Here is a 46,926-nt window from a genome sequence, read left to right as displayed (position 1 = left end):
TGAGCCAGTCGAGCAAACCTGGGTAGTCCTGATGGCGGTTGGGGAATACTTTCGTTTTGACTTTCCCCTTGCTTAGATCGCGCACCCACAGGCAATCAAGTTTCTGTTTGCTAACATCAATGCCGATATATGCCATCTCGTTGTCTCGCCTTGTTCGTACAGCCTCTTTCGTCGTGCGAAGGGCTTTGGATACCGTCCAAATTTACGAGATAAAAACCAGAAGGGGCCCATCTACAACACAGGGTCAATGCCCCTTAGGAGCCCAACGGGTTACCCTTCTGGCCAGAGAGAATGGTAGCTAATCATTCCCTCTTGAGAGACACAAAGGAGCTCACGATTTTGGTCGCCTCGCTACGTGATTCCAGCGAGAGCGTCTTGAACGGGGCCAATGAGATAGCCCAAGGCGGGCAGGAACTTGCCGCACGTACGGAGCAGCAAGCGGCAGCCTTGCAGGAAACGGCTTCAAGCATGGAAGAGATGACGGCAACGGTTCGTCAGAACAGCGATTCAACCAAAGAGGCCGATACATTGGCCTATAATGCATCACAGCAGATGCATGACGGTGGGGAAGAAGTGTCCCGTAGCGTGGAATTAATGCGTGAAGTGACGGCTGCTTCGCTTAGTATGAACAAGATCGTTGAGGTCATTGATGCGATTGCCTTTCAGACTAATATTCTAGCTTTGAACGCCTCTGTGGAAGCGGCGCGTGCGGGTGATAAAGGCCGCGGATTTGCGGTTGTCGCAACAGAAGTACGTGCGTTGGCAAGCCGCAGTGCCGCTTCCGCGGCTGAGATTCGAAGCATGCTGGATGATACGCGTAGCAAAATAAAGCTATGTTCTGAGCAAGCGGAGCGAGGAGCTGCAACCATTGGTGAGACGGAAGCGGTAATCAAGCGTCTTGCCACGCTAATGGCCGAAGTGTCTTCTGCTACCAGAGAGCAAAGCAGCGGTATCGAACAGATCAATACGGCGATTACTGAGATGGACTCAACCACTCAGCAGAACAGTACGCTGGTTCAGCAATCGACTAATGCAGCATTTTCCCTTGAGGGTCAGGCTGGGCGGCTTCGCGAGATGGTAGCTGCTTTCCAGATAGACGACGCCATTCCGAATAAGGCATCAAGCTACAAAACTGCAAAGACCTTACCCTCGGCTGCGAAGCATGTGGAATTCTAATCTTCTGAGATACACAACAACGGCGCCCTTGGGCGCCGTTGTTGTGTATCGCGTAGGTTGACTGGCTGGCTTAAGCAGCGGGCCTTGCCACCAGCGAGCGGGTCTCTTCGCGGGCTTCGGTGAGTACCACGCGAAGCGGATCGCCAAGCTTGTAACGCTCTTCGCCTTCGATCTGAATCCGGCCCTCTTTGTCGTCGATGACCACTTTGCTGCGGTCACTGTGCATTAAGGGGGCGGGCACAAAGGCGGTGGCACCATTTTCCAGCAGGCGTACGCGCATACCACCACGGTTGATGGCCATGATTTCGGCCTCAAAGGTGTCCTGGTTCTGCGCGGCGGGGGTTAGGTAACGCACATAGAGCCAATCCTTGACGTCGCGCTCGGCCATACGGTTCAAACGGCGACGCTCGGTCAACTGCTCGGTGAGCTGCTGGCTAGCCTCTGCGGGCGCCTGCTCGCCTTTCAGCACGCGCTTGATCAAGCGGTGGTTGACCATATCGCCATACTTACGAATCGGCGAGGTCCAGGTGGCGTAGGCAGCCAGGCCCAGGCCAAAGTGCGGGCCGGGCTGGGCGGACATGCTGGTAAAGCCCTGGAAGCGGCGCAGGCGAGCATCCAGCCAAGCGTCGTCACGGCTTTCAAGCGCACGCTTCAGGTCTTTGTAGTGGGCGAGGTCGGTCAACGCTTCCTGGTTCACCTCAATCTCTTGTCCCGCCAGGAACTCTTGCGCAGCTTCGGCTTTTTCGGGCTCGAAAGCGCGGTGCACGTTAAAGATGCCGTGACCGATGTGTTTAGCGAGGAAGTCGGCGCAGCAGGCATTCGCCGCAATCATCGACTCTTCGATCATGCGGTTGGCGATGCGGCGATCTTCCGTGCGAATCCCCAGCACGTTGCCCACATCGTCCAGGTCGAAGACGTAATCCGGGCGATCCTTAAACACCAGCGCATGTTCGTTGCGCCAGGCGGTGCGCGCTTCGGTCAGGTCGCGTAGAGCGGTAAGTTGCTCGGCAATGTCATCCGCCGGGGCCCAGTCGCCCTGGCCGTCAATCCAGTCCGACACGTGGTCGTAGGCCAGTTTAGCGTGGGATTTCACGTTAGCGGCGAAGAAGCGGTAGTCGCCCAGGCTGCCGTCGGCGTTAATATCCAGGGAGCAAGCAAGCGCCGGGCGCTCTTTACCTTCCCACAGCGAGCAGAGGTCATCGGCCAGTTGCTCGGGCAACATGGTCACGTTTTGCCCCGGTAGGTAGACCGTAAAGGCGCGAGTGCGCGCTTCCAGATCCGCGGCATGGCCTTCTTCTACATAGGCGGTGGGGTCGGCAATCGCAACGCTCAACTGCCAGCCGCCTTCGGCGCGAGTAGCGACGTGAAGTGCATCATCCATATCGCGGGTTTTTTCGCCGTCGATAGTGAAGAAGGGCTGGGCGGTTAAATCTTCCCGGACAAGACCCTCGTCGTGCAGCGGCCATTCGCTGCCCGCGTCAGGGCACTCTTGCTCCAGCGCATGGCGAGCCAGGGTCACACGCCACGGCACCGCCGGGTCGTCTGATTTAGCCACCAGCTCGTCAATTTGGCTAAAGAAACCGCGGTCATTCTCTTTCAGAGGGTGACGCACCAAGCGGGCTACCACCCAGTCACCGTCGGCAATGGTCGCTTCATCCAGGCTGTTTTTGATGCGCGCCTTGAGCACATTGCGAATCGAGGGATGATCCGGCACGACGGCAAGGCGGCCTTCGCGCTTTTGCACCCGACCGACAAAGCGGTCGAGCCCGGCTTCGATCAGCTTTTCAGGCTCGACGGACTTTTTATCGCCGTTTTCATGGATGACGGCTTCAACGCGGTCGCCGTGCAGCACCTGCTTCATGGCGGGGGGCGGCACGAAAAAGGATTCACCGTCGTCGGTTTCAAGAAATCCAAAGCCTTTTTCGGTAGCTTTAATCACCCCTTCGGCACGAGGAGTGGTATCACGAATCTGTTGCTTGAGTGAAGCAAGCACGGAATTGTTTTGCAGCATGAGGTCAATCAATTGGCGAAGGTAGATTGCTACTATACGGATTCCCCTTGGCTGCGCCAATTGTCGTTGTCGTCGGTCGCTTGCGAGCACCGTAAGTCAACCACTTACACGCTGGTTATTGAATCGGGTAAGCTACGAAGACACCTTTCGGGAGCGCGCTATGACACCACGGTTAATTGTTTCGGATCTTGATGGCACCCTACTGGGCAGCGACCACCGGCTGCACGATGAGACGATTAACGTACTTCGCCAGCTTTACGCCCTGGGCCATCACGTAGCACTTGCCTCTGGGCGTCACTATCACGATATGAAAGTGTATCGTGATCAACTGGATATACCCGTTCATTTGATCAGCACGAACGGTGCCTATGTACACGACCCGGTTGGAATGTTGTTAGCCTCCGCGCATCTGGCGCCCGAGCCGGCGCGAACCTTGATCCAACTGCCGCGCCCGCCCCAGGTCCGGCTGAGCCTATACCGCGATAGCGGTTGGCATATCGACGCAGAGGCGCCGCACCTTTTATCACAGCATGCCTCTACCGGCTTCTCCTACGAGGTGGTGCCACCTGAGAAAATGGATAGTCATGGGGTGGGTAAAGTGCTTTATCTTGGCGATCCTGATGCGCTCGCCGAGCTCGAAGTGCAGGCGCAAGCGGTTCATGGTGATGAACTGCACATTACCTACTCAACAATGGATTCACTGGAAATCATGGCCCGTGGCGTCAACAAGGGCGTGGCGTTGGCGTCGTTACTTGAGCGGCTGGGACTAACCGCTGACGCCTGCCTCGCCTTTGGCGATAACCTCAACGATACCGAGATGCTTGAGCTGGCAGGGGAGGCCCAGGTGATGGCCAATGCCCATCCGGCATTGTTTGATCGGGTCTCGGGCGCGGAGCGAATTGGCCACCATGGTGATGCCGCCGTCGCCCAATGGTTGTCGAAGCGCTTTGCACTATAACTAGGCTACAACCTTAGTCGAGGCCGCCTTGTCACCCGTGACTCGCTCGCCCATGATCGTCTCCCAATCATAACAACCGCGTGGGGCCAACCTGTCGCGAAGACACCGACCACCATGACAGCACCTACTCTCACAACGCGGTCAGCGACGCTGTTTGTCGTCGACGATGACCCGGAAATTTGTGAACTGCTGGCGGACTACTTAGGCCGTCATGGCTACCATGTGCTCACCGCTCAGGATGCCGACTCGCTGAGGGCGCTAATGCAGCATGAGCCAGCGGCGGACTTGCTGATCGTCGATCTGATGTTGCCGGGCGATGACGGCTTTTCGATTTGTCGCGAGGTACGTAAACACAGCGACGTGCCGATTATCATGCTTACTGCCAGTGCGGATGAAACCGACCGTATCCTGGGGTTGGAGTTGGGGGCCGATGACTATTTAGGCAAGCCGTTTAATCCTCGCGAATTGTTGGCACGCATCAAGGCCGTGCTACGCCGTACGCGACCAGTCCAGCCAGCACCCAGCGCCGAGCAGGCGCGCTGCGTGAGCTTTGGCGACTGGCAGTTGGATCGCATGACCCGCGAACTGATCGATCAGCAGGGCAAACGCACCGCGCTGTCCGGGGCCGACTTCCAGCTCCTCCAAGTCTTTTTAGAGCGCCCCGCCACGGTGCTAACCCGCGACGATCTGTATGCACTCACCCGCGGCCGTGATGCCCCACCGCTGGATCGCTCGATTGACGTCCACGTTTGTCGGTTGCGCCAGCGACTGGGCGAGGATGCTCAGCATTCGCAGCTGATTCGTACCGTCCGAGGGGCGGGTTACATTTTAACCGCCCGCGTTGATGCACTGGCGTGAAATACCTGCATTGGCAAACCCTCAAACGACGTTGCGCACGTTGGCTACCGACCACGCTACGCGGTCGCTTCGTGATTATTATGCTGGCGGGCGTGTTGGTCGCACAGGTTGCCAGCTATGCGATTTGGACGTCCCAGGTGCGCTCGAGCCAGCTGCGACAGCTTGATGAGCTATCCACCAACATGGCGGTCAGCATTGCCTCTACGATGCAGTATTTCCGCTCGCTACCTTACGACTATCGCCACATCGTGCTCGACCAACTGCGCAATATGGGCGGCACCCGCTTTTTCGTCAGCATCAACGAGCGCCGCTTGACCATCGAGGACATTGGCTCGGGGCCTGAAAAGCAGGTGGTGGTGGATAATGTCCGCACTATTCTCACCGAGCAGCTCAATATTGAGGACGTGGTGGTAGAGTTTTCCCGCCCGGAAACGCTGCGCGTATTAAATAACCAAGTGTTGCTCAAAGACCTGCCGCCCCGTTGGGGCCAGCACAGCTTATTGATGGAACCGCTTTCGCCGCCCATTTTGGTCGTCCAGCTCGAGTTAGCCCCCGACACCTGGCTCTACGTGGCCACGTTATTGGGCGTGCCGGATATTTTTACGGGCTATCGCTGGCTTTCCGGTGAACGGGTACTGGTGGGGCTGTTGGTATTGCTTAGTGTGATTGCGCTGTCGTTGCTGGGGATTCGCAGCGCGACCCGGCCGCTAGCACGGCTTTCCCGGGCAGCAAATCAGCTCGGCGATGATTTGGACATGCCACCGCTCAAAGAGAGCGGCCCCAAGGAAGTCGCCGCCACGGCGGTGGCGTTTAACCGAATGCAACGGCGGATTCGTGAGCAAATCGAAGAGCGAGAACGGCTGTTTTCGGCAATTTCGCATGATTTAAAAACGCCGCTCACCCGGTTGCGTTTACGCGCCGAAATGCTGGATGACGATGTTCAGCGGGAACGTTTCTGTGCGGCCCTTGATGAACTGGATAATCTGGTTAAAGGGGCGCTAGCCTCGGTAAAAGGTTTAGACCTTCATGAAGCGCCCGAACCCGTGGCGCTGACCCCGTTGATAGACGACATTGCTGACGCGCTTCGGCTTCAAGGTGGTCGCGTGACGCTGCAGGGCCATGTCGCGCCGCTGACTGTCAAACCCTTGGCCTTCAAGCGTTGCTTGGCGAACCTGCTGGAAAACGCCGTGTTCTATGGCCAGCACGCTGAGGTAGCCTTAGAAGAGCACGCTGGCGTGGTCACCATCCGCATTCGTGACCTTGGCCCGGGGATTCCCGACTCACAGCTTTCCCGGGTGTTCTCGCCGTTTGTACGCCTGGAGCCGTCGCGTAGCCGCCATACGGGGGGTAGCGGATTAGGGTTGGGCATTGCACGCCACATCGCCAAAGCCCATGGAGGCGATATTCAACTAGCGAACCATCCCCTGGGCGGGCTCTGCGTCACCGTGACGATCCCCCGCCATGAAACTATTACTGACTTGTAATAAACCTTCAACACTATGCAGGACTCGGTAACGCCTAGTCGGCCGTATTTACAGTACGCTGTTAGATGTCATTGACAATACACAACAACAACAGCAGGAGTTACCCATGCCCATGTTGAAGAAAACCACCCTTGCCCTCGCGACCACGCTTGCCGGGCTAACCTTAGCCGCACAAACCCAGGCCAATGAAGTCGAAGTGCTGCACTGGTGGACCTCCGGTGGCGAGGCGCGTGCTGCTAACGTATTGAAAGAGTTAATGGAAGCCGAAGGTTACGGGTGGAAAGATTTTGCCGTCGCCGGGGGTGGTGGTGAAACCGCCATGACGGTGCTGAAATCCCGCGCGATGTCGGGCAATCCACCCTCAGCGGCACAGATTAAAGGACCTGAGATTCAAGAGTGGGGCGAGCTTGGCTTGCTAGGCAGTCTGAACGACGTCGCCGAGGCAGAGGGTTGGGATGCGTTATTACCCGACGTCGTCGCTGACGTCATGCAGTATGACGGCGAGTACGTCGCCGTGCCGGTCAACGTTCACCGGGTTAACTGGCTGTGGGCCAACCCTGAGGTGTTAGACGACGCCGGGGTTGAAATGCCCACCACGCTCGATGAACTGTTCGAGGCGGGCGACGCTATTCGCGAAGCGGGCTATATTCCGCTAGCCCACGGCGGGCAGGCGTGGCAGGACGCCACCATCTTTGAAAGCGTGGTGATTGGCAGTCAGGGCGGCGAGTTTTATCAGCGCGCGCTGGTCGACCTCGATCCCGAGGCGTTGGGCGGCGAGCAGATGGTAGACGCCCTGGAGGAGTTCAAGCGGCTGCGCGAGCTAATGGATGACGGTATGTCCGGGCGCGACTGGAACATCGCCACGGGAATGGTGATTGATGGTGAGGCCGCCATGCAGCTGATGGGCGACTGGGCCAAGGGCGAGTTTACCGCGCGTGGCCTGACGGCTGGCGAAGACTACCTGTGTGCGCCGGCGCCGGGCACCGAGGACGTGTTTGCTTTCAATATCGATAGCCTGGCCATGTTCCGGGTCAGCGATGAAGACGAGCAGGAAGCCCAGCAAGCGCTGGCACGCCTAGTGCTTGAACCGACCTTCCAGGAAACCTTCAACCTGGCCAAAGGGTCGATTCCCGCGCGGCCCGACCTGGACATGAGCGAATTTGACAGCTGTGCTCAGCAGTCGCTCAGTGACTTCCAGCGCACCGCTGAAGAGGGTGGCCTGGTGCCCAGCATGGCCCATGGCATGGCCGTGCGTGCCGATATCCAGGGGGCCATTTTTGATGTCGTGACCAACTATTTCAACGACGAAGACATGCAAGCGGAAGAAGCCGCTGAACGGTTGGTCAACGCGGCTGAAGCAGCCTCTTTCTAACGTTCATTCGCAACGATGACAGGCGCTAAACGGCGTCGCCTTTAGGGCGGCGCCACCGCTTCTTGGCGAGGACGTTTTCCCATGAAAAACATTGCTACGACGCGTACCGGGAAAGCCCCGCGTGCCGCGACGTCGGGTGGGTTGCAGGCGTGGCTACCGCGCTTGGTGCTTGCTCCCTCGGTGGCCATTTCGCTGTTCTTTGTTTACGGCTTCATGCTGTGGACCTTTATTTTGTCGCTCACCAGCTCGCGCATGCTACCCAGCTACGACTTTGTTGGGTTTGGCCAGTATGCCCGGCTGATGCAAAACGAACGCTGGTGGGTGGCGTCCACCAATCTGATGATTTTCGGCACGCTGTTTGTGTTGATTTGCCTGGTGATTGGCGCGCTGTTAGCCATGCTGCTAGACCAAAAAATCCGTCAGGAAGGCGTGCTGCGTACCGTTTACCTTTATCCCATGGCGCTGTCGTTCATTGTTACGGGGGTGGTATGGAAATGGTTACTCAATCCCAGCTTGGGGATCCAAGCCATGGTGCAAAGCTGGGGGTTCGAGTCGTTTCGCTTCGACTGGATTGTTGATCCGGATATGGCAATTTACACCCTGGTAATCGCCGCCGTTTGGCAAGCGTCTGGGTTCGTGATGGCGCTGTTTCTGGCGGGGCTGCGAGGTATTGATGACAGCATTGTCAAAGCTGCGCAGTTAGACGGTGCCAGCTTGCCGCGCATTTATTGGCGAGTGGTGATGCCCTGTCTTCGCCCGGTGGTGTTTAGCGCGGTGATGATTCTGGCGCATATTGCGATCAAAAGTTTTGACTTGGTGGTAGCGCTAACCGGCGGTGGCCCCGGCTACGCGACGGACTTGCCTGCTACTTTCATGTACGCCCACGCGTTTAATCGATCGCAAATTGGCCTGGGCTCGGCCAGTGCCATGTTGATGCTGGGGGGTGTGCTGGCGATTTTGATTCCGTACCTGTATTCCGAATTGAGGAGCCGTCGGCATGGCTAATGTGATTCGTCGTCAAACGCTCGCCGCGCGCCTCAGTAGAGCCGCGGTGTATAGCGTACTGGTTCTCGCCGCGCTGTTTTATCTTTTGCCCCTGGTGGTGATGTTGATCACCTCGGTGAAACCGCTCAGTGAAATTAGCGCGGGCACGCTGCTGATGCTGCCGCAGGATCCCACCCTAGCGCCCTGGACCAAAGCCTGGGGGGAAGCCTGCACCGGGATGCGCTGCGAAGGGGTCGGTGGCTACTTCTGGAATTCCTTTGCGATTGTCATCCCGGCGGTGCTGATATCCACGACCATCGGTGCGTTAAACGGCTATGCCTTGACCAAATGGCGCTTCAAAGGCGCTGAGCTGGTGTTTGCCCTAATGTTGTTCGGCTGCTTCATTCCTTTTCAGGTCGTGTTGCTGCCCATGGCGCAAACCCTGGGCTGGCTGGGTATTTCTAGCTCCCGGGCGGGTTTGATCCTGGTGCACGTGGTGTTTGGTATTGCCTTTACCACGCTGTTTTTTCGCAACTTCTATGTTGGCATTCCCGACGAGCTGGTGGCAGCGGCTAAGCTCGACGGTGCCGGCTTTTTCCGTATTTTTTGGCGCATTCTGCTGCCCGTCTCTACGCCGATTATCGTGGTCTCGGTGATTTGGCAGTTCACCCAGATTTGGAACGATTTTCTATTCGGTGTGGCGTTCTCTGCCCATAACACCCAGCCCGTCACCGTGGCGCTCAATAATCTGGTGAACACCTCAACCGGCGTGCGCGAATACAACGTGGACATGGCGGCGGCAATGATTGCTGCGCTGCCCACTCTGGTGGTGTACGTGCTGGCGGGAAAATACTTCGTGCGCGGGCTGACAGCAGGCTCCGTGAAAGGCTAACAATAATACGGTGACCCATTATGGCAGCGTTAGAAATACACAATGTATGCAAAGACTTCGGCAGCGAACGCGTGCTGAAGGATGTCAGTATCTCGATCGATTCCGGTGAGTTCTTGATTCTGGTGGGCCCATCGGGCTGCGGCAAGTCCACGTTAATGAATGCGATTGCCGGGCTTGAGCCGGTCACCAGCGGCAATATTTACATTGATGGCGACGACGTGACCTGGCGAACCCCTGCGGATCGGGACATCGCCATGGTTTTCCAGTCCTATGCGCTCTACCCGAGCATGACGGTGCGTCAAAACATTAGCTTTGGCCTTGAGATGCGTAAGGTGCCCAAGCCTGAGCGTGAAGCCGCCGTCGAGCGGGTCGCCGACCTGCTGCAAATCACCCACCTGCTGGAGCGCAAGCCCTCGCAGCTTTCCGGCGGGCAACGCCAGCGGGTGGCCATGGGGCGGGCCTTGGCGCGCGAGCCCAAGGTTTACCTGTTCGACGAGCCGCTGTCTAACCTGGACGCCAAGCTGCGCGTCGATATGCGCACCGAGATCAAGAAGCTCCATCAGCGCCTGGGCACTACGATCGTGTATGTGACCCACGACCAAGTGGAAGCCATGACACTGGCTGACTGCATCGCGGTGATGCGCGACGGGCAAATTTTACAGCTGGGCAGCCCCGACGAGGTCTACAACAATCCCGTGGACATGTTCGTGGCCGGCTTTATGGGCTCACCGTCGATGAATTTCATCAGCGCGATGCTTGAACGCGATGGTGACGGTTATGCGGTACGCATCGCCACGCCGGATGAGGAAGATTTGTGTCTGCCCTGGCCGGCAGCTCGGGTTACGGAAGCGATGACCGAGCAGTTGGGGCAACCAGTGGTTCTAGGCTTGCGTCCCGAGCATTTCAGCGAAGAGGATGAGCGCTTGACTGCCCAGGCAGAAGGCACCTTGATGCACACCAGTGTCACGGTGGTAGAACCTACTGGGGCGGATATGCTGCTGCGCCTGCCGCTGGGCGATCAAGAGGTGACAGCGCGGGTGGGGCCCAAGTGTGCCGTTTCCCCCGGCGAGCGCTTAGCACTCCGGGTCGATATGGCGCGGGCGATCCTGTTTAACGCCGAGACGGAAAAGCGTCTGGCGTAAGCGCCCTAGCCTGGGGACTTCAGCAAAACGAAAGGCACCCTGCTGAAACCAGCAGGGTGCCTCTTTATTCAGCTGCGCAAATGGCGTAGCTCGCCATTGAGCGCCTTGATGATTGTGTAGCACATCAACAGCATCACAATCGAGAACGGAATCGCGGTGGCCGTGACGCCCGCCTGAAGCGCTGTCAACCCACCACCGATGAGCAGCACGATTGCGATGAGGCCTTCTACAATCGCCCAGAACATCCGCTGGGGCCGGGGCGCATCGATCTTGCCGCCGGCGGTGATGGTATCGATGACCAGCGAACCCGAATCCGACGAGGTAACAAAGAAGATTAGCGCCAGGACGATGCCCAGGGTCGACATCAGGCCCGTCAGCGGCAGTTCGTTGAGCATGCCGAACAGTGAAAGTTCGGGTCTGTAATTGTCGATCACATAGGCTTTGACCAGGCTACCCGCGGGATCAGCATACAGTTGCTCAAGCGCAGTTGAGCCGAATACACCCATCCAGACAAAGATGAACAGGCTAGGAACCAGCAGTACGCAGAGGACGAATTCGCGTACCGTACGGCCCCGCGATACCCGAGCGATAAACATACCCACGAAAGGTGCCCAACTAATCCACCAGGCCCAATAGAAAATGGTCCAGGACTGGCGATAGGCATCATCGTCACGCCCGAAAGGCGCCGACAAAGCCAGGAAGTCAGTGACATAGGTTGAAAGCCCCGCCCAGAAACCGCTCAGAGCCATTAGGGTGGAACCCGCGAACAGCACGAAAAAGAAGAACAAGACGGCCAGTACCATATTGATCTCGGAGAGCTTTTTCAGGCCGCCCTCGAGACCGCGCCAGACCGATATCAGAGCGACTGCCGTCACCAGCACGATGACGATGACCTGAGTCATTGTGCTCACTTCCAGACCGAAGACGAAGTTCATCCCCGCATTGGCCTGCTGCGCCCCAAGCCCGAGCGATGTGGCAAGGCCAAAGAGGGTGGAAAACACGGCCAGGATATCGATCACGTGCCCCCACCAGCCCCAGACACGTTCCCCGAGAATCGGGAAAAACGCCGAGCGGATGGAGAAGGGCAGGCCTTTGTTATAGCTAAAGATGCCCAGCGCAAGTGCCATGACAATATACACAGCCCAGCCATGGATGCCCCAATGAAGATAGGTGCCCGCCAGGCCCAAGGCGCTGGCGTCAGCAATAGCCTCAGGGTTCAGTTCTCCATCAGCGCCGAACGGCGACGCGACCCCCAGGGGTAGCGAGACGTTGGCATGATAAACCGGCTCCAGTACGCCGAAGAACAGCAGGCCGATACCGATGCCCGCAGTGAACAGCATCGCGAACCAGGACAGGTAGCTGTGCTCCGGTCGGGCGTCGGGCCCGCCCAGCCTGACCGACCCGTGGGGCAAGAAGACCAGTGCCAGGCAGAACAGAATGAAGAAATCTACCAGGATCATGAAATACCAGTCCAGCGTTCCTGTGGAGAAGGCGACGATGGACTGGAAAGTGCTCCCGGCTCGCTCGGGAAACAGCAGCGTCAAGATGATAAAGATGACGGAAGCAATCGCCGATACAACAAAAACCCGGTTGTGAATATCAAAACCAAAAGGGCCGAGATTGCCTTTGATATTGTCCTGGCCGACGACATAGTCGGTTTGCATGTCGTTCGCGCCAGGCGGCGACTCGGAATCGTTCGAGTGATTCATAAGATACCTCTGCTTAGTCACAACAAGATGCCAAGTAGGTCAACCATCATGGCGCTAACCAGCGTTGAAAACCAACGGATTTTCAACGCAGAGGGAGTATGAATGCGTTCAAACGGGCGGTTCCGTAACGCCGGTTTACCGCTGGGTCGAGCGATCCTGGGCGCCTGTGTCCTTGTCGAGTCGTTTGATCTGTCGCCATAGGTTTTGACGCAGATCGGCAAGCTTGGGCTGTTCGTCTTGGGTAAACGCAACGGGGCGGCAGAGGCGCTGGGCGCGCAGCCCTAAGCGTGCGCTGAGTAGTCCGGTGGCAAGCCCCTGGCCGGCTCGTGCTGAGAGGCGGCTGGCTAGATCCAGCGACAGCATATCCATGCTGGCGTCGGTGGCCAGCTCGCTGGCTCCGGCAAACGCCATGTTGTGTAATACATTGCGAAACAGCCGTAAGCGGCTGGCATAGCCCAGCTCCAGCCCATAAAGCCGGCAAAGCCGATCCACCATGGCGAGGCTGCGCCAAGCGACTAGTGTCATATCGACCAGCGTCAACGGGCTTACTGCCACCATAATCGCCGTTTCGCCGGACATCCGGGTAATCAAACGTTGCGCTTCGCGGTCGCGGGGGGCAAGCAGATGATAGCGCAGCAATGTCTGAATCTCATCGCCGCTATGGTGAGGCTGGCAGGCGTGCTGAAAGGCCTGCCAGTGTGGGTCATCGTCGGTCAGTTTGAGCTGCCGTTTCAGCCGCTCCGCCATGCTTTGGGCTTGCTTGGCTGAGCGCTGGGGTAGCTCGGCCAAGTCGCTGCGTAGTTTGTCGTGGCGTTTTAAACGCCGTAGACGGCCCAACTCTTTGAGTAGCGATAACCCGCCCAGCCCGATCAACCCAATTCCAAATACTTGCCAGGCCATGGTCAGCCACTGAGATTGCGCCAAGGCGTCTGGGATGCCTGTGACCAGCTCAAGCGTCCCCAGGGTCGCGCCGCCGGCCAGTGCCAACATCAGCCCCCAGCGACGTTTCCGTGGGGCGCCCAAACGGGCGTCGGGCAATGCCTTCTCTTCCGCAGTGGGGGGAAGAGGCTGGTGGTGGTCGGTAGGGGCAAAGGTTTCGCGCTGGCGCAGCGTGGCATCTGGGCCGTCTTGTGGCGCTACCGGCTCATCGACGTTGAAGTGCTGACGCGGCTGTGGGGTGGTCATACGAGTTTGTCTCCAATCAGCCAATCGATGGCGGCATCCATGCGGATGTGGGTGAGGGCGTCGGAGCCAGCGCCCATGGGACGGAAGCTGGGAAAGTCGAAGCCTTGCTGCTGCCAAAAATCGTGAGTGGGTAAGCGGGGTGGTACGTCGCCGGGGTAGACCAGCACGTCCTCACCGTCGAGGGTTGTTCCGCGCAGGGCGGGCGAACGCTTGCCATTGTGCATCACTTCACGCGCCTCGGTGGCGCGAATCGCGGCGAGCGAGAGTGCTTTTACTGGCACATTGGCAAAGCGTAAATCCTTGAGGGGTTCGGCTAACAAGGCCTCGAGTAGCTGCACCACGTGACCGTGTTGGTCGGGGGTAACGTGGTCTGCTTTGGTAGCGGCGATGGCTAGCTTATCGATCTTGGGCGCAAACAGCCGCGTCAACAAGCTGCGCTGGCCGTAATCAAAACTGTGCATCAACTGACTAAGCGCCTGGGAAAGGTCTTCAAAGCGCTCAGGCCCGGCGTTGAGCGCGCCTAATACATCGACCAGCACAATCTGGCGGTCAAAGCGCCTGAAATGGTCGCGGTAAAAAGGCCGTACCACCTGCTGTTGGTAGTAGCGAAAGCGCGCGGCCAAGGTGGCATAAAGGCTATTGGAGGGTAGTGCCTCTAACGCCTCTTTCGACATGTCCAACTGGGGCAGCGGGAAAAACTGCAAGACCGGTGCACCGTCGAGCTCGCCCGGCAATAAAAAGCGTCCCGGCTGGAGGTTGGAAAACCCAGCCTGCTTCGCGCGCCTTAAACCTTCTGCGTACGCCTCAGAAAGGCTTGCCAACTGGGCCTCATCGGCCTCGGCGGTGGGGTCGAGGGTGTCTGCTTCGGCAAGCCATTCGCTAAACAAGGCGCGTCGTTGATCGCCCGAGTGCAGTGGCTGGGCTTGGCACCAGCTGTAAAAATCGTGTTGCAGCAGCGGTAAATCGAGTAGCCATTCGCCCGGGTAGTCGAATAAATCGAGCGTGAGGTGAGCAATGTCGGGTGATAACCAGCCCTGTTGCGCAGGGCGGTAACGCAACTGCAGGCGTAATTCACTAATGCCGCGTGTGGGCTCTGGCCAGCGCGGCGGTGTGTCGCGCAGCGCAGCCATGCCTGGGTCGTAGGGAAAACGCGGTACGCCCAGGTCGGGTTGATTAAGCCGTTGCGCGCCGAGCAGGCGGCCTTCACGGGCGGCCGGCAGAAGGTCTAGCTGCGCTTCCACGCCCGCGTGGCGAAGCTGATTAACCAGCGAGGTCAAAAAGGCCGTTTTCCCTGCTTGGGAAAGGCCGGTGACGGCCAAGCGAAGTTGGCGGTCACGGCCGCGTTCTATCAGATTACTCAGCTCGCGACGAAACGGCTGGCGCATAGCGCGATGTCCTTATTCAGGGATAGAAAAGCCACGCGGTTAGCTTGCGCCATTAGGCTCTGCTTAACATGGTGCCCAGTAAATGCTGGGCACCCGGCACCAGCCATACCGGATCTAAACGGGTATTGGCGGCTTCGACACACACAAAGCGTTTGGCGGCCTCAACGGATGTATCAGAGGGTGGCTGTTGGTCTGGTTGCCATACTACGGTGGAGTCGCTGGACTGTTTGCCGATGCGCAGGGTACGCGGGCCATCGTGAAGCATAACGGCTTCATTGGTGTGGTAGATGCGATCCACTGGGCCGCGAATCGCCAAAGTACCTTGTTGTTCGCTTTCTGCAAAATCGCGCAGTTTGTCTAGGTAACGCGCGCCGGCCAAGCCCTCTAAGCGGCATTGATGAGCATCATCGACCGCCAGGTAGGAATGCAGCGCGCCGCTGATTTTAACCGGGGTTTCACCGATGTTTTCGCTGATCAATTCAACCGCGAGGCGCTGCGCATTGGCTTGAACTATTGCCCTTACCGTCAGTTGGGAATGGAGCGGCTGAGTCGGGGACAGGTGAAGCTCGATTCCCTCGGCATGCTCATCCACGGCATCAAGCCGCCAAGCGGCATGCCGCGCTAACCCATGGAAGGTGCCGCTACGGTCGGGGGTTTCATCCGCGTAACGTTCATCGGCGAACCAAGGCCAGCAAAGCGGAATGCCACCGCGTATGGCCCCCGGCATAGGCTGTGGCGTGGGCGTTACCCACAGCCAGCCACGATCCTGTGGGGGGCGAAAATGCAGCACCTGTGCGCCTTGTAACGATACGATCAACTCACCCCAGGGTTCATTGAACAGTACAAGGTCGCGTCCTTGCCAGTGAGACGTCTGTTGGCCGTCTACACCGTCAAGCAATTGCTGGAGGGAGTCGGGAATCATGGGCAATCCTTTTTCAGCGGTGCCATATATCAATCAATATTAGCGCGAGACCTTAACGCTGTGTGCTATGTTAGAACAAGCAAGTAAACGTAACCACACATAGAGAAAGGAGGCGACATGGGTTTTATTGCTTGGTTAATTATTGGTGGTTTGGCTGGCTGGATTGCCGGCAACATCATGCGCGGCGGTGGTTTTGGCATACTAGGCAATATCGGCGTTGGGATTGTGGGTGCTGTGTTAGGCGGCTTTTTGTTTAGCTTACTGGGACTGCAATCCGGCAGCTTTATTGGCTCGCTGGTGACCGCTATTGTCGGCGCGGTTGTCCTACTTTGGGTTATCAGTAAGGTCAAGCAGGCTTAGCGTTGCGGCTAACGCTCGAGAGCTTTTACTTCACACCCACGGCGCTTGCGCCGTGGGTGTTTATATTTAAATAGTTTAAACGGTTACCAGCCGCCCTGACCCTCTAGTAAGCTGCGCGTGTTATTATTCAACGGCAGCCGGAAGTCTGCACTGCCCAGCACCATGGCGTCACTTGAGCGTACCACCCGCGCGCTGATATAGACATAATCTAGCCCTTGTGCATAGGTTCCCATCAAAATGGAACGCGCATCATGCTGTGCGCTTAAACGCTGAACCGTTCTCGATAGGATCAACTCGCCGACGCTTTCTTCAATAAACAGGCTGTCGCGCATTTTGACTTCGCGCACTTGCATGCCTTGACGCCCGAGGGCGGAGGCCATGAGTTCAGAGCCAATACGCCCAAGCGTAGAGGACTGGCTCAAATTATCGATGCTCACAAACGTAGCGGCAATCATGGGGCTATAGCGCGTCAACTCGGGGTTGCTGGCGACCATTTGTTCAGCCGCTTTTTGAGCGAGCTCCGGTAGGTCAGGATCGGGTTCCTGTTGTTGCATATTACCGCCCCCTAGTGCGCTACAGCCTGTCAGACTAAGCGCAAATAGGCTGGCCGTTAACCACTTGGCGGCGGTAAGGTGGCGCGTTAAATGTGTAAAGGCAATCGACATCGCAGACATGTTATTACCACTCATCCGTAATCGAAACCGTCGGCGTTGACGGCGCGGTGGGGACGCGGTCGGGGGCGTATTGACGCCGATCACCGCTGTTAATGTAATAAATGTTCGACGAGGAATAGAGAATCTGCTCGCCGTCGAGAATCTGGGTGGTGATGATCACTTCTTCGTTTCCGGTGTGAGTCCAGCTTCCACTGGTGACATCGGCGGCCATGGCGGCAGGGATAAGCCCGAGGGCGGGCTCTGCCCATTGATTAATCGGGATTGCCGCTACTGCGATACCGCCTGCCAACGCGGTGAATGCGCCCACCGGAGGGCGAACAAAGTCTCGGTCGCGGTGCTTGATGACTTCAACGTCGATATGAACCTCGGCGCTGTTGGCCTGCGGCTGGGTGGTCAGATTAGCACCGCGCGAGACGAGTTCGCTGGTCAGCAAGGTGCGAAAGCCCCGGCCAAATTCGCCGCCGCTGTAGGCATGGGTCGCTCCTTGAGAGGCGTCCGGTATATGTAAATTGCGAAAGCGTACCCGTTCGCGCTTTAGGATTTGGTTGGCTTCGTGGCGGGCCAGCACATTCCAATGATGCGCGGCCTGCATGCGTTGTTGTTCGCTATAAGGGTACGTTGTGGCAATCGGCGCTTGTGACGTGTTGGCATAAAAACAGCCACCTAACGTTAAGCTTGCCATGCCGATAACCAGCGGCCGAAGCGCCAATGAGGATAAATTGATAAAACGGGTGCGCACCAGGGGGTTCCTTCTCGCTACGAAACGGCTTTTTGATAGACTAGACGGCATTTAATTAATGGCGCGCCAAGTTCGGCTGAGCAGACAGCGGCTCAGCGTCTCCAATAACTTAGGGTTTGCGCTTTTAGACACGCATTCGCAACCGATAACAGTATTGTCAGCGTGACATATTGAAGAGATCGGCCACGGGGCTAAAAACTTGAATGAGTAATCACACGGATGCTTGAAGATCACCGCAGCGGACCACGCCACGACTCGCTCATGTCCAACTACCGCGAAGACGACAGCAGCAGCGTGTGGATGGTGAGCTACATCGATATTATGACGCTACTGGTGGCGCTGTTTGTGATCATTATCGCGGCTGCCGGCGCCACAACCCCGGCTTGGTTGGCCTCTGAACCGCCGCCTGAACCGCGTTTTGATTCATCTCCGTCGCTTGAGGTGCCGCTGCCAGAGCCGCTGGCCGATGTGCGAGACGCGCGCAGAGCCCAAGCAAACTGGTGGGGTGGAGAATTGCTGACCAGCGCGATTACGGTGGCCCATGGGGTGGCCGGTCCCCAAAAGCGTACCTCCAGAGGCGTACCGCCTTTGCTCGCCATGTCTGACGCGATACCTGAGCCTCTCGCCGCGTCGGGAAAGCCAGCGTTGCCGACACCGCTGGTGCCCACTCAGCAGCCCGGGCTTCAGTTTCCCCTGGCTGATTACATGGTGGTACTCACCGATAACCCTCCCAGTAATGTTGAGACAGTCAGCGAAGCGGCGATTGACGGAGCGCTGGCGCTGGATGATCAGATAGAGCGCTCGTCTTACCTGCCCAATTTAGAAGGTGTCGAAGTGTCTCGGGTGGAAGAGGGCATCAGTTTGCGGGTACAGGACAAGTTGCTGTTTCCTTCCGCTGATGCGGGGCTAACCGACGAAGGAAGCGATTTGATCGGCACCTTGCTTGATACCATTCAGCGCTACGACGGTGAGGTATGGGTTGAAGGGCATACCGATAGCCAGTCCATTGATACGCCTGAATATTCATCCAACTGGGCGCTGTCCAGTGCCCGGGCGATTGCGATTGTAGAAGCCTTAGAAGCGGCGGGCGTGGCAAGCGAACGCTTACGCGCCGTCGGGCTGGCTGCGACGCAATCATTGGCGCCCAACGATACGGCCGAAGGCCGAGCGCGTAATCGCCGTGTCGAGGTCGTGATTCACGTGGAATGACGTCTAGGTAGGTTTTAGCGCCAATGATGGCGTGGCAAGCACCACTACGACTCAGCCGTTGAGAATGCAAAAAAAAGCCCGCCGGGGGAGGCGGGCATAAAGGGCTTGGCTCACTGCAGCCCACTGGCAGAGGGGGAAGGGTGTACATGGTTGCCAGTGGGTACAATTTCAGTATAGCTATTTATGAAGCCCTGCCAAGGTTTGTCTTGTTTTTTTTGTTATTGATTGTAAGGCATGCTGGTTCCATCCCGGTGCTATGCCGATATCGTTGCGTCGACGCTATGCACTGATGTGGTGCGCGACTGGCGCCGTGCTTGGCATAACCCCTTAACGCCATCGGTACCTATCACCTGCTCTTATACTGATATCAAAGCTTTACAAGTATTGGCATGCATTGTGCTAGTGGTAGATAGATAAATAGATACGCTGATATCGGCCTATCCGTTAAGGTGCGATGACGCGCGTCCACCGCTTAGCAAGTAAAGAGGCTGCGCCATGCTTGAACCTGTCAGCGCTTCTGCGCCCCCTGATGACCGGGTTGATGATACCGATCTGCCTCGCCTGGTGGTGACCGATTTAGATGGTTCGCTGCTCGACCATGACAGCTACGATTTTACTCCGGCAATCAATTGGTTAGCGCGGCTAAAGCAAGCCAAAGTGCCGGTGATTCCCGTCACAAGTAAAACCCGGGCAGAGCTAGTTGCCTTGCGTGAGGCATTAGGGCTCACAGCAACGCCGTTCATCGCCGAAAACGGAGCCGTTATTGGTCTGCCTCCGGGCTGGTGTCATGCCCGGCTGGATCGTCCCGGCAATGGCCGTGACGGCATGGTGATCAAACAGGCTAGCGTGGATGTGAGATTTATCCGCGCCCGACTGCAGGTGTGGCGTAAACGATTCGGCGTACGCTTTACCTCAATGAGCGAGTTAAGCCTTGACGAGATGGTTCGCCTGACAGGGCTCGATATTCCTCAAGCGAACCTGGCCCGCCAGCGGGAGGGTAGCGAACCGTTACTCTGGCACGACGATGACGCAGCGCTGGAGAAATTTCGTCATGCGTTGGAGGGCGACGGCCTACAGTTAACCCAAGGCGGGCGCTTTTACCACGTGATGGGCAGTACATCCGATAAGGGCAGCGCGGTTGCCTGGTTAATCCAGCGGTTTAAGGCGCTGCGCGGGCGTGATCCGCTCTCGCTTGGTTTGGGCGATGGCCCCAACGACGTGTCGATGCTCAATGCTGTTGATCAAGCCGTCGTGATCCGTGGCCGCCACTCGCTGGCGGTTGAACCGGCCAATCCATGTCTTTACCGAACTCGCGCATCCGGCCCCGAGGGCTGGGTGGAAGGGCTATCGCACTGGTGGGGAGACGCGCTAGCGCCTGACGACCAGGGCGATGCAAAGGAGGCAAGCGCATGAGTGATTTTCATCAAAACGGCGTGATTACTGATTTTCATAACCTGACGCGACGGCCCGTTGAAGCGCTTGAAAAGGAGTTATGTCAGTTTGCCCGGCGGCGTCCTATGGGGCTTATTCTGCCTTCGTTGTTTTCAGAGCTTGAAGGGCCGGCGCTGTCGGCCATCGTTGACGAGCTGGTCAAAGTACCTTACCTAAACGAGGTCGTGATTGGTCTGGATCGCGCGGATCGCGAGCAGTTTTTGTACGCGCGGGAGTTTTTCTCAAGCCTGCCGCAGCACACGCGCATTTTATGGAATGACGGGCCGCGCCTTCGCGCTCTGGATGCCGAGCTTGAGCAGCACGGGCTAGGCGCACAAGAGCCTGGGAAAGGCCGCAATGTATGGTACTGCGCCGGCTATGTGTTGGCGTCGGGGCGGTCATCGGTGGTCGGGCTTCACGACTGCGATATTTTAACGTATGACCGTGGCTTGCTGGCGCGTCTGATGTACCCGGTGGCTCACCCGCGTTTTAACTATAGTTTCTGTAAGGGCTATTACCCGCGCATTGCCGAAGGCAAATTCAACGGCCGCGTGTCGCGACTGATGGTGACGCCGCTGCTTCGAGCGCTTAAAACCGTTTGCGGCCCGTCACCCTATCTCGAGTATTTAGACAGCTTCCGCTACCCGCTATCGGGAGAGTTTGCCATGCGCAGCGAGGTGCTGGAGGGGATTCGTATCCCGGCAGATTGGGGGCTTGAGATTGGCGTTCTCTCTGAGCTTCAGCGCAACTATTCGCCGCGTCAGCTTTGCCAAGTCGACATCGCCGACGCCTACGACCACAAGCACCAGCCGGTTAGCGAAGAAAATCCCGATGCCGGGTTGAACCGTATGAGCTTGGATATTGCCAAAGCGCTTTACCGCAAACTGGCCACCCAAGGGGTTAGCTTTAGTAGCGAGGATTTCCGGACCATTAAGGCGACTTATTACCGGCTGGCGTTGGACTTGATTGAAGCCTACGACCACGACGCGACTATGAATGGTCTTAGCCTCGACCGGCACTGCGAAGAACAGGCGGTGGAGCTGTTTGCCAGCAATTTGCTGGAGGCGGGCAACTTGTTTTTGGACAACCCCCGCGAGCGTCCCTTTATTCCCAGTTGGAACCGGGTGCAGGCAGCAGTGCCAGATTTGCTATCGCGTATGCACGAAGCTGTGGAGCTGGATAATCAAGGCGATGTTTAAATCGCCATCACCGGGGTGGGTAAAGGTTTGGCTGGACATGCGATGCGATGGCATCTCCAGCCAAGTTGAAAGCTAGCGTTAAACGCTAGCGGGAGGAGGGGAGGGCCTGCGTTGAGGGGGCTGAAGCGCCGGCAATTTGAAAGTGAGCAACCTGCTGGCGAAGTTCAAAGCTGAGGTCTGCCAGGCGCTGGGTGGCACCCGTACTCTCCTGCACTAGCCCGGCATTTTGCTGAGTCATTTGATCCATCTGGGTGACGGCCTCGTTGACCTGCTCAATACCATGGCTTTGTTCCTTGGTGGCGGCCGAGATTTCTTTCACTAGCGTATCGAGTTGTTGAATATTGTCGACGATACCGCTGATGACATCGCTGGTATCACGCACTTGGCGACTGCCTTGCACGACCTGATTATCAGAGTTGTCGATCAGCGTTTTAATCTCTTGCGCCGCTGACGCTGAGCGACTGGCCAGTTGGCGAACCTCACTGGCGACGACGGCAAATCCGCGCCCTTGCTCACCGGCACGGGCGGCCTCTACCGAGGCGTTAAGCGCTAGAATATTGGTCTGAAACGCAATCGAGTCGATCGTTTTGATGATAGTGCTCATTTGTGCCGCACTTTCATTAATCGTCGACATGGTGTTGATCATCGACGACATCGCCTTACTGCCCTGTTGCGCGCTGTCGGTGGTTTTGCTTGCCAGTTGGCTTGCATGGTCAGCATTTTCGGCGTTTTGTTTCACCGTGGCGGTTAGCTGTTCCATGCTGGATGCCGTCTCGGCGAGTGAAGCGGCCTGTTGCTCGGTGCGGGTCGACAGTTCTTCATTAACGCCGACAATCTGTTCGACCGACGCATTCACGTTATCCGCGCTGTGGTGAATGCTGCCGATGGTGTCTGATAACGTCTCGCGCATGCGGTCGATATCAAACAGCAGGCTTTGCTGGTCGCGGGCAGACAGCTGGGTGGTTTGCGTTAAATCGCCATTTGCAATATGCCTTACCACGCTGGCTGCGTAGCGTGGATCGCCGCCCAGGCGGCGCGATACATCGCGAATCACCCAGCCCATTAACAAGGTGACCGGCACCCCGATAATCAACAAAATGACCGCCGAGCGAATCAGGCTTGATACAAAAGTTGCATTGATATCATCGACATAAACGCCGGAAGCCAGTGACCAACCCCATTCGGGTAAATGGTCAACATAGCTCAGTTTGGGAACCTGCTCATCACCGCCAAGCCGGGTCGAGTAGTATCCCACGTGGCCGCCGCCAGCCTGAGCCGTTTCGAGCAGTTCGGCATACAGCAGTAGGCCGCTGGCATCCTGGTAGTCACTCATACTGGTGCCGGTATCGCGGCTCGGGTGAGAGACGATATTCAGATCGTTATCGAACGCAAAAATATATTCACCATCACCAAAGCGAACGCTGGCCATATTGTCGACGGCCCGCTCTTGAGCCTCTTCACGGCTCAGTTCGCCTGCGTCTACCTTTGCCTGCAACGCTTCAATTTGAGCATGCACGCTTTCAATAACGTATTTCAGACTATCCCGCCGCTCATTCTCAATGGTCTGTCGGTTTTCCCAGGCTAACCAGCCCACCATTAACAGCATGGCGACCCAGATGATGGCTAGCGTACCCCACAGTTTCTGTGTTGTTGTCAATCGTGTCATATGGCTTCCCGGTTGTGTCGGTTACGCGTGTTGTTGGTATGAACCAGTCGCCTATTTATATCGGCCTGAGAAGTAGAACTTTAACGAAAGTGACTTTTCATCGTGCTCTGCGATGTAATGCTTTGTGACTGGCATATTTTATGCGCTTGCGAAGTGCGCAGCTTGGCAGGGCTAAGTGCTGATTCGGTGGGAGACCTTAGTCGGTTGATTGAATCATCGACGCAGGAAATTAGCGGTGGAACCGTCGCTATTCACGACCCAGAGGCCTGGGCAACGTTTTAACGCTTAACAAGACCCAGGGGCGGCGCGCGGGCCGTCCTTGGGTAAGCGGAACCCTATAATGGTGAGGACGCTTAAGGCGTCAGCCTGCGCGGGCGCGAGTTAGAATATCGAGCGCACTTCGCGGGATTGTTTCACTGGTTTTGCAGTTTAGACAGCGCAATACGGCGCTATGCTTACCCGTGCCTTCAAGACGGAAGTGGGTTAAAAAACCTGACGAAGGGGAATCAAAGTTACCGCAGTGGCGACATATGATGTCGACGCCGTGGACTTTGTAGTTAATGGTGATGTTTTGCACGCTGACCTCCTACCCGTGGGTGTGATTGGGGCTAGCCATGAACTACTGACCACTCAAATCGACTGTGGCAAGCAGGTGAATACTAACCATAGGTCATAGCGGTGACATCAGTGAGCAAAAAAATCATTTTTTTCGGCTTTCATAGCTTAGGTTAGATAATCTCGTAGCTTGTAAGCGCACCGTACACTTAGTGCAACGGACGCGCAGAAGGAGATGACCAAGCAGGACGCTTGATGCACTCAAGGAAGCACGGACAGGACGTCTGTGAAGACGAATCAAGGAAGGTTTGACAAAGCCCCGGCCAAGGAATGGTCGGGGCTTCTTTTTTATACGTCTGATTTATTTTTTAGCTTTTTTCTTAGTTTTTTTGCTCTGGTTACTCTCTTTACTTGGGCTGCTTTCTTTACTCCCTTCTTTACTGTCATCCCCCTCACTGTCGGGCTTGTCGCTTCCCTGGTGGGTAAGCGGGCTCGCTTGATCTAAACGCGGGTGGTTATCGAGAAATTCGCGTTTCAAGTCAGGTAGCGCGTCTAACGCTTTCAGCGTATGAGTTAGCGCATGAATCGCCGCCAGTACGTCTTGGGTGTTGCCGGTTTCCGAAATGGTATGCATGTTGCGGATCGGGAAGCCAATCGATGTGGCGGCGCTGTCCACCGAGGCTAGCACACCGGCCATGCCGTCAGTACCCGTATCGACACCGACCATATCCCGCTGCATGGGGATGTCGTTGGCCTTGGCTGCCTGGGCGATCACGCGGTTCAGCTGTTCGCTGGCGATCGAGCCGACGGCCATAGTGAAGCCTTTGCCCATCTCTAACGGCTGCATACGTTTGTCGCCGATGCCGGGGGCGGCCACATAGTCGTGGTTCACATCCACGCCGATCAGCGCATCCGGCTTCATCTCACCCGCCATAACGCGGCTGCCGAAGCGGCCAATCTCTTCGTAGCTGGCAATCGCAAACAACACACGCACGTTTTTGGTGCCGCCTGCTTCGGCGATCAAACGCGCCACTTCAGCAGCCACAAAGCAGCCTAGGCCGTTATCCAGGTAGGCACCGTAGAAGGTGTCGGGACTAAAGCCCGGACGGATGGGGCGGTCAAAAATAATCGAGTCGCCGGGGCGCACACCTAAATTCAGCACTTGCTGCTTTTTATTCTCACCGTGGATCTGCAGGTCCAGGTAAATCTGCTCTTTTTTCAGACCTTTGCTGCCATCGCGTTGGGCAGGATCAGAAAAGTGAATGGCGCCGAGGGCTTCTACTGTGCCGCCTTCGATGCAGCGGTAGCTGCCGGGGGCGTCCGGGTCTTCGCTAAATAGCTTAACTTCGTGGCCGATGAGCACGGTCGGCAAAAAAGAGTCGGTATTGATCCAAATTTTGCCGTCTTCGCCGATAGAGCGTACCTGCATGCGAATTTTGTCCGCATGGCCGATGATCATCACCTTGAACATATCGTCCTGGTCGGGGTGAGTATCCAGAACAACGCCCGCGTTGCCCTTGAACTGGTGCAGGTGCCAGCTTTTGGGTGCAAAACTCTCAAAATGAGGCTTCAGCACGCCGTAGGTCATCGCGGCTTCCAGGCCCACAGGGCTGGGTGCCGCCAGGATATCGCGCATTAGTTTGAACTGCGCGTCGGGCATCGGTTGCGTCCAAGGGGTGGCGTTATCGCTCATAGGGCAATCTCCAGTCGGTGGATGTCGTTCGTTGCCTAGTTTGCCAGATTCTGATGACATGCGCTTATTTGGCCAATGACATTTAGAATCTGCCCCCAAGGTTAATTCATCCTATGATGGGTTTAGCAAAACCGCATATAACAAGCACAATATCACGATGAGGATGTCGAAATGACCACAGCCTCCCTGCGTTCGCAGCGCTTTAAAGTCCTACTGGCGGGCGTTTTCAGTCAGCTGCTCTGTATTGGGGTGGCTCGCTTTGCCTACACGCCGCTGCTACCGGTGATGCAACAGCAAAGCTGGATAGGCGATGCCGACGGCGGTTGGTTGGCGGCACTGAATTATGCCGGTTATATGCTGGGGGCCGTGCTGGCGGCGTCAATTCGCAGCATATATATAAAAGACACGCTATTTCGTATTGGCTTGGTGTTGGCGGTGCTCACCACAGCGGGCATGGCGTTGACCGAACACTTTTGGTTGTGGGCGGGGCTGCGCTTTTTGGCAGGATTATCCAGTAGCGGTTCGATGCTATTGGCCTCGGGGCTGATTTTGCACTGGCTGATACAGCATCGTCAGCGCGGGGAACTGGGGATTCATTTCGCCGGGGTGGGGCTGGGCATTGTGGTCGCAGCGATCGCGGTAGAGCTGATGTTGGCGCTGTCGATGAACTGGCAGGCGCAGTGGTGGGGGTTTAGCGTGCTAGGCGCGGCGTTGCTAGTGCCCGCCTGGCGCTGGTTGCCGCGCCCATCGCCTGTCAAACCGGGGGCTGACGGAAACAATAGTGCCGTGGCTAAACCGCCCACCCGCACCTTTATGCGCTGGATGCTCGCGGCCTATTTCTGCGCCGGCTATGGGTATGTCATTAGTGCGACGTTTATCGTCACCATCGTGGAGCGCGAGCCGCTGCTCGCTGGTGCGGGTAACTGGACCTTTGCGCTGGTGGGCCTGGCAGCGGCCCCCGCAGTGATGCTCTGGGATCTGGTGGCACGCCGAATCGGCTATCTGGGTGCGTTGATTGTGGCAATGGGACTGCAGGTCATCGGCATCGTCCTCCCGGCGGTGACCACCAGCCTTTCCGCTGTGCTGCTCAGCGCAGTGCTTTATGGCGGCACTTTTCTTGGCTGTGTCAGTTTGGTGCTGACCATGGCGGGGCGGTTATATCCTGCCAGCCCTGCACGGCTAATGGGGCAGATGACATTGGCTTATGGCTCCGCACAGATCATTGCTCCGGCTCTTACCGGCATGCTGGCTGAGGCAACCGGCCACTATGGCGTTGGCCTCTGGCTGGCCGGTGGCTTTGTGGCCTTGGGCGCGCTGTTGCTCGCTTGGCTGCGGCGCGTCGACCAAACCGCGCAGCGACTGGATGCCGAGGCCAAAGCGGCCGTTTACGCTTCGTAAGCGCTAATTAAATAGAAGATGTCAGGATTTTTTGGGCATTCACCGCAAAATCCTCTAGGATAAGCGCTTTTTTCCAACAGGGTGGAAAGTCATGGCGTCTTCTGAGCAACCTCGCATCCAATGGCTCGGCCGCTGGGGCTTTATGTTAGCGGCAACGGGGTCGGCCGTTGGGTTAGGTAATATCTGGAAGTTCCCCTATATGACCGGGGAGTTTGGCGGCGGCGCCTTCGTGCTGGTCTATCTCGCCTGTATTTTGGCGGTGGGCGTCCCGGTGATGATGGCCGAAATCGCTTTTGGGCGTCGCGGTCGGGGCAGCCCGGTTGATGCCATTCGCCGGGTGGTCAACGAATCCGGTCGTTCTTCAGCCTGGTCATTGATTGGCTGGATGGCCATGCTCTGCGGCTTCATGATTCTGTCGTTTTACGTGGTCGTGGCCGGCTGGTCGTTCTCCTACCTGTGGAAGATGCTAACGGGAGGTTTGGCCGGTAGCAGCGTGGATGACATGACGGCGGTGTTTAGTGCCAATAATGCCAACCCCTGGAACCTGGGTTTTTGGAGCACGTTGGTCACGCTGCTGACCATGCTGATTGTCGGTAAAGGTGTGCAGGAAGGCATTGAAAAAAGCGTTAGTTGGATGATGCCCGGGCTGGTGTTGATGCTGGCGCTGCTAATTGGGTTTGGCGTTTTCTCGGGCGGTTTTGGCCAAGCGTTTAGCTTTCTGTTCTCTTTCAAGGCGGGCAGCTTGTCCAGTGAAGGCATGCTGGCTGCGTTGGGGCACGCGTTTTTCACCCTGTCGCTGGCCTCCGGGGCGATCCTGACTTACGGCAGTTACCTACCCAAGAAAACGTCCATCGGCCGTACCACGCTGAGCGTTGCGTTAGCTGACACGGTGGTGGCGTTAATGGCCGGGCTGGCTATTTTCCCGGTGATTTTTGCCAATGGCATGGATCCCGCAGAAGGGCCGGGACTCATCTTCATGAGCCTGCCATTGGCGTTTCAAGCGATGCCGTTGGGTACGCTGTTCGGCATTTTGTTCTTTTTGATGCTTTCTATGGCGGCGTTGACCTCCTCGATTTCGATGGTCGAGGCGACGGTCTCTTGGCTGTGCGATAACCGCGGCGTTTCGCGTAAAGCGGCTTCGTGGGGCACCGGCATAGTGCTTTGGTTGATCAGCACCTTGGCGATGCTGTCGTTCAACCTGGGCGCCGAATGGACGCTGGCAGACAAACACTTCTTCGGCTGGCTCGACTACCTGACCTCGCGCTGGATGATGCCGCTGGGTGGTCTGGGCATGGTGGTGCTAGCCGGGTTTGTGCTGAACAGCGAGACCTTCCGCGATGAGCTAGGATTAGCGCCCTTGCCCTATGCGCTATGGCTAACCATGGTGCGTTATGTCAGCCCGCTGGGCATTCTGGTGATTTTTGCCGATGCCCTGGGCGTTTACCAAGTGGTTTTTGCTGCCCATTGGCCGTGGCTGCTGGCGATACTGGTCGCCATGGTGGCGTTGGGCGAAACGTTAAGCCCGCGGTTGCGTCAGGCGCTGAGGCCTGTTTAAGCCGCTACAGCGCCTGTCCTGATAACAAACGCTGCTGCTGGGCTTTCATGTCATCATGTCGCAGCGGCGTTTGGCAGGTCGCAAACACCTCCTTTAAAAACTGCTTACGCGAACCACGATAGGTGCCGCTAAGCAGCGCCGCTTGGGTGAGAGCACTGAGCAGAGTGTCTCGCGATGGGCCAGTAAGCTGCGCATAGTTCTGAAGGGTGGTTGGCCAATCAACCTCTAGGGTTTGCGGTTTATCCGCCAGGCTATCCAGCAAACGGGCCAGTAGCAGTACTAAGTTGGGGTGAGGGTATTGGTTGCGCATGATGAGTTCACCGGCGCCCTGTGCCACCAGCAGGCGGATGTGTTCGTCGCTGTCGGCAAGTGTTCCCATTAAGTGTGCCACCAGCGCTGGCCCGCGCGCCTGCAAGTAGGCGTGCTGCGTGATACGCGCAGCAATCCAGGCGTTCCACACGGCGTATAACGGGCCTGTTAATACGGGAAGTAAACCGCGCAGTGTGAGGCGACCCAGTAAGCGACGCAGCAGCAAACGTAGTATGAAGCTGCTCAAACTGATTTTTAAGCGATAGAGCAGTGCCCTAAAAATTAGTTTCCCGCCATGTAGGTAGGCGTGTGGATCAATGCCATAAATCAGGCTGCCGGGGCTTGGGTACTCCAAAGCCACTCGCGAAACACCGTGTACGGTGAGCTGAATATCGGGCTCCAACGGCTCCGTTTGACTGTAACGTAACCCGGCTAAGCGTGATACGTTAGCTACGCCCCGCAGCGCATTCCAGTATAAGAAACCAATTTCCAGCACGGTCACTACTCCTGCAACGGCCAAATAGCCAGCCCAGTAGGGAAGCTGTTCCCTTAAGCTCATGGCTTCCCAGTCGTCAACCGCAAATGCGCGCATCCACCACTCGGCGCCGCCAATTAGCGTACCGGAAATCATACCGGCCACCGCTGCCCAGGCGATTATCCATCGCCGGGCGTGCTTCACGGCCTGTGGGTCGGGAGCGTCAAGTGCCGGGTGGCGGCGCAAGTAGCCTTGTATATAGCGGTTAGCCCAACGTTGGGCTCGGCCAGGCGCTGGTGCATACTCTTTATCTGGGCGAGTGAGGGACATGAAGACAGCGTTTCCTACGCAATTTACGTCTTAGGGTTGTACGAAAACCCGGCGAGCGCAGGTAGTTTTCGTACAAAGCCTAGAGTAGCGGTTAGGTTCGCGAAGTACACGCAGCAATAGCGCCGGGATGAGTGCCTGCCTTCATTAACTCATCCCAGCGCGTGGTATAGCGATTGGAGCGGTGAGCGCAGCGAAGCTGCCAAGGGGCGTCGTTATCGGTCATCCCAAAACGAATCGTGCCTTGCCCCATGCGCTGGTTAATATCGTCCACCGTGGCCATTAACAACGGATGGTGGTGGGCTGGGGCGTTCAGCAGGGAAAGCTGGTGCTGTTCAGCGTCCACCAAATCCAACAGCATCACGCCAGCTTTCATAAACCGGTAGCGAGGGCGATAAATTTGCTCAAGCCCCTGGCGTACGGCGTCAAGGATCACTCGGGTGTCGTCGCTAGGTGAGGGCAGGGGGATTAGTGCCTGCGGAAAATACTGCGGCTGGTCACGGCGGTGGCGATTGGTATTTAAGAACAGCATCACCGCCCGAGTAAGGCTGTGCTGCTGGCGTAGCTTTTCGGCACTGCGCTGGGCATGGCGTCGCAGCGCATCGTGTACCTCGGCTTTCACTCCGGTAGACTGGCCAAACGAGCGCGAGGTCATGATGCGCTGGCGTGGCTGGTCGAGGGCGTTCATGTGCAGGCAAGGCGTGCCGCGTAGCTCAAGTGCCGTGCGCGCCAGCACTACCGAGAAGCGCTTGCGTAGCTGCTTGATATCGCTTTCGTGCAGATCCCATGCGGTATGAATCCCGCCAATGGCGAGCCGTTCGGCAAGTCGCTTGCCCACACCCCAAACCTCGCTGACCGGCGTTTGCGCAAGTAACGAAGCGGTTAACGCATCCTGCCCGTTAAGCAGACAAACACCCTGATACTGCGGCTGTTTTTTGGCGGCGTGGTTGGCGAGCTTCGCCAGCGTATGCGTTGTTGCCAGCCCAATGCACACCGGTAACCCCAGGCCCCGGTGAATACGGCGGCGCAAGCTTTCGCCTAAGGTTTGACACTGACGATCGCTCAGCCCATCCAGGTAGATGAACATTTCATCGATGGAGTAGGGGGCGATATCCGGGCAAGCATCGCGCAACAATTGGGCCAGCCGCCCTGACATATCGCCGTACAGCTCATAGTTAGACGACAGCAGGTGTATTTCGCCGCGCTGGCGCAGCGTTTCAAGCTTAAACGCGGGGGTGCCCATGGGGATATCCAGCGCTTTCATTTCCGCTGAGCGGGCGATGACGCAGCCGTCGTTGTTGGACATTACCCCTACGGCTTTGCTTTCTAGGTGAGGCTGAAAAATGCGCTCGCAGCTAACGTAAAAGTTGTTGGCGTCGACTAGGCCGATCATGGCATATGCATCATCGTAGGTACTCGTGAATAACGGCACGTACAACGCCCCACACCTGACAGTCGGCGTCTTCTAGAGGGAGCGGTGGATAGCCAGGATGGGCCGAACATAGATGAGGGATGCCGTGATGCAACGCATAGCGTTTGATCAGCACTTCTTCGTCGAGCATCGCCACCAGGATATGTCCCAAACGTGGCGAAATGCTGCGATCAACGACCAACAAATCGCCGTCAAAAATTCCCCAGCCTTCCATGCTGTCGCCGGTGGCGGATAGATAAAACGTCTGCGAGGGGTTTTTGATCAGGCGCACATTTAAATCCAGCGTGCGCGGCTCGTAATCCTGGGCGGGTGAGGGAAAACCGCTAAACCCAGCGCGGCCATGTAACGGTGGGAAAGGCAGCGGCTGAGAGGTTAACGGCAAGGCTGGCGCGACAGGCAATTGGGACGTCATTGTCGGCATTCTCACTGTTTATGTGTATTTATATACAGTATTTAGCCGCGAGGATAAAATTGCAAGGGATGCCCGTGAGCGGACGAGGCCAGGGAGCTAATGTGAAGGATTGTCGCGAAAGGCTATCGTGCCAGCCAAAGGCCCACCACGATGGCGCTGGTAACGGCGATAAAAAAGACCCAATTGCGCGTACGGGTATCACGGTGGGGTTTCATAAAAGCCTCATCGAAAGAAAAAGTGAACGTCGGCGGGTACAGGCAATTTTGTACAGTGCCTTGCGCTTAGCATGGTAACGTTTGTGATTTATGCCGTCATCTTGTCGCCCTCAAAGGCGGCCAGACTGTTTTAGGATATGTTGATTATGCCTCACCCCGCGACAACGGCTTATCCCGACCCGCTTTCCCTCGCTCAAGGACGCCTGGCCGCCCTAAGCTGGGGGCGTGTCGATGCGCCCATATGGCTGGCGTTGCACGGCTGGCTGGATAATGCGGCGAGCTTCACTCGCCTGGCGCCTCTGCTGGTGGAAACGTTAGATATTCGCATTGTGGCGATTGATTTTCGCGGCCACGGCCACTCAGCGCACGCCCCAGCGGGCAATGACTACGCGCTGTGGGACTACTGCCATGATGTGCTGGATGCCATGGAGGATCTGGATATTGAGCGGGCGTCGTTGCTCGCCCATTCCATGGGCGCGGCGGTGACGTGCCTATTAGCTGCCGCCTTACCCGACCGTATTGAGCGGTTGATGTTATTGGATGGCTTGGGGGCCCTAAATACACCCGCTGACGATACGTCCAGCCAACTCAGAAAAGGGCTGATGGCGCATCGGCGACCGCTGTCTCAAACCCCGCGTTATCCCGATTTAGCCACTGCGGTGGCGGCGCGTGTGGCGGGCGGCGTTACCCCGCTGGATACAGCCACGGCGACCCCGTTGGTGGAACGCAATGCCGACGTAACAGCCGACGGTCATGTGCAAATGCGCACCGACAGCCGATTGTTAAAGCCATCGCTAGTGCGCTTTACGCCCTCTCAAGTGTTGGCGCTACTGGCGGACATTCAAGCGCCGGTGCTATTGATAGAAGGTGAGCAAGGCATTTTAGGCGAGCGAACCTGGGCGGAAAAAGCCCGCCAAGCGGTACCGCGTTTAACTCGCCATGTACTGGCTGGCGGCCATCACCTGCATCTTGAGCCCGAGGCCGTGGCGCGGGTTGCCCAGGTGATCACGGCGCATGAGCTCGCAACGCCTGAATCAGTAGAAGGACGTGCGCGATGAACGAACTGACAAACGCCAATGGGCAGAGCGGCAATAAGGTGGCGCTAGTGCTGGGCAGTGGCGGGGCTCGGGGCTATGCGCATATCGGCGTGATCGAAGCGCTCGAGGCGCGGGGCTTCGAGATTATTTCCATCGCCGGGTGTTCCATGGGCGCGCTGATCGGCGGGATTTACGCGTCGGGTAAGCTGCCGGAATACCGCGAGTGGGTGTGTAACCTCGACTACCTGGATGTGCTCAAACTGGTCGATGTGACCTGGAGCCCGATGGGCGCCATGCGCGCCAGCAAAGTCATGAGCAAGCTGGAGGGGCTGGTCGGCGACATGCTGATCGAAGACCTGCCGATTCCGGTGACCACTGTGGCCACCGACCTGGTTCGTCAGCGCGAGGTATGGTTTCAAAATGGCCCGCTGCTGCGCGCGATTCGCGCCTCGATCGCGGTGCCCGGTGTAATTACTCCCGTGCATGTCGGCGATCAGGTGTTAGTCGACGGCGGCTTGCTGAATCCATTGCCCATCATGCCGACACTGGCCGCCCATGAAGCGGATTTTGTCGTGGCGGTAAACGTAACCGCGCATAGCCCTCAGCCGATTAGCCTGGAATCGTTGTTGCCCGATGAGCCGGAGAATGATAGCCGCACTGCGCTTGAGCTTGAACGCGATGAAAACATTGGCGGCTGGATGGACGATGTGCGCGAGGCGACGAAGCGGCTATGGGATGGGCTGGGTAGCAGCGAAGAACAAGGGAGTAGCGACGAAACGTCGGAAATGCGCGGCAAGCGCGAATGGGGCAAGCTGGATATGATTCTTGAATCGTTTGATATCACCCAAGCGGCGCTGGCCAAGTATAAAATTGCTGGTTACCCGCCGGATGTGTTGATCGAAATACCTAAAACGGTGTGCAGTGCCTACGAATTTCACCGCGCTAAGGATCTTATTCGCCTGGGCCGTTACTTGGCTGATGAAGCCTTGGAACGCGGCATACCCGATATCGCCTCGGATGCGGCGAAGAAGTAGCTACTGCCCGCGCTTGCGCAGCAGGATGTACACTGCGCCGGTGCCGCCGTCGAGCTCGGCGGCGGAACAAAACGCCAGCACGCCGGGCCATTCTCGCAACCAGGCATTGGTGTGGCTTTTGAGAACGGGAAAATCGGCGCTGGTGCCCCAGGCTTTGCCATGAACCACCAGCACGCAGCGAAGCCCCTGGGCGGCCGTATCGCGTAAAAAGCTTTCCAGTTCGACGCGGGCCTCTTCCAGGGTATAGCCGTGCAGGTCGAGGCCTGCCTGCCACGCCGTTTGGCCACGCTTCAACTGACTGAAGGTGCGCCAAGGTAAGTCCGGGACGCTGAACTCCAAATACTCGGAAGGGCGCACGGCCTCAACACGGCCATCGGAGGTGCGCCCGCTGGTAGCGAGCGTACTGCTTTCCACCGCCGCTTGCCGCCGCGCTTGCTGGGCATCGTCGTTGCGTTTGGGTTTGCCAGGGTCGGCTTGGTTGGTGGCAATACGCCGCACGCCCGCCGCCTTCAGCGCTTGGCGAAAAGCACTGATATCGTCGTCATCGGGCAGGTAACGGTGTCGTGTCATGACAGGCTCAAATGGCAAATAGGCAAAGTTGTGGCAAGCGCACAGTATAGCGGGCTGAGCGTTGCTGTGAACCGGGCGGCGTCAAAGGTACAATCTTTTCTTTCGCCATACCATGCCAGTCTATTTTTAGGGGCATGGGCACCTCAGTTGACCAGGAGCCGATGTGACCACACATCTCAACGCCGAGACTTCTCACTCCTCTCTCTCCCTGCCGGATACCGCGCTGGTGAGCGAGCTCTTAACCTTACGCGACTACCTGCGCTGGGTGTCCAGCGAGTTTTATTTGGCGGGACTGTATTACGGCCATGGAACCGAGTCGGCATGGGATGAAGCCGTTGCGCTTTGCTTAGGGGCGCTGCACTTACCCTGGAATGTCGACCCAGGGGTTCAGGATGCACGGTTATTGCCCATGGAGCGCGAGCGCATTGTGGCGCTCACCCGCGAGCGGATCACCACCCGCCGCCCGCTGCCTTACTTACTGGGAGAAGCCTTTTTTGCCGGCTATCCGTTTAACGTTGACGAACGCGTACTGATTCCGCGCTCGCCAATGGCGGAGCTCATCGAAGATGGCTTTGCCGCTTGGTTTCCGGAAGAGCCGCCAACAAGGGTGTTGGATTTATGCAGCGGTTCGGGCTGTATCGGCATTGCCACCGCGCTGTATTTGCCCACCTGCGAAGTTTTCCTGGCCGATATCAGCCAGGAGGCCCTGTCAGTGGCTCGTCAAAACATCTCGCGTCACGATGTGGGGGAGCGCGTTCGCGCCATGGAAGCCGATGTGTTCGATGGGCTGGAGGGCCAGCGCTTTGATGTGATCGTCTCCAATCCGCCTTACGTGGATGCCCGAGATTTAGCCACCATGCCTGCCGAGTTCCGCCACGAACCGTCACTGGCGCTGGGGGCGGGTAGCGATGGCCTGGACATCGTGCGGCGCATTCTACGCGAGGCGCGTGAGCACCTGACCGACGAGGGGTGGCTGATTGTAGAAGTCGGCAACTCTGACCGCCACTTAGAGGCCGCCTTTCCCGAGGTACCCTTTATGTGGCTTGAATTCGAGCGTGGTGGCCAAGGCGTGTTTGTCTTGAGCGCCGCTGAACTCGACGCCCATGCGGCGTCTTTTGCGTGAGGAATTAACGCCCATGTCTGGTAATACATTTGGCAAACTGTTTAGCGTAACGACCTTTGGGGAGAGCCATGGCCCGGCGCTGGGGGCCATTGTCGATGGCTGCCCACCGGGGCTGCCGCTGTGCGAAGCGGATTTGCAGCGCGACCTGGATCGTCGTCGTCCGGGTAGTTCCCGGCATACCACCCAGCGCCAAGAGCCCGACCAAGTCAAAATCTTGTCGGGCGTGTTCGAAGGCAAGACCACCGGCACGTCGATTGGCCTGTTGATCGAGAATACCGATCAGCGCTCGAAAGACTATTCAAAAATCAAAGATCAATTTCGTCCTGCCCACGCCGACTACACCTACCATCATAAATATGGTCATCGTGACTACCGGGGTGGGGGGCGTTCAAGCGCGCGAGAAACCGCGGTGCGCGTTGCCGCCGGGGCCATCGCTAAACAGTATTTGGCCACCCACGGGGTGCAGATTCGTGGTTATATGAGTCAGCTCGGCCCGATCAAAATTGACTTCAGCACCTGGGAGGCCGTAGGCCAAAACGCATTTTTCTGCCCCGACCCCGCCAAGGTGCCTGAATTGGAAGCCTATATGGATCAGTTGCGCCGTGATCAGGACTCGGTAGGTGCGGAAATTACCGTGGTGGCTGACGGCGTACCGGTGGGGCTTGGCGAACCCGTGTTTGATCGCCTAGATGCTGATCTGGCGCATGGTTTGATGAGTATTAATGCGGTAAAAGGGGTTGAGATCGGGGCGGGGTTTGACTGTATTGCCCAGCGCGGCAGCGAGCACCGCGACGAGATGACCCCTGAGGGTTTTTTATCCAATCACGCCGGTGGCGTATTGGGTGGCATCTCCAGCGGTCAACCCATCGTGGCGCGTCTGGCGCTTAAGCCGACTTCCAGCATTACCACGCCGGGGCGTTCGATTGACGTGCACGGCCAGGCGGTTGAGGTGGTGACAAAAGGGCGTCATGACCCTTGCGTGGGTATTCGCGCAACGCCTATCGCCGAAGCCATGATGGCGATAACACTGCTCGACCACTGGTTACGCCAGCGTGGACAAAACGGTGCGGTAAGCGTTGATACGCCGAGATTATCTCAATGTTAACGTCACGGTGTAGTTCGCATAACACTGCTACACTCAAGACAGTTGGTTGAGGAGTTGCCTATGAAGATTAACGTTGAGTTTGATCTCACCCCGGATGAGTTTCGCCAAGCACTGGGGCTGCCGGACGTAGAAGCGTTCCAGCAAAGCTTGCTTGAGAACATTCAGCGGCAAATGGAGTCCGGTGTTGAAGGGTATGACCCCATGAGCCTGATGCGCCCCTTCGTGCAGCAGCCGATGATGCAACAAGGGCTTTCACAGGGGTTAGCCAACTTCGGTACCTATCAACAAATGATGTTGGACATGCTCAAGCAAGCGGGCAATGCCAGCAGCGACGCCCCACAAGAGGAAAAGGCGAAAAGTAGCAGCAGCACGTCAAGTGCCGCTTCAAGAAGTACGTCAAGCGACAAGAGCGACAAGAGCGCTAATGCAAACGCATCGGCCTCTTCCCGCTCCAGGGCAAAGCGGAAAGCGGAGTAATGCGGCGAAGGGTGACACGACTAAAGCGGTAGAGTCGTTACCATCAGCGTTGTTGCAAAGCACCCTGTCAATAATTACTCTTTTTGCAGTGCAGCAATTTGCGATTACGTGAGCCATTCAAGGCTCATACCAAGGAACGAAAAGAGGAACAGACACCATGCAAGATAAAATGATGGACGCCTTTAACGCCCAAACCCGTCAGATGTTTGAGCCCATGCGTAAAATGAACTCGCTCATGCTCAACAACATGGAAAAAATGACCCAATACCAGCTGGAAGCGATGAAGCGCTACAGTCAAATGGGCACCGAGCGCATGCGCAGTGCGACCGAAATTGAAGATGCCGAAGGCCTGAAGGATTTCGGCGCGCAACAAGCCGCTATGATGAACGAGCTTTCTCAGCAAATGCAGGAAGACGCTCGCGTTATGAGTGAGATGAGCTTAGAGTTCAAATCGGAAATGGAAAAACTGTTCGGCGAAGCGGGTAAGCAAATGGCTGACCAAGCCAATGCCACCGCGAAGGGTGAGAAGAGTGAACAGCCCGCGAAAGCGAGCAGTCAGTCGTCGCGTAAAAGCTAACCTCCCTTAGATCGCGGCGCCTGTTGGCGCCGCGCCTCGTTTAAGCCTTTGATTACCTGCCATCACAACGGATCGCGTGAGAAATCGACGCGCCGTTAGAGGAGAGCGAAGATGTCAGCAGAGTGGGAATTACCGCCCCATGGCCTTTCTCAAGAGGAGCTGGAAGCGTGGAACGCTCAGCTAAAAGATATTGGTGAAGAGTATCAGGGCCTCATGCAAGACCTGCTCTCGCGCATTGCCCCTAGCGAAGCGGCAGATTCCGTTTATAGTGACATGCGGGAAAGCTTCGAGGCCGGAGCGCAGGCGCTGATGCAGAACCCAACGCTTCTTTGGCAGACTCAGTCACGCCTGCTGCAGGATCAGTGGCTCCTGTGGCAGCAGGGCATGCGGGCGATGGCCGGAGAACAGGTATCCCCTCTGGTCACGCCCGAAAAAGGTGACCGCCGGTTTAAAGACGCTGCCTGGACCCAAGAACCTCATTACATGGCCATCATGCAGCAATATCTGCTGTTCTCGCAGATGGTGGATGAACTGGTGGACAGTCTTAGCGGGCTGGATGAAACCCATCAACGCAACTTGGCATTTTATGCCCGCCAGGTGGTTAACGCGATGTCGCCCACCAACTTTGTATCGACGAACCCGGAAGTCATGCGTCGCACGCTGGAAACCAAAGGTCAAAACCTAGTCGACGGCCTAGAGCGCTTGCGCGAAGATCTGGCCAATTCAGCTGAGGGCATCAATGTCCGCATGACCGATCGTAGCGCTTTTGGCGTGGGTGAAAACATCGCCGTTACGCCTGGCGCTGTGGTATATGAAAATGAGCTGATGCAGCTGATCCAGTACACCCCTACCACTGAAAAGACCTATAAAACGCCGCTGCTGGTCGTACCGCCGTGGATCAACAAGTATTACGTGCTTGATCTACGCGAAGACAACTCGATGATGAAATGGTTGGTCGATCAAGGGCATAGCGTTTTCTTGATCTCGTGGCGCAATCCGGGGCCGGAGCAGAGCGACATCACTTGGGCCGACTACATGCAGCTGGGGCCGATCACCGCCATGGAGGCAATTGAACAGGCCTGCGGTGAGAAGTCGGTCAATATACTGAGTTACTGCGTCGGCGGTACGCTAACGGCGTCTACCGTGGCTTACCTCACCAGTACGCGACGCGGCCGCAAGGTTAAGTCGGTTACCTACATGGCAACGCTGCAAGACTTCCGCGATCCTGGCGATATCGGTGTCTTCCTCAACGAGCGGGCCGTCGACGGCATCGAAGACAGCATGCAGCAAAAAGGCTATTTGGACGGCCGGTCAATGGCGTACACCTTTAACCTGCTGCGTGAAAATGATCTGTTCTGGTCGTTTTATATTAATAATTACTTAAAAGGGGAAACTCCCGCGGCCTTCGATCTGCTGTACTGGAACACCGACGGCACCAACCTGACAGCCGGAACCCACCCTTGGTACCTGCGCCATATGTACTTGCAAAACAAGTTGGTTGAACCCGGTGGTATCGAACTTGATGGGGTGAAGATTGACCTTAGAAAAGTATCGACGCCGAGCTATTTCGTGTCGACCAAAGAAGACCATATTGCCAAGTGGAACAGCACCTATTACGGAGCTCTCTTGCCTAAGGGGTCATCGACCTTTGTGCTGGGCGGATCGGGCCATATTGCCGGTATCGTTAACCCGCCGCATAAGCAAAAGTATGGTTATTGGACGAATGATAAGTTGCCGGAAAGTCATGAGGCCTGGTTAGAGAGCGCTACCTTTAACGAAGGCTCCTGGTGGCCCCATTGGCAAGCTTGGATTACCGAGAATGGCTATGCCGATCCGGATCCGAAAAAAATGGTTGCTGCACGCAAGCCAGGCGAAGGTGATTTAACAGTGATTGAACCAGCCCCCGGGCGCTATGTAAAAACGACTATCCCCGAGGTGTTAGGAGAAATAACTGAATAGGGCACCGAGCAAGCTATCATTGGCCATGATAAAAGTCCTGCCTATCGGCGGGACTTTTTTGGTTTTGTGTGTTTTATAATAGCTAGCCGGTAAAGCGGCACTCCTCCCAGCGATATCCCAGCCTTTCCTAGAATGGAGAAAACATAATGGTGAGCAATCTACTCAATACGTTCCGGCGATTGGCGGGCGGCATGTTGGTGATGCTATTAACCGCTGGTTATGCCTATGGACAAGACGTGCAGGTCACAGATGCCCGGGTGAGCTTATTGCCCGGTGAGCAGCCGGGGGCAGGGTATTTTCAGCTCTACAATGCGGGCGACGAGGCGGTTGTTCTGGTTGGCGCCGAAAGTGATGCCTTTGAAAGCGTAGAGCTGCATGTCAGCTCGAACCAAGACGGCATGGCGCATATGCAGGCGGTTGAGCAGGTCGAGATTGCCCCAGGCGAGCGCTTCGCGTTTGCGCCCAAGGGGCATCATCTGATGCTGATCGGCCGTGAGAAAGCGCTGAAGGTAGGCGATGAAGTGGACGTGCAGCTTGAGTTCGCCGATGACCAGCGTCTATCGGTCACGTTCGATGTGGTGTCTCCAGTATCGCTTTAAGCGCCTCCCAGGCAGGATATGTGTCATGTATAAAGGTTTGTTGGTGACGCTTGCGTCACTCTGGCTAGCCGGCTGCGTCGATACCAACTGGCGCACGGCAGAAACCCACGAGATCATGCCACCGCTGGATTTCTCGCTGGTCGATGAAGACGGTCAGGCTGTAGAGGCCGAGGATTACGCCGGCAAGGTGACACTCGTCTACTTCGGCTACACCTTCTGCCCGGATGTGTGCCCGATTACGCTGGCGAGGCTGGCGGGCACCTTGAACCGGCTCGACGACGACGTGCGCGACGCTATCCAGGTGCTGTTCATTACCGTCGACCCTGCGCGGGATACCCCCGAGGTCGTCAAACGTTATACCGGCGCGTTTGGCGACGAGTTTACTGGCATTACCGGTGAACGTGCAGAGATCGACGCGCTGACCAATCGCATGCGGGTCACCTACGAGTACGAAACGCCCAACAAGCGCGGCGACTATATCGTCAACCACACCAGCGCGGTGTTTGCGTTCGATCGCGAGGGTGAGGCCCGGTTTCTGATCCGCGACAGCCATCCAATCACTGACGCCGTGGCTGACATCAACCAGCTCGTCACGGAAAGCTAGGTTACTGGCAGGCGACGGAGAGGCTGCAGCGCGACTGATAGCGCGGCGACGTGATGTCCAGAACCACGTCGTCGCTTTGCGTATCGTACATGAACGATGCGTAGCCGCGTTCCGACGAGGCGGTGCGGTACAGCCCGCAAATGGTGTAGCCGTACTGCACTTTCTGCAGCTTTGAAAGCTCGATCTCACTTGAGGCGTTAAGCTCTTGCGACAGGGCACGTTGAATATCCCCGTCGACATTGCTGTCGGACATCGCCTGCCCGCCAAAGATGGCGCCGCCCAGCAGCAACGCCAGAACCAGCGGAAGCGCGACGAGCAATAAAAAGGGACGGGATTTCAACATGGCAATACCTGTAACGGCGTTATCGACACCCGGCCGCGTATCGACCAGGGCGTCTAGTTTACCGGCGGCGAGCTCGCGGAACACCCACCAGCACCATAAGTGCGGCTAAAAACCACACCGGCCAGCTGCCCATGCGGGTAAACGGCGTTAAGCCTTCCATGACGTAAAACTCGCCTGTCAGCGAGGTGGTTTCAAACTGTGGTGCACGCTCGACGATGTGGCCTTGAGGGTCAATGATCGCGGTAATGCCGTTACTGGTCGCGCGTACCACGTAGCGACCGTTTTCCAGTGCTCGAAGCCGCGCCATTTGCAAGTGTTGGTGAGGACCAATCGAAGCGCCAAACCAGGTGTCGTTGGACAACGTCATCAACACACCGCTGTCCTTGGCGCGGCTGGCCACCAGCTGTGGGTAAATAATTTCATAGCAGATGGCATTGCCAATGCTGACTCCGGCTGCCTGCATGGGGGCTTGGTCGGCGTCTCCTTTGGCGAAGCTCGACATGGGCAGGTTAAAAAAGTCGATAGCTCCACGCAGTAGGCTTTCCAGTGGCAGGTATTCGCCAAACGGCACCAAATGCTCTTTTTGATAGCTGCCCTCGACATCGCCAATGCCGATGATACTGTTGAAATAGCGATTGTCGGCGTCGCGTTGGACAATGCCTGTCACCAACGCCGTGTCGGTGGGTAAATTGCTTTGCACCCGCTCAAGGATCGGGCGTGCCTGTGTTTCCATCATCGGCAGGGCGGTTTCCGGCCAAACAATCAGATCCACCTGGTCAGCGACATCGCGGGTTAAGTCGCTATATGTGTTCGCGGCGTTGCGTTGGCCTTCCGTGGTCCATTTTGACAGCTGCGGAAGGTTGCCCTGTAAAAGCGCGACGCGCGTCGGCGTCTCCACGGCGGTTGTCCATTGTGACGGAAGCGCCAGAGGAATTAGCCAAATGGCCGCCAGCGGTGCGAGTGTCCACCATTGGCGGCGTAGAAACTCTGCCCCGAGCCCGCCACTAAGGGCGACCAATAGCGAAAGTAGATAAACGCCGCCAATCGGTGCCCAAGCAGCCAGCGGTGAATCCACATAGCCCGAGCCGAGCAATAACCAAGGGAAACCGGTGAACAAGTACGTGCGCAGCACTTCGCCCAATACCCAGGCGCCGGCAAACGCGACGAGTGCCAGTCGTGGATGGGTAAAACGGCGGTAGAGCCAGAGGGTGCCGGCAAAAAACAGCGCGAGTACACAGACAAACAGAGCAGTGAGAAACAGCGCAAGAGGTACGCCGGTATAGCCGTAGTCGTGAATCGATACGTATACCCAGGAGGCGCCTGTGCCAAATAGCGCAACCCCATAGAACCAGCCCTTGAGGGCAGCCTGGGCGGGGGTGAGTTGATGAAGGCCTACGTACATCAAGCCCGCGGCAACCGGGCCCAACCACCAAAGCTCAAATGGTGAAGCGGTTAGCGTCGTCAAACCGCCTGCTAGCAGCGCGCCAATTAACTGTCGATACACAGCGGGGAGACTACCCATTACGAGATATCCTATCTAGCCAATGTCCTGGAAGTTGAGGGCGTAAAGATTACGTCTCTTCTTGTGCGTCGTCGCTGTCGGGACGCTGTTCCCGGTAGGCTTCGAGCAAGCGGATGCGGCGGTTGTCAGCGTTAAGCACTTCAAAGCGCCAGCCGCCAAGATGGGTGTATTCTCCGCGCTGGGGCAGATGACCAAATTGCTGCATCACCAGCCCGCCGATGGTATCGAACTCATCGTCCGAGAATTGGGTATCGAAGTGTTCGTTAAAGTCGTCAATGGTGGTGAGGGCGCGGATGGCATAGCGGCCGTTGTCTAACTCGCGGATGTCCTCTTCTTCGTCGGCGTCGTGCTCATCCTCGATGTTGCCAACGATCTGCTCAAGAATATCTTCAATGGTGATGATGCCGGCCGTGCCACCGTATTCGTCGACCACAATCGCCATGTGGTTGTGCGTGTCGCGGAATTCTTTTAACAAGCTGTTGAGACGTTTTGACTCAGGAATAAACATCGCCGAACGGACGATGTCGTCAAGCTGAAACGCATCGCGCTCTGCTTGAGTTTGCGAGAGCAGCGGCAAGAGATCCTTAACCAATAAAATCCCTTTGACGTCATCGAGGTTTTCGCCAATGACCGGGTAGCGTGAGTGCCCGGTTTCTTGGATGAGCGCTAAATACTCCTCGCTGGTCTGGTCGAGCGTGATGGCTGAGATTTGCGAGCGCGGAATGAGAATTTCGCGGACTTGCTGATCGCTAATTTCCAGCGCGCCCTCAATGATCATGATGGCGTCCTGGTCGAGCTTTAAGCGACCCGCGGCGTGGCGTAGAAATGCCAGCAACTCATCGCGTGAGCTGGGTTCGTCGTTATCGCCGGAAAGGGCACCAAAGAGTTTCTCGAGCCAGGATCGTTGATTGGCGTTGCTCGATCGGTCTTCGCTCATGCGGGTAATCTCTTGTTGACGGACACAGATGGAGTGATATGCACGAATGTTTTATCACTGACCAGGGGCGCGATACCAGTTCTGCGTAGTGACCTTAAGTCGCATAGGGGTCGGCGATGCCCAGGGCCGCGAGTAAATCACGTTCCCGTTGCTCCATCGCCTCGGCTTCTTCGTCTGCTAAGTGATCATAGCCCAGTAAATGCAAGGTGCCGTGAATCACCATATGGGCATAATGATGCTCGAGGGTTTTATGTTGTTCCTCGGCTTCCTGCGTAACCACCGCGTGACAGATCACCAAATCGCCGAGTAATGGCAGTACGATTCCCGGCGGGTTCTCAAACGGAAACGACAGCACGTTGGTGGGTTTGTCTTTGCCCCGGTAGTCACGGTTGAGCGACTGGCTTTCGCTCGGATCAACAAAGCGAATGGTCAGTTCTCGACGTGGTTCATCAGGGTGCTGGGCCAGCACATCGCTCACCCATTGGATGAGCTGCGCCTGGGAGGGTAGCCGCTGATCGTCGACCGCCACTTGGCGGTCAACTACGATGTCGCTCATCGTGGCGAGTCTCCTGACCCTTCACGGGTTTGCAAGCGGGCTTCGCGCTCTTGCTGGCGAACTTCCCGACGGGCGCGCTCTTCCACCTCCTGCTGGGATTCAAAGGCATCGTAGGCTTCAATAATGCGCTGAACCAGCGGGTGGCGTACCACGTCCTTAGCCGCAAAGTGTGTGACGCCGATACCTGGGGTGTCTTTTAATACCTCGAGCACTTGGATAAGGCCCGAGCGTTGACCCTTGGGAAGGTCGACCTGGGTGACGTCACCGGTAATCACCGCCGTAGAGCCAAAACCAATCCGCGTGAGAAACATTTTCATTTGCTCGGGCGTGGTATTTTGGCTCTCGTCCAAAATGATGTAGGCGTTGTTAAGCGTCCGACCGCGCATGTAAGCCAGCGGCGCGATTTCAATTACCTGGCGCTCAATGAGTTTGGCAACCTGCTCAAAGCCGATCATTTCGTAAAGCGCATCGTAAAGCGGGCGCAGGTACGGGTCGATTTTTTGGGCTAAATCGCCGGGCAAAAAGCCCAGCTTCTCGCCGGCTTCCACCGCTGGGCGCACCAATAAAATGCGCCGCACTTCCTGCTGGTTCAGGGCTTCCACGGCGGCCGCCACGGCGAGGTAGGTTTTGCCGGTACCCGCCGGGCCAATGCCGAAGTTGATGTCGTGTTCGCGGATGCTGGTGACGTAACGCTGTTGGTTAAGGCCGCGGGGCTTAATCATGGTGCGCGGGGTGCGCATGATGACTTCGTCGCTGTCGCCTTCGTTATCGTCTTCATCCTCCAGCGCTTCCAGGCCGGATTCTTGGAGGAATAGATGCACGGTATCGGCAGATACTTCTTCCGCTGCCGTTTCACGATAGAGGTGTTCCAGCACGTTTGCGGCGGCTTTAATACGGTTGGCCGCACCAGCCAGCTGAAAAACATTGCCTCGGTTGCGCAGTGTCACGTCTAAACGGCTTTCAATCAGCTTTAAGTGCTCGTCCTGCTGACCGCATAGACTGGCGAGGCGCTGCGGATCGTTCGGTTCAAGGCTTAGCGTAATAATGCGATTGGCCTGAGGCGATGGCTGGCTCAAGAGTGGAAAACCTGTCGGTTGATGAGTGTCTTCCTCAGCTTACTGCCCCAACGGGTGTTGGGGCAATTACCTGGGATATGTGATGCTCAATAACGCTCGGGGGAAGCTAATTCACCGCGCAGCGAGTTGGGCAGTGCTTCGGTGATATCAACGTCCACAAAATAGCCGATCAGCTCGGTGGGGTTAGCGGCGCGGAAGTTGACCACGCGGTTGTTCTCGGTGCGCCCCGATAATTGGCCGGGATCTTTCGGCGAAAAGCCGGTGACCAAAATGCGCTGGGTACTGCCCACCATACGGCGGCTGATTTGACCGGCCTGCTGGAGAATCCGCTCTTGCAGAATCGCTAGCCGCTGCTTCTTAACGCTTTCCGGGGTTTCATCCTCAAGCGCGGCGGCGGGCGTGCCAGGTCGGGCCGAATAAACAAAGCTGAACGAGTGATCGAAGCCGATGCGATGGATCAGATCCATCGTCGCTTCGAAATCCTCTTCAGTCTCACCGGGGAAGCCGATAATAAAGTCGGAAGAGAAACTGATATCCGGACGGTTGGCGCGGATACGCTCCATCTTTTCGATGTAGGCTTCTGCGGTATGGCCGCGCTTCATGGCACTCAAGATGCGGTCTGAGCCAGACTGTACCGGCAGGTGCAGGTGGCTGACCAGCTCCGGGATATCGGCGTAGGCGTCCACCAGGCTATCGGTAAACTCAACCGGGTGCGAGGTGGTGAAGCGAATGCGATCAATACCCTCAACGGCGGCGACGCAGGCGATCAGCTCGGCCAGATCGATCTCATCGCCGAGCTGGTTTTCGCCACGGTAGGCGTTGACGTTCTGGCCGAGGAGGTTGATTTCCCGCACGCCCTGGTCGGCAAGGTGAATAACTTCATCCATTACCGCCTCGAAGGGCCGCGAGACTTCCTCACCCCGGGTGTAAGGCACCACGCAGAACGTGCAGTACTTCGAACAGCCTTCCATGATCGACACAAACGCCGTGGCCCCGTCAGAGGTCGGCTTAGGCAGGTGGTCGAACTTCTCGATTTCCGGGAAGGTGACATCCACCGCGGCGATCTGGTTATCGCGGCGTGCATCCAACATGGATGGCACGCGGTGAAGGGTCTGCGGGCCGAACACCATATCGACATGGGGCGCCCGCTTGCGCAGAGCCTCACCTTCCTGGCTTGCCACACAGCCGCCCACGCCGATCACTAGGTCGGGATTGGCATCTTTGAGTTTCTTCCAGCGTCCCAACTGATGAAATACTTTCTCCTGCGCTTTCTCACGTATGGAGCAAGTGTTGAGAAGAATGACATCGGCTTCACGCTCATTATCGGTGAGTTCGAGCTGATGAGAAACGCCGAGCAGATCCGCCATGCGGGAGGAATCGTACTCGTTCATTTGGCAGCCGTGCGTTTTGATGAAGAGCTTCTTCGCCATCGGTACCTGTCATCTATGGGTCGTCAAAAGGACGAGGGATGAATGTAGGAGCGTCGTTGCGCCTAGGCGCTATTGATTGGCAGCATTATACGGACACAACCAACAGGCGGCTAGCACTGACGAGGAATCGATGCTTGACCGTTAAGTTTCTATCAGTATACTACGCACCGTGTTTGAGCAGTTCCCCGATAGCTCAGTTGGTAGAGCAAATGACTGTTAATCATTGGGTCGCAGGTTCGAGTCCTGCTCG

The 46,926-nt window shown here is 57.0% G+C and carries 42 protein-coding genes; 23 read left to right on the top strand and 19 right to left on the bottom strand.

Going from position 1 to position 46,926, the window contains the following annotated elements; all coding sequences use genetic code 11:
- Positions 1–339: 339 nt before the first annotated feature.
- Positions 340–1,176: a methyl-accepting chemotaxis protein gene (locus BLR97_RS14205; protein WP_244511318.1), complete on the top strand. Its 837-nt coding sequence runs from the start codon at positions 340–342 to the stop codon at positions 1,174–1,176.
- Between the two features lie 70 nt (positions 1,177–1,246).
- Here the strand turns inward: BLR97_RS14205 and BLR97_RS14200 are convergent, their stop codons facing one another.
- On the bottom strand, positions 1,247–3,187 hold the full coding sequence (locus BLR97_RS14200; RefSeq protein WP_089707177.1) for an exoribonuclease II: 1,941 nt from the start codon (positions 3,185–3,187) through the stop codon (positions 1,247–1,249).
- 160 nt (positions 3,188–3,347) lie between these two features.
- On the opposite strand from BLR97_RS14200, the gene BLR97_RS14195 reads away from it, so the two are divergent.
- The 7 genes from BLR97_RS14195 to BLR97_RS14165 all read left to right on the top strand — a co-directional run bounded on the left by BLR97_RS14195 (position 3,348) and on the right by BLR97_RS14165 (position 10,877).
- Positions 3,348–4,145: a Cof-type HAD-IIB family hydrolase gene (locus tag BLR97_RS14195; RefSeq protein WP_089707176.1), complete on the top strand. Its 798-nt coding sequence runs from the start codon at positions 3,348–3,350 to the stop codon at positions 4,143–4,145.
- Positions 4,146–4,259: 114 nt separating this feature from the next.
- Positions 4,260–5,003: a response regulator gene (locus BLR97_RS14190; RefSeq protein ID WP_089707175.1), complete on the top strand. Its 744-nt coding sequence runs from the start codon at positions 4,260–4,262 to the stop codon at positions 5,001–5,003.
- Positions 5,004–5,083: 80 nt separating this feature from the next.
- Positions 5,084–6,487, top strand: coding sequence for an ATP-binding protein (locus BLR97_RS14185; RefSeq protein WP_089707189.1), 1,404 nt, complete (start codon positions 5,084–5,086; stop codon positions 6,485–6,487).
- 106 nt (positions 6,488–6,593) lie between these two features.
- Positions 6,594–7,859, top strand: coding sequence for an ABC transporter substrate-binding protein (locus BLR97_RS14180; RefSeq protein WP_089707174.1), 1,266 nt, complete (start codon positions 6,594–6,596; stop codon positions 7,857–7,859).
- A gap of 81 nt (positions 7,860–7,940) precedes the next feature.
- Positions 7,941–8,864, top strand: coding sequence for a carbohydrate ABC transporter permease (locus BLR97_RS14175; RefSeq protein ID WP_089707173.1), 924 nt, complete (start codon positions 7,941–7,943; stop codon positions 8,862–8,864).
- Positions 8,857–9,735, top strand: a complete 879-nt coding sequence (locus BLR97_RS14170; protein ID WP_089707172.1) for a carbohydrate ABC transporter permease — start codon at positions 8,857–8,859, stop codon at positions 9,733–9,735. The genes BLR97_RS14175 and BLR97_RS14170 overlap by 8 nt, the downstream gene beginning before the upstream one ends.
- Before the next feature lie 20 nt (positions 9,736–9,755).
- Complete coding sequence (locus BLR97_RS14165; RefSeq protein ID WP_089707171.1) at positions 9,756–10,877, top strand: ABC transporter ATP-binding protein; 1,122 nt, start codon at positions 9,756–9,758, stop codon at positions 10,875–10,877.
- Between the two features lie 68 nt (positions 10,878–10,945).
- Here the strand turns inward: BLR97_RS14165 and BLR97_RS14160 are convergent, their stop codons facing one another.
- From BLR97_RS14160 to BLR97_RS14145, 4 genes are all read right to left on the bottom strand, one after another.
- On the bottom strand, positions 10,946–12,541 hold the full coding sequence (locus BLR97_RS14160; protein WP_244511317.1) for a BCCT family transporter: 1,596 nt from the start codon (positions 12,539–12,541) through the stop codon (positions 10,946–10,948).
- Between the two features lie 180 nt (positions 12,542–12,721).
- Positions 12,722–13,771: a YcjF family protein gene (locus tag BLR97_RS14155; protein ID WP_089707169.1), complete on the bottom strand. Its 1,050-nt coding sequence runs from the start codon at positions 13,769–13,771 to the stop codon at positions 12,722–12,724.
- Positions 13,768–15,156, bottom strand: a complete 1,389-nt coding sequence (locus tag BLR97_RS14150) for a YcjX family GTP-binding protein (RefSeq protein ID WP_089707168.1) — start codon at positions 15,154–15,156, stop codon at positions 13,768–13,770. The genes BLR97_RS14155 and BLR97_RS14150 overlap by 4 nt, the downstream gene beginning before the upstream one ends.
- 52 nt (positions 15,157–15,208) lie before the next feature.
- Complete coding sequence (locus tag BLR97_RS14145; RefSeq protein WP_089707167.1) at positions 15,209–16,078, bottom strand: D-hexose-6-phosphate mutarotase; 870 nt, start codon at positions 16,076–16,078, stop codon at positions 15,209–15,211.
- 117 nt (positions 16,079–16,195) lie between these two features.
- On the opposite strand from BLR97_RS14145, the gene BLR97_RS14140 reads away from it, so the two are divergent.
- Positions 16,196–16,438, top strand: coding sequence for a GlsB/YeaQ/YmgE family stress response membrane protein (locus BLR97_RS14140; RefSeq protein ID WP_089707166.1), 243 nt, complete (start codon positions 16,196–16,198; stop codon positions 16,436–16,438).
- 83 nt (positions 16,439–16,521) lie between these two features.
- Here the strand turns inward: BLR97_RS14140 and BLR97_RS14135 are convergent, their stop codons facing one another.
- Complete coding sequence (locus BLR97_RS14135) at positions 16,522–17,112, bottom strand: FlgO family outer membrane protein (RefSeq protein WP_170833036.1); 591 nt, start codon at positions 17,110–17,112, stop codon at positions 16,522–16,524.
- Between the two features lie 4 nt (positions 17,113–17,116).
- Complete coding sequence (locus BLR97_RS14130; RefSeq protein ID WP_170833037.1) at positions 17,117–17,794, bottom strand: hypothetical protein; 678 nt, start codon at positions 17,792–17,794, stop codon at positions 17,117–17,119.
- Between the two features lie 276 nt (positions 17,795–18,070).
- On the opposite strand from BLR97_RS14130, the gene BLR97_RS14125 reads away from it, so the two are divergent.
- From BLR97_RS14125 to BLR97_RS14115, 3 genes are all read left to right on the top strand, one after another.
- Positions 18,071–19,060: an OmpA family protein gene (locus tag BLR97_RS14125; RefSeq protein WP_089707165.1), complete on the top strand. Its 990-nt coding sequence runs from the start codon at positions 18,071–18,073 to the stop codon at positions 19,058–19,060.
- Positions 19,061–19,555: 495 nt separating this feature from the next.
- Positions 19,556–20,473, top strand: coding sequence for an HAD-IIB family hydrolase (locus tag BLR97_RS14120; RefSeq protein ID WP_089707164.1), 918 nt, complete (start codon positions 19,556–19,558; stop codon positions 20,471–20,473).
- Complete coding sequence (locus tag BLR97_RS14115) at positions 20,470–21,690, top strand: glycosyltransferase family protein (RefSeq protein ID WP_089707163.1); 1,221 nt, start codon at positions 20,470–20,472, stop codon at positions 21,688–21,690. The genes BLR97_RS14120 and BLR97_RS14115 overlap by 4 nt, the downstream gene beginning before the upstream one ends.
- 85 nt (positions 21,691–21,775) lie before the next feature.
- Here BLR97_RS14115 and BLR97_RS14110 read toward each other — a convergent pair whose 3' ends face one another.
- The gene (locus BLR97_RS14110; RefSeq protein WP_089707162.1) at positions 21,776–23,356 is read right to left on the bottom strand and encodes a methyl-accepting chemotaxis protein; all 1,581 of its coding nucleotides are present in this window, start codon (positions 23,354–23,356) and stop codon (positions 21,776–21,778) included.
- A 916-nt stretch (positions 23,357–24,272) separates the two neighbouring features.
- Positions 24,273–25,604: a M20/M25/M40 family metallo-hydrolase gene (locus BLR97_RS14100; protein WP_089707160.1), complete on the bottom strand. Its 1,332-nt coding sequence runs from the start codon at positions 25,602–25,604 to the stop codon at positions 24,273–24,275.
- 171 nt (positions 25,605–25,775) lie between these two features.
- On the opposite strand from BLR97_RS14100, the gene BLR97_RS14095 reads away from it, so the two are divergent.
- Both BLR97_RS14095 and BLR97_RS14090 read left to right on the top strand, forming a co-directional pair.
- Positions 25,776–27,002, top strand: coding sequence for a YbfB/YjiJ family MFS transporter (locus BLR97_RS14095; protein WP_089707159.1), 1,227 nt, complete (start codon positions 25,776–25,778; stop codon positions 27,000–27,002).
- A gap of 91 nt (positions 27,003–27,093) precedes the next feature.
- Positions 27,094–28,557: a sodium-dependent transporter gene (locus BLR97_RS14090; protein WP_089707158.1), complete on the top strand. Its 1,464-nt coding sequence runs from the start codon at positions 27,094–27,096 to the stop codon at positions 28,555–28,557.
- A gap of 4 nt (positions 28,558–28,561) precedes the next feature.
- On the opposite strand, the gene BLR97_RS14085 is transcribed toward BLR97_RS14090, so the two are convergent.
- The 3 genes from BLR97_RS14085 to BLR97_RS14075 all read right to left on the bottom strand — a co-directional run bounded on the left by BLR97_RS14085 (position 28,562) and on the right by BLR97_RS14075 (position 31,512).
- The gene (locus tag BLR97_RS14085; protein ID WP_089707157.1) at positions 28,562–29,671 is read right to left on the bottom strand and encodes an LBF_2804 family protein; all 1,110 of its coding nucleotides are present in this window, start codon (positions 29,669–29,671) and stop codon (positions 28,562–28,564) included.
- Positions 29,672–29,762: 91 nt separating this feature from the next.
- Positions 29,763–31,061: a Y-family DNA polymerase gene (locus BLR97_RS14080; protein ID WP_089707156.1), complete on the bottom strand. Its 1,299-nt coding sequence runs from the start codon at positions 31,059–31,061 to the stop codon at positions 29,763–29,765.
- A gap of 10 nt (positions 31,062–31,071) precedes the next feature.
- Positions 31,072–31,512 carry a LexA family protein gene (locus tag BLR97_RS14075; RefSeq protein WP_089707155.1) on the bottom strand — a complete coding sequence of 147 codons (441 nt, stop codon included), beginning with the start codon at positions 31,510–31,512 and terminating at the stop codon, positions 31,072–31,074.
- Between the two features lie 361 nt (positions 31,513–31,873).
- Here BLR97_RS14075 and BLR97_RS14070 point away from each other — a divergent pair, with 361 nt between their 5' ends.
- Both BLR97_RS14070 and BLR97_RS14065 read left to right on the top strand, forming a co-directional pair.
- On the top strand, positions 31,874–32,785 hold the full coding sequence (locus BLR97_RS14070) for an alpha/beta fold hydrolase (RefSeq protein WP_089707186.1): 912 nt from the start codon (positions 31,874–31,876) through the stop codon (positions 32,783–32,785).
- The gene (locus BLR97_RS14065) at positions 32,782–33,798 is read left to right on the top strand and encodes a patatin-like phospholipase family protein (protein WP_089707154.1); all 1,017 of its coding nucleotides are present in this window, start codon (positions 32,782–32,784) and stop codon (positions 33,796–33,798) included. Before BLR97_RS14070 ends, BLR97_RS14065 begins: the two co-directional genes overlap by 4 nt.
- Here BLR97_RS14065 and BLR97_RS14060 read toward each other — a convergent pair whose 3' ends face one another.
- On the bottom strand, positions 33,799–34,368 hold the full coding sequence (locus BLR97_RS14060; protein WP_089707153.1) for a Smr/MutS family protein: 570 nt from the start codon (positions 34,366–34,368) through the stop codon (positions 33,799–33,801).
- Between the two features lie 163 nt (positions 34,369–34,531).
- On the opposite strand from BLR97_RS14060, the gene prmB reads away from it, so the two are divergent.
- The 7 genes from prmB (at position 34,532) to BLR97_RS14025 (ending at position 40,812) form a co-directional block, all read left to right on the top strand.
- Positions 34,532–35,491: a 50S ribosomal protein L3 N(5)-glutamine methyltransferase gene (prmB, locus tag BLR97_RS14055; RefSeq protein WP_089707152.1), complete on the top strand. Its 960-nt coding sequence runs from the start codon at positions 34,532–34,534 to the stop codon at positions 35,489–35,491.
- Between the two features lie 13 nt (positions 35,492–35,504).
- The gene (gene aroC / locus BLR97_RS14050; RefSeq protein ID WP_089707151.1) at positions 35,505–36,596 is read left to right on the top strand and encodes a chorismate synthase; all 1,092 of its coding nucleotides are present in this window, start codon (positions 35,505–35,507) and stop codon (positions 36,594–36,596) included.
- A gap of 60 nt (positions 36,597–36,656) precedes the next feature.
- Positions 36,657–37,073 (top strand): hypothetical protein, encoded by a 417-nt coding sequence (locus BLR97_RS14045; RefSeq protein ID WP_089707150.1) that lies wholly within the window; start codon positions 36,657–36,659, stop codon positions 37,071–37,073.
- Between the two features lie 157 nt (positions 37,074–37,230).
- Entirely contained in the window at positions 37,231–37,650 is a 420-nt protein-coding gene (locus tag BLR97_RS14040; RefSeq protein WP_089707149.1) for a phasin family protein, read from the top strand.
- Positions 37,651–37,761: 111 nt separating this feature from the next.
- On the top strand, positions 37,762–39,609 hold the full coding sequence (gene phaC, locus BLR97_RS14035) for a class I poly(R)-hydroxyalkanoic acid synthase (RefSeq protein WP_089707148.1): 1,848 nt from the start codon (positions 37,762–37,764) through the stop codon (positions 39,607–39,609).
- A gap of 146 nt (positions 39,610–39,755) precedes the next feature.
- Positions 39,756–40,208 carry a copper chaperone PCu(A)C gene (locus BLR97_RS14030; protein ID WP_089707147.1) on the top strand — a complete coding sequence of 151 codons (453 nt, stop codon included), beginning with the start codon at positions 39,756–39,758 and terminating at the stop codon, positions 40,206–40,208.
- Between the two features lie 25 nt (positions 40,209–40,233).
- Positions 40,234–40,812: an SCO family protein gene (locus BLR97_RS14025; RefSeq protein ID WP_089707146.1), complete on the top strand. Its 579-nt coding sequence runs from the start codon at positions 40,234–40,236 to the stop codon at positions 40,810–40,812.
- 1 nt (position 40,813) lies between these two features.
- On the opposite strand, the gene BLR97_RS14020 is transcribed toward BLR97_RS14025, so the two are convergent.
- The 6 genes from BLR97_RS14020 to miaB form a co-directional block, all read right to left on the bottom strand.
- Positions 40,814–41,239: a hypothetical protein gene (locus BLR97_RS14020; protein WP_244511315.1), complete on the bottom strand. Its 426-nt coding sequence runs from the start codon at positions 41,237–41,239 to the stop codon at positions 40,814–40,816.
- Entirely contained in the window at positions 41,214–42,677 is a 1,464-nt protein-coding gene (gene lnt, locus BLR97_RS14015) for an apolipoprotein N-acyltransferase (RefSeq protein WP_089707145.1), read from the bottom strand. Before lnt ends, BLR97_RS14020 begins: the two co-directional genes overlap by 26 nt.
- Positions 42,678–42,726: 49 nt before the next feature.
- Positions 42,727–43,614, bottom strand: a complete 888-nt coding sequence (locus BLR97_RS14010; protein WP_089707144.1) for an HlyC/CorC family transporter — start codon at positions 43,612–43,614, stop codon at positions 42,727–42,729.
- A gap of 94 nt (positions 43,615–43,708) precedes the next feature.
- Positions 43,709–44,170 carry an rRNA maturation RNase YbeY gene (ybeY, locus tag BLR97_RS14005; protein ID WP_089707143.1) on the bottom strand — a complete coding sequence of 154 codons (462 nt, stop codon included), beginning with the start codon at positions 44,168–44,170 and terminating at the stop codon, positions 43,709–43,711.
- Positions 44,167–45,246 carry a PhoH family protein gene (locus tag BLR97_RS14000; protein WP_089707142.1) on the bottom strand — a complete coding sequence of 360 codons (1,080 nt, stop codon included), beginning with the start codon at positions 45,244–45,246 and terminating at the stop codon, positions 44,167–44,169. Before BLR97_RS14000 ends, ybeY begins: the two co-directional genes overlap by 4 nt.
- 86 nt (positions 45,247–45,332) lie before the next feature.
- Positions 45,333–46,676, bottom strand: a complete 1,344-nt coding sequence (gene miaB, locus BLR97_RS13995) for a tRNA (N6-isopentenyl adenosine(37)-C2)-methylthiotransferase MiaB (RefSeq protein WP_089707141.1) — start codon at positions 46,674–46,676, stop codon at positions 45,333–45,335.
- Between the last annotated feature and the right edge of the window lie 250 nt (positions 46,677–46,926).

This window comes from Vreelandella arcis (genome assembly GCF_900103865.1).
GTDB classification, from domain to species: Bacteria; Pseudomonadota; Gammaproteobacteria; order Pseudomonadales; family Halomonadaceae; genus Vreelandella; species Vreelandella arcis.
The sequence above is the reverse complement of the archived record's forward strand: the minus strand, read 5'-3'. Positions and strand labels throughout refer to the sequence as shown.

Excerpts from the sequence above, each read along its gene's own strand:
- BLR97_RS14030 (WP_089707147.1), top strand. The coding sequence starts at position 39,756 with ATGGTGAGCAATCTACTCAATACGTTCCGGCGATTGGCGGGCGGCATG.
- lnt (WP_089707145.1), bottom strand. The coding sequence starts at position 42,677 with ATGGGTAGTCTCCCCGCTGTGTATCGACAGTTAATTGGCGCGCTGCTA.
- BLR97_RS14140 (WP_089707166.1), top strand. The coding sequence starts at position 16,196 with ATGGGTTTTATTGCTTGGTTAATTATTGGTGGTTTGGCTGGCTGGATT.
- BLR97_RS14100 (WP_089707160.1), bottom strand. The coding sequence starts at position 25,604 with ATGAGCGATAACGCCACCCCTTGGACGCAACCGATGCCCGACGCGCAG.
- miaB (WP_089707141.1), bottom strand. The coding sequence starts at position 46,676 with ATGGCGAAGAAGCTCTTCATCAAAACGCACGGCTGCCAAATGAACGAG.
- BLR97_RS14185 (WP_089707189.1), top strand. The coding sequence starts at position 5,084 with ATGCTGGCGGGCGTGTTGGTCGCACAGGTTGCCAGCTATGCGATTTGG.
- BLR97_RS14175 (WP_089707173.1), top strand. The coding sequence starts at position 7,941 with ATGAAAAACATTGCTACGACGCGTACCGGGAAAGCCCCGCGTGCCGCG.
- BLR97_RS14095 (WP_089707159.1), top strand. The coding sequence starts at position 25,776 with ATGACCACAGCCTCCCTGCGTTCGCAGCGCTTTAAAGTCCTACTGGCG.
- BLR97_RS14075 (WP_089707155.1), bottom strand. The coding sequence starts at position 31,512 with ATGACGTCCCAATTGCCTGTCGCGCCAGCCTTGCCGTTAACCTCTCAG.
- BLR97_RS14145 (WP_089707167.1), bottom strand. The coding sequence starts at position 16,078 with ATGATTCCCGACTCCCTCCAGCAATTGCTTGACGGTGTAGACGGCCAA.
- BLR97_RS14195 (WP_089707176.1), top strand. The coding sequence starts at position 3,348 with ATGACACCACGGTTAATTGTTTCGGATCTTGATGGCACCCTACTGGGC.
- BLR97_RS14025 (WP_089707146.1), top strand. The coding sequence starts at position 40,234 with ATGTATAAAGGTTTGTTGGTGACGCTTGCGTCACTCTGGCTAGCCGGC.
- BLR97_RS14155 (WP_089707169.1), bottom strand. The coding sequence starts at position 13,771 with ATGACCACCCCACAGCCGCGTCAGCACTTCAACGTCGATGAGCCGGTA.
- BLR97_RS14165 (WP_089707171.1), top strand. The coding sequence starts at position 9,756 with ATGGCAGCGTTAGAAATACACAATGTATGCAAAGACTTCGGCAGCGAA.
- BLR97_RS14080 (WP_089707156.1), bottom strand. The coding sequence starts at position 31,061 with ATGATCGGCCTAGTCGACGCCAACAACTTTTACGTTAGCTGCGAGCGC.
- BLR97_RS14060 (WP_089707153.1), bottom strand. The coding sequence starts at position 34,368 with ATGACACGACACCGTTACCTGCCCGATGACGACGATATCAGTGCTTTT.
- BLR97_RS14045 (WP_089707150.1), top strand. The coding sequence starts at position 36,657 with ATGAAGATTAACGTTGAGTTTGATCTCACCCCGGATGAGTTTCGCCAA.
- BLR97_RS14070 (WP_089707186.1), top strand. The coding sequence starts at position 31,874 with ATGCCTCACCCCGCGACAACGGCTTATCCCGACCCGCTTTCCCTCGCT.
- BLR97_RS14130 (WP_170833037.1), bottom strand. The coding sequence starts at position 17,794 with ATGGCAAGCTTAACGTTAGGTGGCTGTTTTTATGCCAACACGTCACAA.
- phaC (WP_089707148.1), top strand. The coding sequence starts at position 37,762 with ATGTCAGCAGAGTGGGAATTACCGCCCCATGGCCTTTCTCAAGAGGAG.
- BLR97_RS14010 (WP_089707144.1), bottom strand. The coding sequence starts at position 43,614 with ATGAGCGAAGACCGATCGAGCAACGCCAATCAACGATCCTGGCTCGAG.
- BLR97_RS14115 (WP_089707163.1), top strand. The coding sequence starts at position 20,470 with ATGAGTGATTTTCATCAAAACGGCGTGATTACTGATTTTCATAACCTG.
- BLR97_RS14110 (WP_089707162.1), bottom strand. The coding sequence starts at position 23,356 with ATGACACGATTGACAACAACACAGAAACTGTGGGGTACGCTAGCCATC.
- BLR97_RS14135 (WP_170833036.1), bottom strand. The coding sequence starts at position 17,112 with ATGTCTGCGATGTCGATTGCCTTTACACATTTAACGCGCCACCTTACC.
- BLR97_RS14120 (WP_089707164.1), top strand. The coding sequence starts at position 19,556 with ATGCTTGAACCTGTCAGCGCTTCTGCGCCCCCTGATGACCGGGTTGAT.
- BLR97_RS14190 (WP_089707175.1), top strand. The coding sequence starts at position 4,260 with ATGACAGCACCTACTCTCACAACGCGGTCAGCGACGCTGTTTGTCGTC.
- aroC (WP_089707151.1), top strand. The coding sequence starts at position 35,505 with ATGTCTGGTAATACATTTGGCAAACTGTTTAGCGTAACGACCTTTGGG.
- BLR97_RS14065 (WP_089707154.1), top strand. The coding sequence starts at position 32,782 with ATGAACGAACTGACAAACGCCAATGGGCAGAGCGGCAATAAGGTGGCG.
- BLR97_RS14200 (WP_089707177.1), bottom strand. The coding sequence starts at position 3,187 with ATGCTGCAAAACAATTCCGTGCTTGCTTCACTCAAGCAACAGATTCGT.
- BLR97_RS14160 (WP_244511317.1), bottom strand. The coding sequence starts at position 12,541 with ATGCAAACCGACTATGTCGTCGGCCAGGACAATATCAAAGGCAATCTC.
- BLR97_RS14090 (WP_089707158.1), top strand. The coding sequence starts at position 27,094 with ATGGCGTCTTCTGAGCAACCTCGCATCCAATGGCTCGGCCGCTGGGGC.
- BLR97_RS14125 (WP_089707165.1), top strand. The coding sequence starts at position 18,071 with ATGCTTGAAGATCACCGCAGCGGACCACGCCACGACTCGCTCATGTCC.
- ybeY (WP_089707143.1), bottom strand. The coding sequence starts at position 44,170 with ATGAGCGACATCGTAGTTGACCGCCAAGTGGCGGTCGACGATCAGCGG.
- BLR97_RS14040 (WP_089707149.1), top strand. The coding sequence starts at position 37,231 with ATGCAAGATAAAATGATGGACGCCTTTAACGCCCAAACCCGTCAGATG.
- BLR97_RS14170 (WP_089707172.1), top strand. The coding sequence starts at position 8,857 with ATGGCTAATGTGATTCGTCGTCAAACGCTCGCCGCGCGCCTCAGTAGA.
- BLR97_RS14085 (WP_089707157.1), bottom strand. The coding sequence starts at position 29,671 with ATGTCCCTCACTCGCCCAGATAAAGAGTATGCACCAGCGCCTGGCCGA.
- BLR97_RS14180 (WP_089707174.1), top strand. The coding sequence starts at position 6,594 with ATGCCCATGTTGAAGAAAACCACCCTTGCCCTCGCGACCACGCTTGCC.
- BLR97_RS14150 (WP_089707168.1), bottom strand. The coding sequence starts at position 15,156 with ATGCGCCAGCCGTTTCGTCGCGAGCTGAGTAATCTGATAGAACGCGGC.